The following is a 56,067-nucleotide window of genomic DNA, read 5'->3' on the forward strand; positions in this document are numbered from 1 at the left end:
GGAGCAGCGCCGCGAGGGCGATGTGCTCGGCCAGGCGCAGTCCGGGGTGCGCTCCTCGCTGCGGATGCTGGCGGTCATCGACGACGAGGAGGTCATCGGGGCCGCCCGGGAGGAGGCGAGCGCGGTGGTCGCGGCCGATCCCGAGCTGACCGGGCTGCCGGAGCTGAGGACCGCCCTGGACGCGCTGCTGGACAAGGAGCGGGAGAGCTTCCTGGACAAGGGCTGAGCCACCGGGCGGGGGCAGCACCCCGGGACAGAACCTAGGCTTTAGACGCTGAGCCCACCGCCAGCTGACCGCATGCCACCGGAAAGACCCGAGGACCCCATGACCCGCGTGATCGCCGGCACCGCCGGCGGACGACGGCTCGCCGTGCCGCCCGGCACCGGCACCCGCCCCACCTCCGACCGGGCGCGCGAGGGCCTGTTCTCGACCTGGACCTCGCTGCTGGGCAGCCTGCACGGCACCCGGGTGCTGGACCTCTACGGCGGCTCGGGCGCCGTCGGCCTGGAGGCGCTCTCCCGTGGCGCCGCGCACACCCTGCTGGTGGAGGCCGACGCCCGCGCGGTGCGGGTCATCCGGGACAACGTCCGCGCCGTGGGCCTGCCCGGCGCCGAGGTGCGCGCGGGCAAGGCCGAGCAGCTCGCGGCCGCCCCGGCGCCGCCCGGCGGCCCGTACGACATCGTCTTCCTGGACCCGCCCTACGCGGTGACCGACCAGGAACTGCGGGAGATCCTCCTCACACTCGCGGCGAACCGCTGGCTGGCGGCGGAAGCGTTGATCACTGTGGAGCGCGGCACCCGGGGCGGGGAGTTCCAGTGGCCGCAGGGCTTCGACGCACTGAGGGCCCGTCGCTATGGCGAGGGGACGCTTTGGTACGGTCGCGCCGCCTCGGCGTGCCCGGCCCACCCGGCCCCCGACACGCCATGAATGGACCGGAGAGCGAGGAACCACCGTTGTTGCGCCGCGCCGTCTGTCCGGGGTCATTCGACCCCGTCACCAATGGACACCTCGACATCATCGCCCGGGCGTCGAAGCTCTACGACGTCGTGCATGTGGCGGTGATGATCAACAAGTCGAAGCAGGGCCTGTTCACCGTCGAGGAACGGATAGAACTGCTGCGGCAGGTCACCGCCGAGTACGGCAATGTGGTGGTGGAGTCCCACCACGGCCTGCTGGTCGACTTCTGCAAGGACCGTGACATCCCCGCCATCGTCAAGGGCCTGCGCGCCGTCAGCGACTTCGACTACGAGCTGCAGATGGCGCAGATGAACAACGGCCTGTCCGGGGTGGAGACGCTGTTCATCCCGACCAACCCCACCTACAGCTTCCTGTCGTCCAGCCTGGTCAAGGAGGTCGCCGCCTGGGGCGGCGATGTCTCCCACCTGCTGCCGCCGGTGGTGCTGGCGGCGCTCACCGGTCGGATCGCCGGCGACCAGTAGTTCTGACGGAACGTCAGTGGCTGCCGGGCGGGGGCCACGGGCCGTACAGTCGTGGCGTTCCTGCCCATCGCTCAGTGGAGAGTGGCGATCGTCAAGGTGGACGTGCAGAAGAAGCTCGACGAGATCGTCACGACCGTCGCCGGTGCCCGCTCCATGCCCATGTCGGCCTCCTGTGTGATCAACCGGGCCGAACTGCTGGCCCTGCTGGAGGAAGTGCGCCAGGCGCTGCCCGGCTCGCTGGCCCAGGCCCAGGAGCTCATCGGCGGCCGGGAGCAGCTGGTGGCCGAGGCCCGCGAGGAGGCCGAGCGGATCATCGAGTCGGCCCGCGCCCAGCGCGGTTCGCTGATCTCCGACACCGAGGTCGCCCGGCAGTCCCAGGGCGAGGCCGACCGCATCCTGGCCGAGGCCCGCCGGGAGGCGGAGGAGATCCGCGCCCAGGCCGACGACTATGTGGACAGCAAGCTGGCCAACTTCGAGGTGGTCCTCACCAAGACCATCGGCGCGGTCGGCCGCGGCCGGGAGAAGCTGCTCGGCCTGGCCGAGGAGGGCTACGGCGAGGAGGCCGACCCCGATCTGCCCGCCCGCAGCACCGACCCGGCCGCCCAGCGCCACAACGCCGACGCCTATGTGGACGCCAAGCTCGCCGCGGTCTCGGCGGTGCTCACCGGCACCCTGGAGGCCGTCGGCCGGGGCCGGGAGAAGCTGAGCGGCGCCCGCCCCATCGACGAGCTGGCCGCCCACCTGGCCGCCCAGGACGAGTTCCAGGCCGGGCACGGCACCGGTGACTTCCTGGCCGAGCTGGCGGCGTCCCAGCAGGCTCAGCCCGCCCCGCAGGCGCAGCAGCCACAGCAGCCCGCCTATGACGCCTACCAGGGCTACCAGCAGCCCCAGGAGCCGTCCTACGACTACCAGTCGCACCAGCAGCCGCAGTACGCCCAGCAGACCGACCCCTACGGGGTCCCCGGCGGCTACCAGCAGCCCGACCCCTACAGCTGGCCGGTGCCCAGCCCGCCGGAGCCCTACCCGTCGGACGGCGGCTACGGCACGTCCCCCCAGGTGCCCCAGCAGCAGGTTCCCCAGCAGCACCAGGGCGGTGCGGCACTGGACGAGACCAGCTTCTTCGACACCAGCATGATCGACCTCAACCAGCTGCGCAGCTATGAGCAGGGGCGCTGACCGCACGCGGATTGGGCTCACGGCGGACCGTCCAGTATCCTGGCTCTTCGGTCGCGCATAGTCTGCGATCCGGGCTGCCCTGAGCACGTCGACAGACGATTGCCGCGAGGGTGGCCGTCACCGCAGCGTAGAAAGCAGGAAGCCCTGAACGCCCGCCTCGATCACCGTTCCCCTCTTGTGTTCGACACACACGAGCTGGGGCGGCGTCCCGGTGCGCTCAAGCGGCTGTCCCGCTCCCTCCCGGCCCCGGCCGACCTCGGCATCGAGGTCATCGGAGTGGCCGAGGGCGCGCCGGTGGAGCTGGACCTCCGCCTGGAGTCGGTCATGGAAGGGGTGCTTGTCACAGGCACCGCCCGTGCACCGCTGACGGGGGAGTGCGTAAGGTGTCTGGAGCCGCTGGAGCGAGAGCTCGAAGCGGACTTCCAGGAGATGTACTCCTACCCCGACGCCGATGACCGGGGCCGCCCTGTGGCGGAGCCCGGCGACGACGCCGAGGACGAGGAGGACATGCTCTTCCTCGAGGGCGACCTGTTCGACCTCGAACCCGTGCTGCGTGACGCGGTGGTGCTCGCACTGCCGCTGCAGCCGGTGTGCCAGGACGACTGCCCCGGCCTGTGCCCCGAATGCGGGGCGCGGCTGGCGGACGACCCGGACCACCACCACGAGACCGTCGACATCCGTTGGGCGGCACTGCAGGAACTCGCCGGATCCGGCCAGGACGGCGAGATGGACAACGCACCCCGTGCCAACGGGGATGACTCACAGGAGAAGTAGCCGTGGCTGTTCCGAAGCGGAAGATGTCGCGCAGCAACACGCGCCACCGCCGGTCGCAGTGGAAGGCTGCGGTCCCCACCCTGGTGGCGTGCGAGCGCTGCCACGAGCCGAAGCAGCAGCACATCGCGTGCCCGAGCTGCGGCACCTACAACAAGCGCCAGGTCCTCGAGGTCTGATCGGCGGGTGACAGGCTCTATGTCGGACGCCACCACGCCGTCCCGCTCCCGCGGGACGGGATCGGTGCCGCAGGCGGACACGGCCTCGTCTCTCGCGCTTCTGGAAGGGCGGCTCGGGTACGAACTCGAGACCGCCCTTCTGGTGCGTGCGCTGACCCACCGTTCCTTTGCGTACGAGAACGGCGGTCTGCCCACCAACGAGCGGCTGGAGTTCCTCGGGGACTCGGTGCTCGGCCTGGTGGTCACGGACACGCTCTACCGCATCCACCCCGACCTGCCCGAAGGCCAGCTGGCCAAGCTGCGGGCCGCGGTGGTCAACTCCCGGGCGCTGGCCGAGGTCGGCCGTGGTCTGGACCTCGGTTCCTTCATCCGGCTGGGCCGGGGTGAAGAGGGCACCGGGGGCCGGGACAAGGCGTCCATCCTCGCGGACACCCTGGAAGCGGTGATCGGCGCGGTCTATCTGGACCGTGGTCTGGACGCCGCCGGTGAACTGGTGCACAGGCTCTTCGATCCGCTGATCGAGAAGTCCTCCAACCTGGGGGCCGGCCTGGACTGGAAGACCAGCCTCCAGGAACTGACCGCCACCGAGGGACTGGGCGTTCCCGAGTATCTCGTCACGGAGACCGGGCCCGACCACGAGAAGACCTTCACGGCTGCCGCCCGCGTCGGTGGTGTCGAGTACGGCACCGGCACCGGCCGCAGCAAGAAGGAAGCGGAGCAGCAGGCGGCCGAGTCCGCCTGGCGTGCCATCAACGAGGCGGCACAGGCCCGTGCCAAGGCGGAAGCCGGCCCGGCCGGTGACGCCGAGGGCCAGGCCAGCCCCGCTTCACGCTGAAACACCGTCCGGCCCGCGAGCGTTCCGCGCTCGCGGGCCGGACGCGTTCCACCCGCACGTCTTCAGCCTTCAGGCCACCCGACCGTCTTCAGGAGTGCCGTGCCCGAGTTGCCCGAGGTCGAGGTCGTCCGCCGCGGTCTTGAGCGGTGGGCCTGCGGGCGCACCGTCGCCGCGGTCGAGGTGCGCCACCCGCGCGCGGTGCGCAGGCACGCCGCCGGCGCGGCCGACTTCGCCGCACAGCTCACCGGGCACCCGCTGGGCGCCGCCATGCGGCGTGGCAAATACCTCTGGCTGCCGCTGGGCGACCAGCCGCGGGCGGTCCTGGCCCACCTCGGGATGAGCGGCCAGCTGCTGGTCCAGCCGGAGGGCGCCCCGGACGAGAAGCACCTGCGGATCCGCATCCGCTTCGCCGACGCCGCCGGCACCGAGCTGCGCTTCGTCGACCAGCGGACCTTCGGCGGCCTCTCGCTGCACGACACCGGCCCCGAGGGGCTCCCGGATGTGATCGCGCATATCGCCCGCGACCCGCTGGACGCCGCCTTCGACGACGCCGCCTTCCATGCCGCGCTGCGCCGGCGCCGCACCACCGTCAAGCGCGCCCTGCTGGACCAGTCGCTGATCAGCGGGGTGGGCAACATCTACGCGGACGAGGCGCTGTGGCGCACCCGGCTGCACTATGAGCGGCCCACCGCCACCCTGACCCGGCCGCGCACCGAGGAACTGCTGCTGCACATCCGCGAGGTGATGAACGAGGCCCTGGCGGCGGGCGGCACCAGCTTCGACAGCCTCTATGTCAATGTGAACGGCGAATCCGGCTATTTCGACCGGTCGTTGGACGCCTATGGCCGGGAGGACGAGCCCTGCCGCCGCTGCGGCACGGCGATCCGCCGCCGGCCGTGGATGAACCGCTCCAGCTACTTCTGCCCCAACTGCCAGCGCCCGCCGCGCGGTTAGCCTTTCGCCCCGTCGTACTCCCGCCGGGCCTCGGCGATTTCCGGCATCCGCTCCTCCACCAGCTCGATCAGGCTCATCAGCCGGTCGGCGACGGTCCGCCCGAGCGGGGTGAGGCGGTAGTCCACCCGCGGCGGATTGGTCTGCTGTGCCTCGCGATGCACCAGGCCGTCGCGCTCCAGGGCGTGCAGGGTCTGGGAGAGCATCTTCTCGCTGACGCCGTCCACCCGCCGCCGCAGCTCGTTGAAGCGCAGGGTGTCCTCCCGCAGGGCGCCCAGCGTCAGGCTGCCCCAGCGCCCGGTGACATGGCCCAGGGCCTCGCGGGACGGACAGTTCCGGGCGAAGACGTCATAGGCCAGCGCCTCGTTGCAGCCATCGGTCGTCATGGGACCACCATACTCCGGTAAAGCGCTGCGCAATGGGTTGCGCTATCTAAAAGTTAGTGCTTTCCTTTCCTTAGTCGAACCCGTCACGCCGAGGAGCACCGCTGATGACCACCCCCGTCGTTTCCATCGCCTACCACTCCGGCTTCGGCCACACCGCCGTCCTGGCCGAGGCCGTCCGCGAGGGCGCCGCCCGCGCCGGGGCCACCGTCCACCTGGTCAAGGTCGACGAGATCACCGAGGAGCAGTGGGAGCTGCTGGACGCCTCCGACGCGATCGTCTTCGGCTCGCCCACCTACATGGGCACCGCCTCCGGTGCCTTCCACGCCTTCGCCGAGGCGTCCAGCAAGCGCTGGTTCACCCGGGCCTGGGCGGACAAGCTGGCCGCCGGCTTCACCAACTCCGCCTCCAAGAGCGGCGACAAGCTGCACACCCTGCAGTTCTTCAGCGTGCTCGCCGCCCAGCACGGCATGCACTGGGTGAGCCTGAACCTGATGCCCGGCTGGAACGCCTCCACGGCCTCCGAGAACGACCTCAACCGCCTCGGCTTCTTCCTCGGCGCCGCCGCGCAGAGCAACAACGACCAGGGTCCGGAGGGCGTGCACAAGGCCGACATCGCCACCGCCGAGCACCTGGGCGCCCGCGTCGCGGAGCAGGCGAAGATCTTCGTCGCCGGCCGCGCCGTCTGACGGGAACTGGGCACGGGCCGTTGGCCGCGGGATGGATTCCGCGGCCAACGGCCCTTTGTCATAAGGCCGTTCGGCTGCCTCTCGACGGCTGCCCGGCGGTCGCTCAGTAACCGAAGTCCTGGGTCCACCAGGGGCCGCCGGGCCCCTGGCGCACCCCGACCCCCAGGGTCCGGTACTCGCCGTTGAGGATGTTCTGCCGGTGGCCGGAGCTGCGCATCCAGGCGTCCATCACGGTGTGCGCGTCCGGGTGGCCACGGGCGATGTTCTCGCCGCCCAGATTGCGGATGCCATGCCGGGCGGCCCGGTCCCAGGGGGACTTGCCGTCCGGGTCGGTGTGGTCGAAGAACCCCCGCCGGGCCATGTCATTGCTGAAGGACTGGGCCAGCGAGGACAGCCGGTGGTCGGCGCGCAGCGGCCGGCAACCCGCCTTGGCCCGCTCGGCGTTGACCAGGGCGAGCACCTCGCGGGCGACCGTGACATGCACCTCGGCGAGCGCCTCGTCGCCGGGCCGGGGCCGCACCCGGGCGGACGGTCCGCCGACGGACGGCATCCTGGTGGTACGGCCCGGCCGGGCACCCGGCGCCGGGGGCCGGGGTGCCCGCGCGGGCTGCCGGGGCGCGGCCGCCCGCGCGGGCGTACTGGCCTGTGCCGGGGTGCGGGCCTGCGCAGGCGCGGCGGCCTGCGGGGGAGCGGCGGCCCGGCGCGGCGCGGAGACCTGCTGGACCGCCGGGGCGGCGGGCTGGGCCTGAACCGCGGGGGACGGGGCGGCGGGTGCGCCGTCGGCGGCCCGGCCCGAGAGGCTCTCCGGCCGTTGCACCGGGGCCGTGGGGCCCGAGTAGCGCGGGCTGGGCGCCGGTCCGGGCCGGGCGTCGGCGGCCGGCGCGGTGTCCGGCGGCGCCGGCGGGGCGTCCAGCGGGGCATCGGCCCGGACCTGGCCGCTGCCGCCCGCGCCATGCCCGCCCGCGCCGTCGCCACCGGCCATCAGTGGATTGCCGGGCAGCAGGCCGGAGACCATGGCGACCGCGCCCATGGCCACCGCGGCCGAGGCGCCGAACAGCCCGGTGCGCACCGGCGCCCGGGTCTTGGCCGGCTTCGGGGGCTTCACCGGCTTCGCCGCCGCGCCCGCCTTCCGCCGGGCGGGCCGGTGTGGGCTGCGGTGCCGGCCGGCGCCGGGATCGGCGGCGGTGGCGACGGGGATGGGGACGGTGGGGGCTTCGGCCAGGTCCAGGGGCTGAACCGGCCGGCTCGTCAGGGACACGGACTCGGAGGTCGCAGGGGCAGAGCGTCGATGACGGCCCATCCGCAAGGCCTTCCTTAGTGCTCGGCGGCAAAAGTGCGTCACTCGTATGGGGGAGCCTTTTCGAGCGGTGACCTTACGGCATCAGATGAGGGGCCGAAGTGCTGCTTATCTAATTGCCCGGTTAGCGTGCAGACATGAACGAGAATGTCCGTCTGACGGCCTGGGTTCGTGGCCAAGTGCAGGGTGTTGGCTTTCGGTGGTTCACCCGGGAGAACGCCCTGCGCATCGGGGATCTGATCGGCTTCGCATCCAACCTGGCCGATGGGCGGGTCCAGGTGGTGGCCGAGGGTCCGCGAACCGGCTGCGAACAACTGCTCGACTGGCTCTGTATGGGCGACACCCCGGGCCGGGTGGACGGGGTCACCGAGATCTGGGCCGTCCCCCGCGGCGGCTATGACGGCTTTGAGATCCGCTGACCGGACCGGAAATGCGAAAGACCGCTGGCGTATGTCAAAGGCATATTCACCCCCGAGGAATCGCCCCATGGTTGCCAAGACGGGCCCGCCGTGCAAGGCTGCTCTGGACGGATGATCTCTACGCCCCCCAGGTGCCGGGAGAGGAAAGCGCCGCGCAATTCACCCGCCGCGCACCCTTGGGACGCCTGTGGATACGGGGCGTGATCGTGTTGACCGTCTAACCATTTGGTGAGACGCTGGAAGCCCCGCGCACCTTAGCTGTTTGGCATTGAAACACCGCAGTAGTGATGGCAGACACCGCGGGTGCGAATCCCTCACGACCCACACCGCTTCGGTCGGTCACTCAGTGTGGAGGACCATCCATCATGGCAAAGGCGCTTCTCGGTTACGTCGGCGGCTCCGACCCCCGAGTTCTCTCCGAGATGCGGCGGCTTCAGCAGCGAGTCCAGGACCTGGAATCCGAGCTCATCCGGATGCAGGCCGAGAACGACGCGCTGACTGCCGCCGCTCACCGCGGTGACTCGCTGCTCGAAGGCATCGACGTATCCCAGGCGGAGCCTGCGCTCGCCTGACCGTACGCCCTGCCCCGGGGGCCCGGTCGGGCTGCACTGTCAGCCGCTTGAGAATCTGCAAGGGACGCTTCGGCGTCCCTTCGTCGTATCCGCTGCCCCCCGTATTCTCGGTCCCGCCCCCACACCGCATGATGTGCCCTGCACCTTCCAGGGTGAAACCGAGATGAACGGTAGAGTCCTACCGCGTGCACCTCAAGAGCCTGACCCTACGAGGCTTCAAATCCTTCGCCTCGGCCACCACACTGCGTTTCGAACCCGGTATCACCTGTGTCGTGGGCCCCAATGGTTCGGGGAAGTCCAATGTGGTGGACGCCCTGTCCTGGGTGATGGGCGAGCAGGGCGCCAAGTCCCTGCGCGGCGGCAAGATGGAGGACGTCATCTTCGCCGGGACCACCGGCCGTCCGCCCCTGGGCCGCGCCGAGGTCTCGCTGACCATCGACAACTCCGACGGCGCGCTGCCCATCGAGTACGCCGAGGTGACCATCACCCGGATCATGTTCCGCAACGGCGGCAGCGAGTACCAGATCAACGGGGACACCTGCCGGCTGCTGGACATCCAGGAACTGCTCTCCGACTCCGGCATCGGCCGCGAGATGCATGTCATCGTCGGCCAGGGGCAGCTGGATTCGGTCCTGCACGCCGACCCACAGGGCCGCCGGGCCTTTATCGAGGAGGCGGCCGGCGTCCTCAAGCACCGCAAGCGCAAGGAGAAGGCGCTGCGCAAGCTGGACGCCATGCGCGCCAACCTGGCCCGCGTCCAGGACCTCACCGATGAACTGCGCCGCCAGCTCAAACCGCTCGGCCGGCAGGCCGCGGTGGCCCGGCGGGCCGCGGTCATCCAGGCCGATCTGCGCGACGCCCGGCTGCGGCTGCTCGCCGATGACCTGGTCACCCTGCGCCGGGCGCTGAACGCCGAGATCGCCGACGAGGCCGCGCTCAAGGGCCGCAAGGAGGCCGCCGAAGCCGAACTGCGCGCCGCCGCCGAGCGGGAGGCCGCGCTGGAGGAACAGGTCGCCCAGCTCGCCCCCCGGCTGGCCGGGGCACAGCAGACCTGGTACGAACTCTCCCGGCTCGCCGAGCGGGTGCGTGGCACGGTCGGCCTGGCGGACGCCCGGGTGGCCAGCGCCGGCGCGGCCCCCGAGGAGGAACGGCGCGGCCGCGAACCGGAGGACCTGGAGCGCGAGGCCGCCCGGATCAGGGAGCAGGAGGCCGAACTGGAGGCCGCCCTGGAGGCGGCGAGCCGGGCGCTGGAGGACACCGCGCTCCACCGCGGCGTGCTGGAACGCCAACTGGCCGAGGAGGAGCGCCGGCTGCGGGACGCCGCCCGGGCCAGCGCCGACCGACGGGAGCAACTGGCCCGGCTGCAGGGCCGGGTGAGCGCCGCCCGTGGCCGGGTCGCCTCCGCCGAGGCCGAGATCGGCCGGCTGGCCGTGGCCCGCGACGAGGCCCGCGAACGGGCCGCCGCCGCCCAGGCCGAGTACGAGCGGCAGCGGGAACTGGGTGAGGGGGCCGACGCCGAGGACAGCGAGCTGACGCAGCGCCAGGACGAGGCCAAGCGGGAACTCGCCGCGGCCGAGGAGGCGTTGACCGCCGCCCGGGAGGCCGCCACCGCCGCCGACCGGCGCCGCGCGGCCATCGCCGCCCGCCATGACGCACTGGCCCTGGGGCTGCGCCGCAAGGACGGCACCGGGGCGCTGCTGTCGGCGAAGGAACGATTGGCCGGAGTGCTGGGCCCGGCCGCCGAACTCCTCACCGTGGCCCCCGGATACGAACTGCCCGTCGCCGCCGCGCTGGGCGCCGCCGCCGACTCGGTCGCCGTGGGCTCACCCGCCGCCGCGGCCGAGGCGCTGCGCCTACTGAAGAAGGAGGACGCCGGGCGCGCGGTGCTGCTGCTGGCCGGAGCGCCCGAGCCGGAGCCCGGCCCGCCCCCCACGGGGCACCACATGGCCGGTCAACTGGTGGGTGCCCCGCCCGGGTTGCTGCCCGCGGTGCGCCGCCTGCTGCGCGGGGTGGTGGTGGTCGACTCACTGGAGGAGGCCGAGGAACTCATTGCCGCGCACCCGGAGCTGACCGCCGTCACCGCCGAAGGCGACCTGCTGGGGGCGCATCTGGCGCAGGGCGGATCCGCCGGGGCACCCAGTCTGCTGGAGGTGCGGGCCGCCGTGGACGAGGCCGCCGCGGAACTGGCCGAACTGGAGCGCAGTTGTGAAGACTTGACCGGGCGGCAGCACGCCGCGGCCGGGGAACGCGCGCGGCGGGCGGCCCTGGTGGACGAGCTCTCCGCGCTGCGCGGCCGGGCCGACCGGGAGAAGTCCCGGCTGGCCCAGGACCTGGGGCGGCTGGCCGGCCAGGCCCGGGCGGCGGCGGGCGAGGCCGAACGCACCGCGGCGGCCGCCGCCCGGGGCGAGGAGGCCCTGGCCAAGGCCGTCGAGGAGGCCGAGGAACTGGCCGAGCGGCTGGCGGTGGCCGAATCGCTGAGCGACGGGGAGGACACCGGCGAGCCGGACACCTCGGTCCGCGACCGGCTGGCCGCCGACGGGGCCAACGCCCGGCAGACCGAGATGGAGGCCCGGCTTCAGGTCCGCACCCATGAGGAGCGGGTCAAGGGGCTGGCCGGGCGGGCGGACGCCCTGGACCGGGCGGCACGGGCCGAGCGGGAGGCGCGGGAGCGTGCCGAACGGCGCCGCGCCCGGCTGCGCCATGAGGTGCGCGTCGCCACCGCGGTGGCGGCCGGCGCCCGGCAGCTGCTGGCACATGTGGAGGTCTCGCTGGTGCGGGCCGACCGGGAACGGGGGGCCGCCGAGGAGGCCAAGGCCGCCTGGGAGCGTGAGCTGACCGAGCAGCGCAACCGGGGCCGCGAGCTGAAGACCGAGCTGGACAAGCTGACCGACTCGGTGCACCGGGGCGAGGTGCTGGGCGCCGAGAAGCGGCTGCGCATCGAGCAGCTGGAGGCCCGGGCGCTGGAGGAGTTCGGCGTGGAGCCGGCCGGCCTGGTGGGGGAGTACGGCCCCGACCAGCCGGTACCCCCGTCGCCGCCGGCCGAGGGCGAGGAACTGCCCGAGGACCCGGAGCACCCCCGTAACCAGCCGGTGCCCTATGTCCGGGCCGGGCAGGAGAAGCGGCTGAAGGCCGCCGAGCGGGCGTACCAGCAGCTGGGCAAGGTCAATCCGCTCGCCCTGGAGGAGTTCGCGGCGCTGGAGGAGCGGCACAAGTTCCTCTCCGAGCAGCTGGCGGACCTCAAGAAGACCCGCGCCGATCTCCTCCAGGTGGTCAAGGACGTCGACAAGCGGGTGGAGGAGGTCTTCACCGAGGCCTACCGGGACACCGCACGGGAGTTCGAGGGTGTCTTCTCCCGGCTCTTCCCGGGCGGCGAGGGCCGCCTGGTGCTCACCGACCCCGAGGACATGCTGGCCACCGGGGTGGATGTGGAGGCCCGTCCGCCGGGCAAGAAGGTCAAGCGGCTGTCCCTGCTCTCCGGCGGGGAGCGCTCGCTGACCGCGGTGGCCCTGCTGGTGGCGATCTTCAAGGCCCGGCCCAGCCCGTTCTATGTGATGGACGAGGTGGAGGCGGCGCTGGATGACACCAACCTCCAGCGGCTGATCGGGATCATGCGGGAACTCCAGGAGAGTTCACAGCTGATCGTGATCACTCACCAGAAGCGGACCATGGAGGTGGCGGACGCGCTCTATGGCGTCTCCATGCAGGGCGATGGCGTCTCCAAGGTGATCAGTCAGCGGCTGCACTAAGCAGATCTTTCAAGTAGTGAAGACAAGTTGGCGGGAAACCGGGGAGAACGTTCTTCGTCACACTCTATTGACTTAGAAAAATGAAGGCATAGGGTCTGCTGCGTTGCTTACGCCTTCAAGTGGTGGCCGATTTGATCTTGTGTCCCACTGGAAAGGCCACCCCCACACCGCCCGGCAGTGTCGCCGGCGCCCAGGAGTACACGTTGACCAGCACTGCGATGGCGCAGGGGTCCGAGGGCCGCAAGGCCCAGCCGGACCACCTCGGCCATGTCATCTTCATCACCGCGGCCGCGGCCATGGGTGGCTTCCTCTTCGGCTACGACAGCTCCGTGATCAACGGCGCGGTCGAGGGCATCCGGTCGAAGTACGACATCGGTTCGGCCGCCCTCGCCCAGGTCATCGCCATCGCGCTGATCGGCTGCGCGATCGGTGCGGCCACCGCGGGCCGCCTGGCCGACCGGATCGGCCGGATCCGCACCATGCAGATCTCCGCCCTCCTCTTCACGGTCAGCGCCGTCGGCTCCGCACTGCCCTTCGCCCTGTGGGACCTCGCCATGTGGCGCGTCCTGGGCGGCATCGCCATCGGCATGGCCTCGGTCATCGGCCCGGCCTACATCGCCGAGGTCTCCCCGCCCGCGTACCGGGGCCGGCTGGGCTCCTTCCAGCAGGCCGCCATCGTGATCGGCATCGCCATCTCCCAGCTGGTCAACTGGGGCATCCTCAACATGGCGCACGGCAAGCAGCGCGGCCATGTGATGGGCATCGAGGCCTGGCAGCTGATGCTGGGCGTCATGGTCGTCCCCGCCGTCCTCTACGGCCTGCTGTCCTTCGCCATCCCCGAGTCCCCCCGCTTCCTGATCTCGGTCGGCAAGACCGACAAGGCCAAGGCCGTGCTGGCCGACGTCGAGGGCAAGGGCACCGACCTGGACGCGCGCGTCGCCGAGATCGAGCAGGCGATGCACAGCGAGGAGAAGTCCACCTTCAAGGACCTCCTCGGCGGTCGCGGCGGCTTCCTGCCGATCGTCTGGATCGGCATCGGCCTCTCGGTCTTCCAGCAGTTCGTCGGCATCAACGTCGCCTTCTACTACTCCTCGACGCTCTGGCAGTCGGTGGGCGTCAACCCCGAGAGCTCGTTCTTCTACAGCTTCACCACCTCGATCATCAACATCGTCGGCACCGTGATCGCGATGGTGCTGGTGGACCGGATCGGCCGTAAGCCGCTGGCCCTGGTCGGCTCCGTCGGCATGGCCCTCTCCCTGGCCCTGGAGGCCTGGGCCTTCGCCTCCAAGACCGCCGACGGCACCCTGCCCACCACGCAGGGCACGGTGGCCCTGGTCGCCGCCCACGCCTTTGTGCTCTTCTTCGCCCTGTCGTGGGGCGTGGTGGTCTGGGTCTTCCTGGGTGAGATGTTCCCCAACCGGATCCGCGCCGCGGCGCTGGGTGTCGCCGCCTCCGCGCAGTGGATCGCCAACTGGGCCATCACGGCCAGCTTCCCGAGCCTGTCCGACTGGGACCTCTCGGGCGCGTACATCATCTACGCGGTCTTCGCCGTGCTCTCGATCCCCTTCGTGCTGAAGTTTGTGAAGGAGACCAAGGGCAAGGCGTTGGAGGAGATGGGCTGACCTCCCCCGCCGCCCGTCTCCTGACAAAGGGCTGCCCCCGGCACACCAGTGCCGGGGGCAGCCCTTTTCGTATGCCCTTCTCGTATGCCCTTCCGCGCCGCTCAGCGCGCGCGGTGCTCGATCAGCACGGCCAGGCCGTCCAGGATGCGCCGCAGCCCGAACTCCCAGGCCTGGTCCCGCCCGCCGGGCTGTGAGGCGGCCGCCACCAGGGCGGGGAAGCGCGCACCGTGCTCGCGCAGCACCTCGCCCATGAGGGCGGTGAACTGCTCGTCCGCGCCATGCGCGGGGCCCGTGGCGCGGGCCTGTTCGGCGATCATCCGCACATGGCCGGTCAGCAGCACCGCGGCGTCCATGCGCTCGGCCCCGCTCAGCCCGGTGCCGTCCAGAGCGGCGACGGCCGCCTCCAGCCAGGACAGCTCGGCCGGTCCCGGCAGGCGCGGGCCCAGCGTGGCCGCAAGCGCCCAGGGGTGGCGGCCGAAGGCCTCGAGCAGCCGGGCGGCCCAGTCCTCCAGCGCCGCCCGCCAGCCGGCCCCGCCGGCCCCGTCGGGGTACGGGCCGAGGGCGGTGTCCACCATCAGCGCGATCAGCTCGGTCTTGCCCGGCGCATACCGGTACAGCGCCATCTTGGTCACCCCCAGCCGCTCGGCCAGGCGCTGCATGGAGACGGCCGCCAGACCCTCGGTATCGGCCAGCTCGACGCCGGCCCGCGCGATGCGGTCCAGATCCAGGGTGCGCCGGGGGCCCCGGGCGGGCGCCGCATGGGGCCCCCAGAGCAGCTGCTTGGTCCCGGCATGCGACTCGGCCATGTCATCGCTCCTTCCCCAGTCGACTGTGTCCATGGTACACAGTAGATATTGCGTCCGATGGACACTGTTTTTGGTGGAGGGGAACCCATGACGAGCGACGTTCTGATCTCCGGCGCCGGCATCGCCGGCCCGGCACTGGCCTACTGGCTCGGGAGGTACGGCTTCAGGCCCACCGTGGTCGAGATCGCCCCCGCCCCGCGCGAGGGCGGCCAGGCCGTGGACTTCCGGGGCGAGACCCATCTGACAGTGCTGGAGCGCATGGGCCTGCTGCCCGAACTGCGCCGCATCCAGACCGGCGGCAGCCCCATGACCTTCGTCGACGAGCGGGGGGCAGCGCTGCTGGAACTGCCCGGCGAGTTCAACGGCGGCGCGGTGGAGGTGCCGCGCGGCGACCTGTCCCGGCTGCTGTACGAGCACAGCCTGCCGTACACCGACTACCTCTTCGGCGACACCGTCACCGGCCTGACCCAGACCCCCGGCAGGGTCGACGTCACCTTCCGGCACGCCGCGCCCCGCACCTTCGGCCTGGTCATCGGCGCCGACGGGCTGCACTCCCACGTCCGCCGCCTGGCCTTCGGCCCCGAGCGTGACTTCGTCACCCACCTCGGCTACTACGCGGCCACCTGGGAGCTGCCCAACCACCTGGGCCTGGCCCACGGCTCGGTCGGCCTCAACGTCCCCGGTCGGCTGGCCGCGGTGGGCGCCGGCCACCGCGAGCCCGGCCTGGCCCGGACCCTGTTCGTCTTCGCCTCGCCCGAGCTGGCCTACCACCGCCACGACCCCGAGCAGCAGAAGCGGCTGATCGCCGACGCCTTCGCCGGCCTCGGCTGGGAGGTGCCCCGCCTGCTGGACTCGCTGCACGAGGCCGCCGACCTGTACTTCGACTCCATCAGCCGGGCGGATGCGCCCCGCTGGTCCACCGGCCGCGTCGCCCTGATCGGGGACGCCGCCTCCGGAACCACCCTGGGCGGGATGGGCACCGGCACCGGGATCGTCGCCGCCCATGTGCTCGCCGGTGAACTCGCGCTGGCCGGGGGCGACCACCGCACCGCGTTCGCCCGGTACCAGGACCGGCTGAGCCGCTACGCCCGGATCTGCCGACGGGGCAACGCCGGCCGGTTCCTCGCGCCCCGCACCCGGTACGGCCTGCGCCTGCGCAATGGCCTGCTGTCCCGGCCGCTGCTGATGAACGGCCTGCTCGGGGCGACGGAACGGGTGGCCACCGCCGACCTGCCCGACTACCCGCACCCCGACGCAGACGTCCCCTCCGCCGTGCACACGGCGAAGGGGACGTCGGGAAGCCGGTCAGGCCGGTGAAGGTCAGACCGTGACCTTCTCCTGCTGCTCCTCGCGCTGGGCGGGAACGGCGGCCTCGGCCGCCTCGTTCTCCCGCGGCACCGGCAGCACGGCCATCACCAGGGCCGAGATCGCGATGGTGGCGGCCCAGCCCAGCCCGTACTTGCCGACAAAGGTGCCGGACAGCGGACCGGAGAACCAGTCGCACTTGGTGAAGGCGATACCGGCCACCAGGGCGACCGTCCAGGCGGTCATCGCCTGCCAGCAGAAGCCGCCGGTGTACCAGTAACGGCTGGTGCGGCCGGTGTTCATCAGCGCCTCGGCGTCATAGCGCACGGCGCGCTTGCGGCGGCGGGCCATGTCCACGGTGTAGACGCCGATCCAGGCGGAGAAGGAGACCGCCAGCAGGATCAGGAAGGTGATGAAGGAGCCCAGGAAGCTGGAGGCCACCAGCATCAGCATGGCGCCGCCGACCAGGGAGATCACGGCGTTGATGCTGACCGCCAGGGCACGGGGCAGCTTGACGCCCATGGTCTGGGCGGTGAAGCCGGCCGAGTACATCGAGAGGCTGTTGATCAGCAGCATGCCGACGATCGCGGTGATCAGGTACGGAACCGCCAGCCAGGTCGGCAGGATGTCACCGAGGAAGGAGACCGGGTCCTGCGCCTTGGCCAGGTCCGGCGTGGCCACGGCCATCACGCCGCCCATCAGCACCATGGGCACCATGACCAGCGCGGCACCGGAGACCGTCACACCGGCGATCTTCTTGCCGGAGACGGAGTGCGGGAAGTAGCGCGCGAAGTCGGGACCGGTGGGCACCCAGCTGATGCCGCCCGCCGCGATGGTGCCGATACCGGCGATCATCATGGCGGTGGAGCCGGCCGGCTTGGCGAAGACCTCGCTCCAGTGCATATGGACGATCAGGTAGCCCAGCACCAGCACGCTGAAGACGCCGAAGAGGTACGTCGACCACTTGTTGCAGACATTGAGCGCCTTGCGGCCCATGCCGCTCACCATGAAGGTGCAGGCGACAAAGGCGAAGAGCGTGATCACGATGAGCACGGAGTTGCTCTTGATCCCGAACACCAGGTCCAGCACGGTCAGCACCGCGTAGGCGCCGGTGACCGCGTTGATCGTCTCCCAGCCGAAGCGGGCCACCCAGAGGATGGAACCGGGGAAGAGGTTCCCGCGCACACCGAAGGTCGCGCGGGAGAGCATCGCGCCGGGGGCGCCGCCCCACTTGCCGGACACCGACACCAAGCCGACCAGACCGAACGACGCCAGCGCGGCACACGCGGCGACGATCAGGACCTGCCAGAAGTTCAGCTGGTTGAAGACCACCAGGGCCGCGCCCATGGTGAGCAGCAGCACACTGATGTTGGCGGCGACCCAGGTTGGGAAGAGCTCCCGGACCCGCCCGCGGCGCTCGTGATCCGGGACGGGCTCGATACCACGGGTTTCGATCGCGCCTTCGGGATCAGCGGCGCTCACATTGTCCTTGTGGGTGGCCATATGGGGGGCTCCGTGCAGTTAAAGCGGAAAAGAGAACCCTGGTAGTACCTGGGCAAGAGAGAACGCTGGGACTCTACGCGCGTCGCAGCGCCTTAGCCATCGTAGTTTGATCCAACTTGAGCCGTTTAGTGACTTTAGTCCTCAGTGTGATTGCACGAACTCACAGGACTCGCGCAGCTCACCGCCCCCGCACCCGAGGTGTCCGATACTGGGTGCGTTATGGAAATCGTCATCCTTGCCGTAGTCATCGCTGTGGTCGCGCTCGGCGCGATCAGTGGGCTCGTGGTCAGCAGCCGCAAGAAGAAGCAGCTGCCCCCGGCTCCGCCGAGCAGCCCGTCCGTCACCGCGCCGCCCGCCGAGCCCCAGGTAGGCGAGGAGGCCGAGACCCCGCGCGAAGCAACCAAGCGCCGCACCATAGAGGAGGTGGAGCTGCCGCCCGCCGAGGCGCCGGCGGCTCCCGAGGCGCCTGAGGTCGCCGAGGCCCCCGTGGAGGAGGCGGCCCCCGAGGCCGCCCCCGAGGTCGAGGTGCCCGAGCCCACCGCGGGCCGGCTGATCCGGCTGCGCGCCCGGCTCTCGCGTTCGCAGAATTCCCTGGGCAAGGGTCTGCTGACCCTGCTGTCCCGCGAGCACCTCGACGACGAGACCTGGGAGGAGATCGAGGACACCCTCCTCACCGCCGACGTCGGCGTCACCCCCACCCAGGAGCTGGTGGACCGGCTGCGCGAGCGGGTCAAGGTGCTGGGCACCCGCACCCCCGAGGAGCTGCGCGGCCTGCTGCGCGAAGAGCTGCTCACCCTGATCGGCACCGACTTCGACCGCAGTGTGCACACCGAGCCCGGTGTCGCTGTCAACGGTGAGGAGAAGCCCGGCGTCGTCATGGTCGTGGGCGTCAACGGCACCGGGAAGACCACCACCACCGGCAAGCTCGCCCGGGTGCTGGTCGCGGACGGCAAGTCGGTGGTGCTGGGCGCCGCGGACACCTTCCGCGCCGCCGCCGCCGATCAGCTGCAGACCTGGGCCGAGCGGGTCGGTGCCCGTACCGTGCGCGGCCCCGAGGGCGGTGACCCGGCCTCCGTCGCCTTCGACGCGGTCAAGGAGGGCATCGCCGAGAAGGCCGATGTGGTGCTGATCGACACTGCGGGCCGGCTGCACACCAAGACCGGGCTCATGGACGAGCTGGGCAAGGTCAAGCGCGTGGTGGAGAAGCACGGCAGCGTGGACGAGGTGCTGCTGGTGCTGGATGCCACCACCGGTCAGAACGGCCTGGTGCAGGCCCGGGTGTTCGCCGAGGTGGTGAACATCACCGGCATCGTGCTCACCAAGCTGGACGGCACGGCCAAGGGCGGCATCGTGGTCGCGGTCCAGCGCGAGCTGGGCGTTCCGGTCAAGCTGGTGGGCCTGGGCGAGGGCGCCGACGACCTGGCGCCCTTCGAGCCCGAGGCCTTTGTGGACGCCCTCATCGGGGAGTGAGTCCCATCCGGGAGTGAGCCCGGGACGACGGCGGGCCCGGTCGCGGTGATGACGCGACCGGGCCCGCCGTCGTCGTACCGCCCGGGGGGTGTCCCGCTCGGGGCGCCGGGCCCCGTGGTGCCGCTCGGGGCCCGTCAGCCGGCGGCCGAGCGGTGGCAGACATAGGCCAGCGTGCCCAGCAGCAGCCGGGCCTGCGGCGGCCGGTCGGCGTCCAGGGCCGGCGGGCGCAGCCAGCGCATCGGCCCCAGGCCGGCGAAGTCGGAGGGCGGGGCGGTGATGTGCTCACCGGGGCCCAGACCGCGCAGATCCAGCCGGGCGTCGTCCCAGCCCATCCGGTAGAGCAGCTGGGGCAGTTCGGCGGCGGCCCCCGGGGCGACGAAGAACAGTGCCCGGCCGTGCGGGCTGAGCACCACCGGGCCCAGCGGCAGCCCCATCCGCTCCAGCCGGGCCAGCGCATGGCGCCCGGCCGGCTCGGTGACCTCCAGGACGTCGAACGAGCGGCCCACGGGCAGCAGTACGGCCGCTCCGGGCACCTCGGCCCAGGCGGCCGTCGCCTCGTCCAGCGTCGAGCCCGCCGGGATGGGTGGGACAAAGGGGAGCGGATGGGCACCGGGGGAGGGGCAGTTGGCGGCCCCGCAGGAGCAACTCACCCGCCCGCCACCGCGGATGGCACGGGCGCCGGGCACCACATCCCACCCCCACAGGCCGGTGTACTCCGCCACCGTGGTCGTGGACTCCGCTGCCCGGCCTCGACGCCGAGAACCCGCGCGCAGATCCCGGATGCCGCCGATTGTGAACCCCATGCCCCCTCCAACGGGTCGTCTTCGCAATGGTTACGGGTCGGAGTGTCCCGGACACGGACGGTCGCGGACGACCGGCTTTAAGGCGGCGTGACGGTGTGCCGTGGGTGGTGGGGCGAGTTCCGCGCGCTGTACCGCGCAACTGTCCGCTCCGCCCTGAGCCTTGTCCTGCTGACGGGTGTCAAGTCAATCGCGAGAAGGGTGGGAGGGGTTCATTCATTGGGGTGGCGAATGGTGGCGTTTGCTGGACTCCACTCGCTTCAGCGGTGATCGTAGGATTACTTTCGGTACATGAGCCGCGCGAACTCCTGGAGGATGGACCCCCGGTGGGTGTGCCGTAGCGAACGACGCGGTGGCACCCCATCGGCCCGGCCGCCGCAACGGGCGGTGCGCCGTGGGCGGTTCGCGTGTGAAGCCTTCGTGCGCCAGGGCGCCGGAGCATAGGTGTGTGAATGGGGGCGTTCCAGTTGGGCGGCGACGTCGGCGGCACCTTCGGTGCCGACGGGGCTGGCGAGACGGGTGCGGCCGAGCGGGCCGACGCCGCGCAGAAGCGCCCCAATGAGCGGCTCGGTTCCTGGTTTCTGCGCAGCGGCTGGTCCAAGGGCGAGCTGGCGCGGCAAGTCAACCGCAGAGCCCGTCAGTTGGGCGCCCACCACATCAGCACGGACACCTCCCGGGTGCGCCGCTGGCTGGACGGAGAGCAGCCCAGGGAGCCGATTCCCAAGATCCTCGCTGAGTTGTTCTCCGAGCGCTTCGGCTGTGTGGTCGGCGTGGAGGACATCGGCCTGCGCGTCGCCCACCAGTCGCCCTCCGTGTCGGGGGTGGACCTGCCCTGGGCGGGCCCGCAAACCGTCGAGCTGATCAGCGAGTTCTCCCGCAGCGATCTGATGCTCGCCCGGCGCGGGTTCCTGGGCGCCTCCCTGGTGCTCTCGGCCGGCCCCGCCCTGATCGAGCCCATGCAGCGCTGGCTGGTCCCCTCGCCGGCCGGCGGCCCTGGCGCCAAGGCCGCCGCTTCCGCCGACCGCGTCCGGCGCGCCCCCAAACTCTCCGCCCCGGAGCTGGATCTGCTGGAGTCCACCACCCGGATGTTCCGGGCCTGGGACGCCCAGTGCGGCGGTGGCCTGCGCCGCAAGGCGGTGGTCGGACAGCTGCACGAGGTCACCGACCTGCTTCAGGAGCCCCAGCCGGAGGACACCGCCAAGCGGCTGTTCAAGGTGGCCGCCGAACTCGCCGAGCTGGCCGGGTGGATGAGCTATGACGTCGGCCTGCACCCCACCGCCCAGAAGTACTTCGTGCTGGCGCTGCACGCGGCCAAGGAGGCCGGTGACCGTCCGCTGGGCTCCTATGTGCTGTCCAGCATGAGCCGCCAGATGATCCATCTCGGGCGTCCGGACGACGCGTTGGAGCTGATCCACCTCGGCCAGTACGGCTCCCGTGAGACGGCCACCCCGCGCACCCAGGCCATGCTCTACGCCATGGAGGCCCGGGCGTACGCCAACATGGGCCAGCCGGCCAAGTGCAAGCGGGCGGTGACCATGGCGGAGGACTGCTTCGCCGACTGCGCGCCCGGGGACGGCGATCCGGACTGGATCCGCTTCTTCTCCGAGGCCGAACTCAACGCGGAGAACGCCCACTCCTACCGCGACCTGGCCTATGTGGCCGGACGCAGCCCGACCTACGCCTCGCTGGCCCGGCCCAAGATGGAGCGGGCGGTGGAGCTGTTCGCCGAGGACGACGAGCACCAGCGGTCGTATGCGCTCAACCTGATCGGCCTGGCCACCGTCGACCTGATGGAGCGCGCACCGGAGGAGTCGGCGGTCCATGTGGCCCAGGCGATGAGGATCGCCCAGCAGGTCCGCTCGGAGCGGGTGAACAACCGGCTGCGCAAGACGGTGGACGCCGCGATGCGCGACTTCGGCGAAGTGTCCGAGGTGCGGGAGCTGACCGAGCGGCTCTCCACCCACCTGCCGGAATCGGCGGAGGCCACCCACCCGGTGTGAGCCCCGCCGCCCCGTCCGGCCCCGGTACCCGGCCGCGGCGATCCGCCCGTACAGCCCGACTCGGCTCCCCCACGCCAGGTCACTCCGGGTGGTCGTCGCGGCCGGCCCCGCGCCGTGCCCCATGGGGGGCACGGCCGGGACGGAAGTACGGCCGAATTCACCCGGGCGTAACACTGCCGAGGGCTTCGTCACCGGTGCGAAACAACCGGCTGCCCTGGCCGAAATCGTGCTGGGTGACCCTCTAGGCCAACCAGGTACGCCCCCTGCCCGCCCGGGGCGCGGACCGCCGCCACGAGGAAAGGCCGGCCATGAATGGCGCAGATACCGCATTCGTTCTGATCAGTGCCGCGCTGGTGATGCTGATGACCCCCGGCCTGGCCTTCTTCTATGGCGGCATGGTGCGGGTCAAGAGCGCGCTCAACATGCTGATGATGTCCTTCATTTCGCTGGGCATCGTGACCGTGCTCTGGGTGCTCTACGGCTACTCACTGGCCTTCGGTGACGACATCGGCTCGGGGCTGCTCGGCAACTTCGACCACGTAGGCCTCAAGGGCATCAACCCCACCACCCTGACCGGTGGCAAGGAGGGCATCCCGGTCTTCGCCTTCGCCCTCTTCCAGCTGATGTTCGCGGTGATCACTCCGGCGCTGATGAGCGGGGCGCTGGCGGACCGGGTGAAGTTCAGCGCCTGGTCGCTGTTCATCACCCTGTGGGTGACGGTGGTCTACTTCCCGGTGGCGCACTGGGTGTGGCAGCAGGACGGCTGGCTGGCCAGGCTGAAGGTGATCGACTTCGCGGGCGGCACCGCCGTGCACATCAACGCGGGCATCGGGGCGCTGGCCGCGGTGCTGGTGGTCGGCAAGCGCATCGGTTTCGCCAAGGACCCGATGCGCCCGCACAGCCTGCCGCTGGTGATGCTGGGAGCGGGGCTGCTGTGGTTCGGCTGGTTCGGCTTCAACGCGGGCTCGGCACTGGCCGCCAACGGCACCGCCGCCAATATGGCGCTCAACACCCAGGTGGCCACCGGGGCCGCCATGCTCGGCTGGCTGGCCTTCGAGCGCATCCGGCACGGGGCCTTCACCACGCTGGGCGCCGCCTCCGGGGCGGTGGCCGGACTGGTCGCCATCACCCCGTCCGGGGCCGCCGTCAATGCCTTCGGGGCCATCCTCATCGGCCTGGTCGCCGGAGCGGTCTGCGCCTGGGCGGTGAGCTGGAAGTTCAAGCTGGGCTTCGACGACTCCCTGGACGTGGTGGGCGTCCACATGGTCGGCGGCATCATCGGCACCCTGCTGGTCGGCCTGCTGGCCACCGGCGGCGTCGGCGGCCTCACCCAGCTCGGCCGGCAGGCAGCCGGCACCTTCGCCGTGCTGGCCTACTCCTTCACCGTCTCCTGGCTGCTGGCCAAACTGGTGGACAAGACCATCGGCTTCCGGGCGAGCGCCGACGACGAACTCAGCGGCGTCGACCAGGCGTTCCACGCCGAGACCGCCTATGACCTCAGCGCGGTGGGCGGCACCTCCGCCGCCCGTGGCGCCCAGCACCCCGTTCCGCACCCGGACCACAGCAAGGTGGACGTATGAAGCTGATCACCGCCATCGTCAAGCCCTTCAAACTCGACGAGGTCAAGGAGGCCCTGCAGAGCTTCCGGGTCCAGGGCCTGACCGTCACCGAGGTCAAGGGCTATGGCCGGCAGCGCGGCCACACCGAGGTCTACCGGGGCGCCGAGTACACCATCGACCTGCTGCCCAAGGTCCGCATAGAGGTCCTGGCCGAGGACGAGGACGCCGCCGACATCGTGGACGTCATCGTCAAGACCGCCCGCACCGGAAAGATCGGCGACGGCAAGGTCTGGGTCGTGCCGGTCGAGACGGTGGTACGGGTCCGCACCGGCGAACGCGGCCCCGACGCGCTCTGAACCACCTGAACCACCTGAACCACCTGAACCGACCCGCATGACCTGAACCACCGGCGAAGGGCCCCGAGTTGACCGGAACCAACCAGGAAACGACCGGCTCGGGGCCCGGCGGTTACGCGGCCGACCGGCTGCGTCTGCTCCAGCAACAGACGCTCACCGGGCCGCCGTTGCGCGCCGCCCTCGCCCGGCTCACCGACGGCTGGCTGGCCGCCCTGCTGGGCCACGCCCAGGACGTCGCCCTGGTGGCCGTCGGCGGCTACGGCCGCGGCGAGCTCTCCCCGCGCAGCGACCTGGACCTGCTGCTGCTGCACCGGGAGTCGGCCGGCGCGGACCGGGTCGCGGCAGTCGCCGACCGTCTCTGGTACCCGGTGTGGGACCTGGGACTGGCCCTGGACCACTCGGTACGCACCCCCGCCCAGGTGCGCAAGGTGGCCGCCGGCGACCTCAAGGTCCACCTGGGCCTGCTGGACGCCCGCCATCTGGCCGGGGACGCCGAACTCACCGCGGAGGTACGCGCCGCGGCGTACCGGGACTGGCGCGCCCAGGCACCCGCCCGGCTGCCCGAGCTGCGCGAGTCCTGCGCGGAACGCGCCGGCCGCCAGGGCGAGTTGCGCTTCCTGCTGGAGCCGGACCTCAAGGAAGCCCGCGGCGGGCTCCGGGACGCCACCGCGCTGCGCGCGGTGGCCGCCTCCTGGCTCGCCGACGCCCCGCGCCAGGGCCTGGAGGAGGCCCGTGCCCTGCTCCTGGACACCCGGGACGCCCTGCACCTGACCACCGGGCGGGCCACCGACCGGCTCACGCTCCAGGAACAGGACCAGGTCGCCGACCGGCTGGGACTGCCCGACGCGGACGCCCTGCTGCGCCGGGTGTACCAGGCGGCCCACACCGTGGGCTATGCCTCGGACGTCACCTGGCGGGAGGTGGGCAGGGTGCTGCGGTCCCGCTCCGCGCGGCCCAGGCTGCGCCGGGTGCTCGGCGGGCGCGGCGGGCGGGGCGGCTTTGTGGAACCGGAGCGCACCCCGCTGGCGGACGGCGTGGTGGAGCAGGACGGCGAGGCGGTGCTGGCCCGCACGGCCCGGCCGGAGCGCGACCCGGTGCTGCCGCTGCGGGCCGCGGCCGCGGCGGCCCGGGCCGGGCTGCCGCTGTCCACTCACGCGGTGCGGCGGCTGGCCGCCGCCGGGCCGCTGCCGGTGCCCTGGCCCCCGGAGGCGCGGGAGCAGCTGCTGACCCTGCTGGGCGCGGGCGAGCACACGGTGGCCGCCTGGGAGGCGCTGGAGGCGGAGGGCATCATCTCCCGGCTGCTGCCGGAGTGGGAGCGGGTGCGCTGCCGCCCGCAGCGCAATGCGGTGCACCGCTGGACCGTCGACCGGCACCTGGTGGAGACCGCCGTGCGGGCCGCCGCCCTGACCCGCCGGGTGGCCCGCCCGGACCTGCTGCTGCTCGCCGCGCTGCTGCACGACCTGGGCAAGGGGTGGCCAGGCGACCACTCGGTGACCGGCGCCGTGCTGGCCCGCGAGGTGGCGGCGCGGATCGGGCTGCCGGAGGAGGACGCCCGGGTACTGGCCGTCCTGGTCCGCCACCACCTGCTGCTGGCCGAGACCGCCACCCGGCGCGACCTGGACGATCCGGCCACGGTTGGCACGGTGGTGGCCGCCGTGGGGCGGGCCGAGACCCTTGAGCTGCTGCACGCGCTCACCGAGGCGGACGCCCTGGCCACCGGGCCCGCCGCATGGAGCGACTGGCGGGCCTCGCTGGTGGCGGAACTGGTGCGGCGGGCGGCGGCGGTGCTCGCGGGGGAGCCGGCCGTGGCGCGGGCGCCCCAGGCGCCGGGCCCCGGGCAGCTGCTGCTGGCCGAGGAGGCCCGGCGTACCGGCGGCCCGGCCCTGACGCTCGGCGGCGGGGAACTGCTGCTGGCGGTGCCCGACCAGCCGGGCGTGCTGCCCGCCGTGGCGGGGGTGCTGGCGCTGCACCGGCTGGCGGTGCACTCCGCCGAACTGACCGGTGGCCCGGTGCTGGCGCTGCGCTGGCGGGTGGCCGTCGAGTACGGCGAACTGCCCCAGGCCGGGCGGCTGCGGGCCGATCTGGCACGGGCCCTGGAGGGCTCGCTGGACCTCGCCGCCCGGCTGGCCGAGCGGGAGTCCGCCCGCCTGGGGCGCCGCCGGGGCGCGGAGCCCGCGCCCCCGTCGGTGACGGTGGCCGAGGACGGTTCACGGGACGCGACGGTGCTGGAGGTACGGGCCGAGGACGCCCCCGGCCTGCTGTACCGGGTGGCCCGGGCGCTGGAAGCGGCGGGCGTACGGGTGCGCAGCGCCCATGTGTCGACGCTGGGGGCGAGCGTGGTGGACGCGTTCTATGTGACCGGCCCGGACGGCGCCCCGCTGGCCGGGGCGGAGGCGGCCGAGGTGGTGGCGGCGGTGCGGGGCGCGTTGAAGTGAGCGAAGTCGCGCTCCGGGCGCCGTGCCCGGAGCGCGCGCCCCGGGGCGCATCACCCGCCGGGCATGGTGCGCGGCCGGGCCCCGGCCGGGCGGTCCCGGGCATCCGCCCGGGGCAGATCCGGCACGGGCCGACCCCACTCTTCCCGGGCCGGATACTCTTGAAGGCGATTTCCCAACGCCCCCGACTCCCGAGGACCGACGAGCGCCGTGTTCGATACCCTCTCTGACCGCCTCAGTGCGACCTTCAAATCCCTGCGTGGCAAGGGGAGGCTGTCCGAGGCCGACATCGACGCCACCGCGCGCGAGATCCGCATCGCGCTGCTGGAAGCGGATGTGGCCCTCCCGGTCGTCCGGGCGTTCATCAAGCAGGTCAAGGAGCGGGCCGGCGGTGTCGAGGTCTCGCAGGCCCTGAACCCGGCCCAGCAGGTCATCAAGATCGTCAACGACGAGCTGGTGACCATCCTGGGCGGCGAGACCCGCCGGCTGCGCTTCGCCAAGACCGCGCCCACCGTGATCATGCTCGCCGGTCTGCAGGGTGCCGGTAAGACCACCCTGGCCGGAAAGCTGGGCCTGTGGCTGAAGGCGCAGGGGCACAGCCCGCTGCTGGTCGCCTGTGACCTCCAGCGCCCCAACGCCGTCAACCAGCTGAGCGTGGTGGCCGAGCGCGCCGGCGTGGCGGTCTACGCCCCGCAGCCGGGCAACGGCGTGGGCGACCCGGTGCAGGTCGCCAAGGACTCCATCGAGTACGCCAAGTCCAAGGTCCACGACATCGTGATCGTGGACACCGCCGGCCGGCTGGGCATCGACGCCGAGCTGATGCAGCAGGCCGCGGACATCCGTGACGCCGTGCAGCCGGACGAGGTCCTGTTCGTCGTCGACGCGATGATCGGCCAGGACGCCGTCAACACCGCCGAGGCGTTCCGCGACGGTGTCGGCTTCGACGGCGTGGTGCTCTCCAAGCTCGACGGCGACGCCCGCGGCGGTGCCGCGCTCTCCATCGCGCATGTCACTGGCAAGCAGATCATGTTCGCCTCCAACGGCGAGAAGCTGGACGACTTCGACGCGTTCCACCCGGACCGCATGGCGTCCCGCATCCTCGACATGGGCGATGTGCTCACCCTGATCGAGAAGGCCGAGCAGACCTTCAGCCAGGCCGAGGCCGAGAAGATGGCGGCCAAGCTGGCGAAGGGCCCCAAGGAGTTCACCCTCGACGACTTCCTGGCCCAGATGGAGCAGGTCCGGAAGATGGGCTCGATCTCCAAGCTGCTCGGCATGCTGCCCGGCATGGGGCAGATCAAGGAGCAGATCAACAACCTCGACGAGCGCGATGTGGACCGTACCGCCGCGATCATCAAGTCGATGACCCCGGCCGAGCGCCAGGATCCGACGATCATCAACGGCTCGCGCCGGGCCCGGATCGCCAAGGGCTCCGGTGTGGAGGTCAGCGCCGTCAAGCAGCTGGTGGAGCGGTTCTTCGACGCCCGCAAGATGATGTCGCGGATGGCCCAGGGCGGCATGCCGGGGATGCCCGGGATGCCGGGCATGCCGGGGATGGGCGGCGGCGGCAAGAAGAAGAAGCAGGTCAAGCAGGCCAAGGGCAAGCGCCAGAGCGGCAACCCGATGAAGCGCAAGGCCGAGGAGCAGGCCGCCGCGGCCCGCCGTGAGCAGCAGGCGGACGGCATGCCGGGGCTGCCGGCCGGTACCGACCCCGCCAACTTCGAACTCCCGGAGGAGTTCAAGAAGTTCATGGGCTGAGACCCGGACATGGGCCAGGACCCGGGCACGGGCCGGGGCCCGGACCGGGTTCAGGGGACGCGGGCCACCAGGTAGCGGAAGACATTGGGCATCCAGACCGTGCCGTCGGCGCGCGCATACGGCTGGAGGGCCTCGGTCAACTCCTTGGTGACCTGCTCCTCCTCCGCCGCGCGCAGCGCCGCGTCGAAGGCGCCGGTGGAGAGCATGCCGCGCACCGCGCTGCCCATGTCGGCATAGCCGTACGGGCAGGACACGCGTCCGGAGCCGTCCGGGCGCAGCCCCGCCCGCAGGGCCAGGTTCTCCAGGTCGTCGCGTCCGCAGGGCCGCCAGCGGGCGGGGGCGGTCATGGGGTCGCCCAGCCGGGCCGCCACCCGTAGCGCGGCCGAGGCGGAGCAGCGTTCCTGGGGGCCCCAGCCGGCCAGCACCACCGCCGCCCCGCGCTCCGCGCAGGCGCCGGCCCGGGCCAGCGACCGGGCCAGGTCGCGCGGCTCGCACCCGGCGTGGTGCAGCGGCTCGAAGGCGGTCACCAGGTTGAAACGCCGCCCCGTGGGATCGAGGACACAGTCGGGGCCGCCGTGCCCCAGGCGCGTCACGCCGCTGCCGTGCGGCCGGCTCAGCAGCCGTTCGCGCGCCAGCTCCAGCCGGCGCGCGTCGCCGTCCACCCCGCTGACCGAGGCGCCGCGGGCGGCGGCCATCAGCAGCGCCAGGCCCGAGCCGCAGCCCAGGCTGAGCAGCCGGGTGCCGGGGCCGACGTCGAGCCGTTCGTAGACGGCTTCGTAGAGCGGTACCAGCATCCGTTCCTGGATCTCCGCCCAGTCGCGGGCCCGCGACCGGGACGGCGACGAGGACGGCCGGTTCCGTCGCACGAGCGTTGGTGTCATCGCAAAGGGCCCCAATCCGCCGAATGACGAGTCTGGTCCGAAGCTGCCGCCCCCATGTGTGCTGCCGTGCGCCCGCCGTGAAGCGTCCCCCGTTGCCAGAGAACTCCGCTTCCGGGCCGGAGTCCAGGGGGCGAAGGTAGAACCTTGCCCAAGCGCGGGGATGGCATGTGCCAGACGGCGGCGCGGGGCGCAAGCGGAACCGGATGCCGCGGCGTGGCGGGGAAGCGGGGATGCCCGGCGGGCGGATTCACGCTCGGCCTGACCGGCCCCGTACCATTCGCACCATGGCAAAGGCTCCCATTCTCACCCCCCAGGCGGAAGACTTCCCGCGCTGGTACCAGGACTTGATCAACAAGGCCGAGCTGGCCGACAACGGCCCGGTGCGCGGCACCATGGTCATCCGACCGTACGGGTACGGGCTCTGGGAGCGCATGCAGCAGGAGATGGACGCCCGCATCAAGGACGCGGGCGCCTCCAACGCGTACTTCCCGCTGTTCATCCCGCAGTCGTACCTGACGCGTGAGGCCGAGCACGTGGAGGGCTTCGCGCCCGAGCTCGCGGTGGTCACCCACGGCGGCGGCAAGGAGCTGGAGGAGCCGGTGGTCGTCCGGCCCACCTCCGAGACGATCATCAACGAGTACTTCTCCAAGTGGGTGCAGAGCTACCGCGACCTGCCGCTGCTGATCAACCAGTGGGCCAACGTGGTCCGTTGGGAGATGCGCCCGCGGGTGTTCCTGCGCACCAGCGAGTTCCTCTGGCAGGAGGGGCACACCGCGCACGCCACCTACGAGGACGCCCGTGACTACGCGGCCCGCATCCACCGCGAGGTCTACTACGACTTCATGGTCAATGTGCTGGGCATCGATGTGGTCCTCGGCCGCAAGACGCCCAAGGAGCGCTTCGCCGGCGCCATCAACACCCTCACGCTGGAAGGCATGATGGGCGACGGCAAGGCCCTCCAGCTGGGCACCAGCCATGAGTTGGGGCAGAACTTCGCCAAGGCCTTCAACACCTCCTACCTGTCCAAGGACGGGCACCAGGAGCTGGTCTGGCAGACCTCCTGGGGTGTGTCCACCCGGATGGTCGGCGGCCTGATCATGTCGCACGGCGACGACAACGGCCTGCGGGTGCCGCCGCGCCTGGCGCCGGTCCAGGCCGTGGTGCTGGCGATCAAGGGCGACGAGGCGGTACTGGCCAAGGTCCGCGAGATCGGTGACACCCTCAAGGCCGCCGGTGTGCGGGTGCAGGTGGACGACCGCACCGACACCCCCTTCGGCCGCCGCGCCGTGGACTGGGAGCTCAAGGGCGTACCGGTGCGCATCGAGATCGGCCCGCGCGACCTGGAGAACGGCACCGCGATGCTGGCCCGCCGCATCCCCGGCGGCAAGGAGCCGGTGCGCATCGAGGAGCTGGCGGCGCTGCTGCCCAAGGTCCTGGAGGAGGACCAGGCGCTGCTGCTGCGCCAGTCGCGCGAGCGCCGCGAGTCCCGTACCAGCGACGTGGCCACCATCGAGGAGGCCGCCGAGGCGGCGGTCGCCGGTGGCTGGGCGCGCATCAAGTGGGCGGACCTGGGCCCCGAGGGCGAGGCCAAGCTGGCCGAGCAGGCGGTCACGGTGCGCTGCCTGGTGAACGAGGACGGCTCGGTGCCGGAGTCGGACGACGCCCCGGGCGCCGTGGCGCTGGTCGCGCGCGCCTACTGAGCACGCCTGCTGAGCGCCTGCTGAACGCGCGCATGGAGCGCGCCCGCTGAAAACGGCCGGGCGAGCTGACTCGAGAGTCAGTTCGCCCGGCTGTGGCGGTATCGCGCGGGGATGGCCGGAAAACTGACTGGTACGTGCAAATTATTTGGGATGGCCCGGTATCGGAACACCGGGCCGTCCCGGCTCGTTGTCACGACGTGAGCACGACACCACCTGTTCTCGCCGCAGAGCTGGCACAGGCGTGGGCCGACATTCAGCGGTTCCACCCCGAGCTGCCGGATCTCGCCGCGCCCGAATCGTTGATCGGGGAGTCGTCGTCCGCCTGTGGCGCCGAACTCTCCTTCGAAAGGCTGCTGCACGAGGCAGTGCACGGCATCGCGGCCGCCCGCGGTGTCCGGGACACCTCACGCGCCGGCCGCTACCACAACCGCAGGTTCCTGGCGATCGCCGAGGAGCTGGGGCTCGACCACAGCGATGAGCCGCATCCCAGCAGCGGTTTCTCCCTGGTCGTGCTCACCCCGGAAGCGCGCCGGCGCTACCGCTCCACCATCGAGAGACTGCAGCGCGCGCTCAAGGCCCACACGGTGGCCACCGCCGCCGACACCTCCCGCACCTTCCGCGGCCCGGCCGCGCGCCATGGCTCGTCCGGCGGCGGGGTGCGGGTGAAGGCGGTGTGCGACTGCGGGCGCAACGTCCGCGTCGTGCCCTCCGTGCTCGCCCAGGCGCCCATCATGTGCGGCGGCTGCGGGCAGCCCTTCCGGATCCCCGATCCGGTCGCCGTGGGCTGACCACTCCGCACCGTGTGGCACAATGGGTCGCTGTACTCGACAGTCGAACAGGACCCCTCTCTCCTCCGGCTGACGCGTCCATCGGGCACCGAGTACCGCAACCCCACGTGGCATCTCGCAGTGCCCAACCACGTCAAGACCAGGAGACACCACTCCCGTGGCAGTCAAGATCAAGCTGAAGCGTCTGGGCAAGATCCGTGCGCCTCACTACCGCATCGTCGTCGCCGACTCCCGTACCCGCCGTGACGGCCGGGCCATCGAGGAGATCGGTCTGTACCACCCGGTGCAGAACCCCTCGCGCATCGAGGTCGACTCGGAGCGCGCCCAGTACTGGCTGAGCGTCGGCGCCCAGCCGACCGAGCCCGTGCTCGCCATCCTCAAGCTGACCGGCGACTGGCAGAAGCACAAGGGCCTGCCGGCCCCGGCGCCGCTGCTGGCCCCGGCCACCAAGGAAGACAAGCGCCGTTCCTTCGACGAGTTCGCCAAGGCTCTCGAGGGTGACGACGCCAAGGGTGAGGCCATCACCCAGAAGGCCAAGAAGGCCGACAAGAAGGCGGACGAGGCCGCGGCCGAGTCCACCGAGTCGACCGAGGCCTGAGCATGCTCGAGGAGGCCCTCGAGCATTTGGTCAAGGGCATCGTCGACAACCCCGACGAGGTGCAGGTGGCGTCCCGCAACCTGCGCCGCGGGCGCGTGCTGGAGGTCCGGGTGCACCCCGATGACCTCGGCAAGGTGATCGGCCGCAACGGCCGTACCGCCCGCGCGCTGCGCACCGTCGTGGGCGCCATCGGCGGCCGTGGCATCCGGGTCGACCTCGTCGACGTGGACCAGGTCCGCTGAGCAGCGACAGCACACCGGCACGGGCCGGGAAGGGTTTCCCTTCCCGGCCCGTTGTCGTCAGAGAACGCGAAGGACAGGCATTGTGCAGCTGGTAGTCGGCAGGATCGGCCGCGCCCACGGGATCAAGGGCGAGGTCACCGTTGAGGTACGCACGGACGAGCCCGAGCTGCGGCTGGGCCCGGGCGCCGTACTGGCCACCGACCCCGCCGGAGCGGGGCCGCTGACCATCGAGAGCGGACGGGTGCACAGCGGCCGGCTGCTGCTGCGCTTCTCGGGCGTGGCCGACCGCACGGCGGCCGAGGCGCTGCGCAACACCCTGCTGATCGCCGAGGTGGACCCGGAAGAGACGCCCGAGGACCCCGACGAGTACTACGACCACCAGCTGATGGACCTGGACGTGGTCACCGCCGACGGCACCCCCGTGGGGCGCGTCACCGAGATCGCCCACCTGCCGTCCCAGGACCTGTTCATCGTGGAGCGGCCGGACGGCAGCGAGGTGATGGTCCCGTTCGTCGCCGAGATCGTGACCGAGATCGACCTGGACGCGCAGCGTGCCGTGATCGACCCGCCGCGCGGCCTGCTGGACGCCGGTGAGGCCGAGGTCGCCGGCAGCCGCGAGGAGCCGGCGGCGGAGCGGGAAGCGGGCGAAGCCTGATGCGCCTGGACGTCGTCACCATCTTCCCCGAGTACCTGGAACCGCTGAACGTCTCGCTGGTCGGCAAGGCCCGGGCCCGTGGCCGGCTGGATGTACGCATCCACGATCTGCGGCAGTTCACCCACGACCGGCACAACACCGTGGACGACACCCCCTACGGGGGCGGCCCCGGCATGGTGATGAAGCCGGAGCCATGGGGCGAGGCGCTCGACTCGGTCATCGACTCGCAGGAGGGCGAACCGGTCATCATCGTCCCGACGCCCAGCGGGCGGCCCTTCACCCAGGAACTGGCCGTGGAGCTTTCCGAGAAGCCCTGGCTGGTCTTCACCCCGGCCCGCTACGAGGGCATCGACCGGCGGGTGATCGAGGAGTACGGCGACCGGCTGGACGTCCGCGAGGTCTCCATCGGGGACTATGTGCTGGCCGGCGGCGAGGCGCCGGTGCTGGTGATGGTGGAGGCCATCGCCCGGCTGCTGCCCGGCGTGCTGGGCAACGCCGAGTCGCACCGGGACGACTCCTTCGCACCCGGCGCCATGGCCGACCTGCTGGAGGGCCCGGTCTACACCAAGCCGCCCGAGTGGCGCGGACGCGGCATCCCCGAGGTGCTGCTCAGCGGACACCACGGCAAGATCGCCCGATGGCGCCGCGACGAGGCGTTCCGGCGTACCAGCGAGAACCGGCCGGACCTCGTCGAGCGCTGCGACCCGGCCGCCCTCGACAAGCACGACCGCTCCATGCTGGCCGCGCTGGGCTGGGCCGAGGGGCCGAATGGCCGATTTGGGCGTCCGGCCCAGGTCGTGGAAGAATAAGACGTTGCCTTGCGTCCGGCGCGCGCCCCTGCCACAGGGGGAACGACGCCCGCCCGCCGCCCGGGCACCATTCCCACTTCAGTACGAGTTCCGCTGATGACCTGTGGCATCGGCGAGGAAGCAGACGAGATGTCCCACCTGCTCGACAACGTCAACGCCGCGTCGCTGCGCACCGACCTCCCCGACTTCCGTCCCGGTGACACCGTGAACGTCCACGTTCGCGTCATCGAGGGCAACCGCTCCCGCATCCAGCAGTTCAAGGGCATCGTCATCCGCCGCCAGGGTGCCGGCGTCAGCGAGACCTTCACGGTCCGCAAGATCTCCTTCTCGGTCGGCGTCGAGCGCACCTTCCCGGTGCACAGCCCGATCTTCGAGAAGCTCGAGCTGGTGACCCGCGGTGACGTCCGCCGCGCCAAGCTGTACTACCTCCGTGAGCTGCGCGGCAAGGCCGCGAAGGTCAAGGAGAAGCGCGACAACTGAGCTTCGCTCCGGTGCCCGGGCCGGGCCGGATAGGCTCTCGGCTCGATGGACACCGACGCACAGCTTTCGGAGCGCGACCGCTCTGCCGAACCCGCAACGGGGGAGGAGCGGTCGCGCTCCTCGCGTTTTCGGGCCCGGCCTTCCCGGAACCCGCGTCTTCAGCCCCTCGCTTCGCCGCGCGGGGCGGCGCACGCGGCCTGGGGATGGCTGACCGGCGGCGGGCCGCTGCGCCGCGCCGGGGTGCTGCTGGCGGTGTGCGCGGCCTTTGTCCTGCTGCTCAGCAGCCTGGTGACGCAGCCCTTTGTGATCCCCTCCGGGTCGATGGAGAACACCCTCCGGGTCGGCGACCGGGTGCTGGTGAACAAGCTGGCCTACCGCTTCGGCGAGCGGCCGCGCCGGGGTGATGTGGTGGTCTTCGACGGCATCGGATCCTTTGTCCAGAGCGCGCCGAAGGAGAACGCGGCCACCACGCTGGTGCGCAAACTGGCCTCCTCGGTGGGCCTGATGCAGCCCGCCCCCACCGACTACGTCAAGCGTGTGGTGGGCGTGGGCGGCGACCGGGTGGTGTGCTGCGACAAACGCGGCCGGATAGCCGTCAACGGACGGTCGGTGACCGAGGACTACCTGTACCCGGGCGACACCGCCTCCCGGGTCCCCTTCGACGTGGTGGTGCCGCCGGGGAAGCTGTGGGTGATGGGTGACCACCGCAGCGCCTCCCGTGACTCACGGGACCACCTGGGGGAGCCCGGCGGGGGCATGGTGCCGGTGGACCGGGTGATCGGCCGGGCCGACTGGATCGGCTGGCCGCTGGGCCGGTGGACCGCGCTCGAACGGCCGGACGCCTTCGCGGAGGTACCCGATCCGGATTCCCGGGCGGGGCACGGCGGGAGGGCGCGTGGGGGGACATAGGCGGCGCCCGTCGGACGACGCGGGGCCGGACGCGTCCCGGGGGCGGGCGGCCCGGCGCAAGGCCGCACGGCGCGCCAGGCGGCGCCGGCGCCGATCGGTGCTCAAGGAGGTCCCGGTCCTGGTCGGGGTGGCTCTGCTGATCGCCCTGGTGCTCAAGACCTTCCTGCTGCAGGCTTTTGTGATCCCCTCCGGGTCGATGGAGCAGACGATCCGGATCGGCGACCGGGTGCTGGTGGACAAGCTGACGCCCTGGTTCGGCCAGGAGCCGGCCCGGGGCGATGTGGTGGTCTTCAAGGACCCGGGCGGCTGGCTGGACGGGGAGCGGACCGGGGGCGGCGGAGACCCGGTGGGGCTCCGGCAGGGCCGGCAGCTGCTGACCTTCATTGGTCTGCTTCCCTCCGCGAACGAACAGGATCTGATCAAACGCGTGGTCGGGGTGGGCGGCGACACCGTCGGCTGCTGCGATGACCGCGGCCGGGTGACCGTCAACAGGCACCCGCTTGACGAGCCGTATCTGCACCCGGGAAATCCTCCCTCCCAGTTGATGTTCGAGGTACGGGTGCCACCCGGGCGGCTCTTTGTGATGGGTGACCACCGATCGGATTCGGCCGATTCACGGGCCCACCTGGACGAGCCGGGACGGGGCACCGTGGCCCGTGATCTGGTGGTGGGCCGCGCGGTGGTCGTCGCCTGGCCACCGGGCCACTGGCGGCGCCTGGCGGAACCGGACACCTTCGCCCGCACGGGGTCCGCGCGGGGCGCGGCGGCGCCGCCCGCCGCGGGGGAAGGGGCGGTGAATCGGCAAGGAATGCCCCCGCTCCCGACGCCTGTGGAACCTCCGCTCGTTATCGGTGTGATGGGCCTGCGTCGGATGCGCGACAGGCGACAGCGCGGAGTGAGGAGTGACTGTGGGGGATGTGGCGGTCGGCGCGCGGTCCGGTCAGGAAGAGCCCGACAAGCGGCCGCGGGGCACTGAGGACAAGCCCGGTCCCGCGGCGTTCCACGCCCAGGCGGACCCGCCCGATGAACCCGGCACGGACGGAGCACCACCCGGCACGGGACCGTCGGGCGGCGCCGGCGAGGGCCCGGACGGCAAGGCGCCCAGGAAGCACCGTTCCTTCTGGAAGGAACTGCCGATCCTCATCGGCATTGCGCTGATCCTGGCTCTGTTCATCAAGACCTTCCTGGTCCAGGCCTTCTCCATCCCGTCCGACTCCATGCAGGACACCCTCCAGCGCGGCGACCGGGTACTGGTGGACAAGCTGACGCCCTGGTTCGGCTCCAAGCCCGAGCGCGGCGAGGTGGTGGTCTTCCACGACCCGGGCGGCTGGCTGCAGGAGAACCCCGGGGAGAACTCCGGCGCCCTGGCCGGCGGCATCCAGAAAGTGCTCAGCTTCGTCGGCCTGATGCCCTCCGCCGAGGAGAAGGACCTGATCAAGCGGGTCATCGCGGTCGGCGGCGACACTGTGGAGTGCAAGGGCGACAGCAACCCGGTCACGGTGAACGGCAAGGCCCTCAAGGAGCCGTACATCTTCCCCGGCAACACCCCGTGCGGCGACCGCCCCTTCGGCCCCGTCAAGGTGCCCCGGGGACGGATCTGGGTGATGGGCGACCACCGGCAGAACTCCCTGGACTCCCGCTACCACCAGGGCCTGCACGACGGCACGGTCTCGGTGGACGACGTGGTGGGACGGGCCGTCTTCGTGGCCTGGCCGCTGGACCGCTGGTCGGTGCTCTCGGTCCCGGGCACCTTCGCCCAGGTGGGGCCGGGTCAGGCCGCCGCATTGGCACCGCCCGCCTTCGGCCTGGCCGGTGCCACCGGACTGGTGCTCCGGCGGCGGCGCAAGTCCGGGCAGCTGAGGGGCTGACTGGCGTCCATACCGCCGGGTAGTGTGCGATCCGCGCAGACGACCTACTCACCCGGCGGGGGCACCACCATGAGCACAGCCGGACGTCCGGGCCCGAGCCGCGGCCGGGTCGGCAGAGTGCTGTCCGGGATCGCCGTGGCCGTCGGCTGTGCGCTCTTCCTCGGCGGCTTCGCCTGGGGCGCCCTGGTCTACAAGCCGTACACCGTGCCCACCGACTCCATGACGCCCACCATCGGCCGCGGTCACCGGGTGCTGGCCCAGCGGATCCACGGTGACCAGGTGCACCGCGGCGATGTGGTGGTGTTCCAGGACACGGCATGGGGCGTAGCCCCCATGGTCAAGCGGGTGGTCGGAGTGGGCGGGGACGTCGTCGCCTGCTGCGACAAGAGCGGCCGTATGACGGTCAACGGGCAGCCGATCGACGAACCGTACCTGCAAGACCAGGGCCCGGCCTCCCCCATCGGCTTCAGCGCCAAAGTGCCCGAGGGCCGGCTCTTCCTGCTCGGTGACCACCGCGCCGACTCCGTCGACTCCCGCTCCCACCTGAGCACCGGCCAGGGCACCGTGCCACGCTCTGCGGTCACCGGCCGGGTGGAGGCCACCGCCTGGCCGCTGGGCGACTGGGGCATGCTCGACCGGCCCGCCTCCTTCACCGCGCTGCCCGGCGGCACCTCGCACACCGGCCCGCTGCCCGGCCTGGCCGCCGCGGTTGTGGCCGGTGCGGCACTGATCCTGGGCGGCGCCGCCTACGGCCCCGTGGAGCGCCTGTTCAGGCGCCGCCCGGCCGGGGAAACGGCCAAAAAGACGGCGGCGTCCCATGGCTGAGCGGCCCGATGATGTCGCAGGTACCCGCAAGGCGGCCCGGGTGGTGCTGCTCGACTCCCGGGACCGGATCCTGCTGTTGCACGGCTTTGAGCCCGACGACCCCTCCGACACCTGGTGGTTCACGCCCGGTGGCGGCCTGGAGGGCGATGAGGGCTGGGAGGAGGCGGCCCGCCGGGAACTCGCCGAGGAGACCGGCATCACCGAGATCGACCTCGGCCCGCTGCTGTGGCGGCGGCACTGCTCCTTCCCCTTCGCCGGGCGGCGCTGGGACCAGGAAGAACGCTACTTCCTCGCCCGTACCCGGCAGCAGGCCGGCTGGACCGGCGGACGGACGGAGCTGGAGCGCCGCTCCATCAGCGGGCTGCGCTGGTGGACCTGCGAGGAACTTCGCATGGCCCGTGAGACGGTGTATCCGACCAGGCTCGCCGAGCTGCTGCGCACGCTGCTCGACGAGGGTCCGCCCAGTGCGCCGCTGCTCCTGGAGACGGAGCGGGCCTGACGCACAATGGGGGGACGCACGGCTGAAGGGGAACATGCCATGAGCGCCGAGGACCTCGAGAAGTACGAGACCGAGATGGAGCTGAAGCTCTACCGGGAGTACCGCGACGTCGTCGGTCTGTTCAAATATGTGATCGAGACCGAGCGGCGTTTCTACCTCACCAACGACTACGAGATGCAGGTCCACTCGGTGCAGGGTGAGGTTTTCTTCGAGGTGTCGATGGCCGATGCCTGGGTCTGGGACATGTACCGGCCCGCCCGGTTCGTCAAGCAGGTGCGGGTGCTGACCTTCAAGGACGTCAACATCGAGGAGCTCAACAAGAGCGACCTCGACCTCCCGGGTGGCTGAGTTCTCCACAACCGGCCGGTAATCCACCAAGATCCAATAGTTTGCTGGGCGGGCACCACAGTCGGTTCCGGAGGTGGTGCCCGTGTTGGGTTCCGGATGTGCCCGGCAGGCGATCGGCCGCTACGGGGAGAAACTGGCGGTCCGTCGGCTGACCGAGGCCGGGATGACCGTGCTGGCCCGCAACTGGCGGTGCCGGGACGGCGAGATCGATGTGGTCGCGCTCGACGGCGATGCGCTGGTCGTGTGCGAGGTCAAGACCCGCAGAGCGGGGACGTACCAGCACCCGATGGCGGCCGTGACGCCGCGCAAGGCCGAGCGGCTGCGCCGTCTCGCCGAACGCTGGCTGGAACGGCACGGCGGGCCGCCGCCGGGTGGGGTGCGCATCGATCTGGTGGGCGTGGTGGTGCCCAGCCGGGGAGCCCCGGCCGTGCAGCACGTCAAGGGGGTGGCGTGATGGCCTTCGCCCGCACCTGCTCGGTCGCCCTGGTCGGCGTGGAGGGAGTGGTGGTCGAGGTCCAGGCCGACCTGGAACCGGGCGTGGCCGCCTTCGCTCTGGTGGGCCTGGCGGACAAGAGCCTCTCCGAGAGCCGGGACCGGGTCCGCGCGGCGGTGGTGAACTCCGGTGTCCCCTGGCCGCAGAAGAAGCTCACCGTGGGCCTGAGCCCGGCCTCGGTCCCCAAGGGCGGCAGCGGCTTCGACCTGGCGGTGGCCTGCGCGGTGCTGGCCGCCGCGGAACGGGTCGAACCGCACCGGATCGCCGACCTGATGATGATCGGTGAGCTGGGCCTGGATGGCCGGGTCCGCCCCGTGCGGGGTGTGCTGCCCGCCGTGCTGGCGGCCGCCGACGCCGGATACCGCCAGGTGGTGGTGCCCGAGCGCACGGTGGCGGAGGCGTCCCTGGTGCCGGGCGTGGCGGTGCTCGGGGTACGCAGCCTGCGGCAGCTGATCGCGGTGCTCAGCGATGAGCCGGTGCCCGAGGAGGAGCCGCAGCCCGAGGGGCGCCCGGATCCCATGCTGGCCGGGCTGGCGGTGCCCGGAGCCGGGCACGGCACCGGCACGGCCGTCCTGGAGCACCGGCCCGACCTGGCCGAGGTGGCCGGCCAGACGGCGGCCCGCCAGGCGCTGGAGGTGGCTGCGGCCGGCCGGCACCACATCTTCCTGCTGGGCCCGCCGGGCGCGGGCAAGACCATGCTCGCCGAACGGCTGCCCGGACTGCTGCCGCCGCTGACCAGGGAGGAGTCGCTGGAGGTCACCGCGGTGCACTCGGTGGCCGGCACGCTCCCCGCCGGGCAGCCGCTGATCGACCGCGCCCCCTACTGCGCCCCGCACCACTCGGCGTCCATGGCCTCCCTGGTCGGCGGCGGCAGCGGACTGCCCCGGCCCGGGGCGGTGTCGCTGGCGCACCGGGGAGTGCTGTTCATCGACGAGGCCCCCGAGTGCAGCCGGCAGGTTCTGGACGCGCTGCGCCAGCCACTGGAGTCCGGGCATGTGATCGTCGCCCGCACCGGTGGGGTGATGCGGCTGCCGGCCAGGTTCCTGCTGGCGCTCGCCGCCAACCCCTGCCCCTGTGGCCGGCACGGCCTGCTGCCCGAGGGCTGTGACTGCCCGCCGCAGATGGTGCGGCGCTACCGGGCGCGGCTGTCCGGCCCGCTGCTGGACCGGGTCGATCTGCGGGTGAGGGTCGAACCGGTGGGCCGCTCGGAGCTGACCGGGAGCCTCACTCCGGTGGAGAGCACGGCCGAGGTCGCCGCCCGGGTGGCCGGGGCGCGGCAACGGGCCGCCGCACGGTACGCGGACACCCCCTGGCGGACCAACAGCGAGGTGCCCGGGCATGAGCTGCGGACCCGCTGGCGCACCGGCCCCGAGGCCCTGGAGTTCGCCGAACGGGACATGGAACGCGGGCTGTTGACCGCTCGTGGCCTGGACCGGGTGCTGCGGGTGGCCTGGACGGTGGCCGACCTCGCCGGACACGACCGCCCCGATGCGGAGGATGTGCGCCAGGCCCTGGAACTGCGCACCGGGGTGCGGCGCGGAGTGCCGGCCGGGAACGTGCCATGACCGGCACCGGAGTAGGGCAGGAGGAGCGGCTCGCCCGGGCGGCGCTGACCCGGCTGACCGAGCCGGGGGACGAGACGGTGGGCCGCTGGCTGCGCGAGCTGGGTCCGGTGCGGCTGCTGCGCGCGCTGACCGGCCAGGAGCCGCCGCCGCGCGGCGCCCGGGCCGAACGCCTGGCGGGCTACCGGGTCCGGGCGGCCACCCTGGATCCGGCCGGTGACCTGGCGGCCGTCGCCCGGCTCGGTGGCCGCTTCATCTGCCCCGGAGAGGCGGAGTGGCCAGGGCAGCTCGACGACCTGGAGGACGCCCGGCCGCTCGGCCTGTGGGCGCGTGGCAGTGCCAATGTGCGGATGTGGGCGCTGCGTTCGGTCGCGGTGGTGGGTGCCCGGGCCTGCTCCGACTACGGCTCGCATGTGGCGGCCCTGCTGGGCGCGGGGCTGGCCGAGCGCGGCTGGGTGGTGGTCTCCGGCGCGGCCTACGGAGTGGACGGCGCGGCGCACCGGGGCGCGCTGGCGGCGGACGGGGCGACCGTGGCCGTCCTGGCCTGCGGGGTGGATGTGCCCTATCCGCGCGGACACACGGAGCTCCTGGGCCGGATTGCCGAACAGGGGCTGATTCTCGCCGAGTTGCCGCCCGGCGGGCATCCCACCAGGAGCCGCTTCGTCCTCCGCAACCGGGTCATCGCCGCCCTGACCCGGGGCACGGTGGTGGTGGAGGCCGAATACCGCAGCGGCTCGCTGGTCACCGCCCGCCGGGCCCGGGAACTGAATCGGTACACCATGGGTGTCCCCGGGCCGGTCACCTCGGGGCTGTCCGCGGGCGTCCATGAGCTGCTGCGGGAAGGGGCGCACCCGGTCGGGGACGCCGATGAGGTCATCGAACTGGTGGGCGCCATGGGAGAGTTCGCTCCCCGGAGTCGCGGTCCGGTGGTGGCCCGGGACCTGCTGGACTCGCTGGCGGCCGCGGTCCTGGAGGCGGTGCCGGGGCGGGGCGGCGACACGGAGTGTGTCGCCCGTAACGCCGGTGTGGACCGGGATCGGACACTGGCCAAGCTCTATGAGCTCCAGGCGCTGGGCTTTGTGCGGCGGCAGGGGGAGCAGTGGCGGGTGACTGACCCGCCGTCAACATCCGGCACCCCGAAGCCCCCCGGACGGCGCCCCGCCATGCGGCGAGGCGGTCCTTGACCTGGGGCGATCGGGTGAAAGGGTTAAGGGCGTGACCACGGCGGCCGATACGCCGGGCGCCGTGCGGCCCCAGGGCCCGGGGGCCGCCCAAGGAGCGCGGCCGGCGGTCAGCGGCCCGGTGCACGACGGGATTCCGCTCGCGCACCGCGGTGTCGCGGTCACGCTACGCTCACGGGATTCCATCCATTCGTACCACTCGATCCAGTCCACCAGAACGGCTCAAGACGACGAATGCCCCAGCAACCCTCCGGGCCGGACCGCGCGTCGGCGCCGCCCGCGGCGCGCGGCGCCGACCGCCCTCCCGCACCCTCGACGCTCGACGAGCTGTGGCGGTCGTACAAGGCATCGGGCGACGAACGGCTGCGGGAGCAGCTGATCCTGCACTACTCGCCGCTGGTGAAGTATGTGGCGGGCCGGGTCAGTGTGGGGCTGCCGCCCAATGTGGAGCAGGCGGACTTTGTCTCCTCCGGAGTCTTCGGACTGATCGACGCCATCGAGAAGTTCGACCCCACGCGGTCCATCAAATTCGAGACCTACGCCATCACCCGCATCCGCGGAGCGATGATCGACGAACTCCGGGCCCTGGACTGGATCCCGCGCTCGGTCCGGCAGAAGGCGCGAGCCGTCGAGCGGGCGTACGCCACCTTGGAGGCGGCCCTGCACCGCACGCCCTCAGAGGCCGAGGTCGCTGCGGAGATGGGTATCACCCTGGACGAACTGCACACCGTCTTCGGGCAGTTGTCGCTGGCCAACGTGGTGGCCCTGGAGGAGCTGCTGCATGTGGGCGCGGAGGGCGGCGAGCGGCTGAGCCTGATGGACACGCTGGAGGACACCGCCGCGGACGACCCGGTCGAGGTGGCCGAGGACCACGAACTGCGCCGACTGCTGGCCCGGGCCATCAACACCCTGCCGGACCGGGAGAAGACCGTGGTCACCCTCTACTACTACGAGGGCCTCACGCTGGCCGAGATCGGTCATGTGCTCGGAGTCACCGAGAGCCGGGTCAGTCAGATCCACACCAAGTCGGTGCTCCAGCTGCGTGCCAAGCTGGCGGACGTCGGGCGCTGAGCCCGCCCGGCGGCCGTCGAGCCTGGTGAGCGGCGGGCACGGCGACCGGTCGGCCTGGCGGCCGGTGGGCCTGGTGAATCGCCCCTCCAGCATCGTCGCCACAGTCCCTGGTCCGTAAAGTGGAGACGTGCCCAGGATTCGAGCGGCCTCAGTGGCCGAGCACCGGACGATGCAGCGCGGCGCCTTGCTGGACGCCGCCCGAGCCCTGCTGTCTGAAGGCGGCACGGAGGCGCTGACCTTTCCGGCCCTCGCCGAGCGCACCGGACTGGCCCGCTCCTCCGTCTATGAGTACTTCCGCTCCCGGGCCGCCGTGGTCGAGGAGCTGTGCGCCGTCGACTTTCCGGTGTGGGCCGCCGAGGTCCAAGCGGCGATGGAGCGCGCCGAGACGCCGCAGCAGAAGATCGAGGCTTATGTCCGGCAGCAGCTGGCGCTCGTCGGTGACCGGCGGCACCGGGCCGTGGTGGCCATCTCCGCCGGGGAGCTGGACGCCGGGGCGCGGGAGAAGATCCGGGCCGCGCACGGCGGGCTGATCGGGATGGTGGGCGAGGCCCTGGTCGGCCTCGGGCACGAGCAGCCGCGGCTGGCCGCCATGCTGCTGCAGTCCGTGGTGGACGCCGCGGTCCGCCGCATCGAGCTGGGCGTCGAGGACCCGCAGCGGATCACCGAGGCGGCGGTCGTCATGGTCCTGCGCGGGGTCAGCGGCTGACAGCGGCAGCAGCCGGGACGGCGGGCGGCGCAGCAGAGACAGCGGATTGAGGTAGACCCGGCCGCGCAGCAGCCCCCAGTGCAGACAGCCGGCGGGGCAGTGGAACGGCCCGTCCTCGAGTTCGCCGAGCATGGTGCCGGCGGCCACCCGGTCGCCCTTGCGGACGATGGCCCGTACCGGCTCATAGGTGGTGCGCAGTGGCGGGCTGCCGGTGCCGGCCAGCTCCACGGTGACCACACCGCGGCCCGCCACCATGCCGGCGAAGGAGACGACGCCGGGCGCGGCCGCCCGCACGGCCTGGCCGGGGCGGGCGGCCAGGTCCACTCCCCGGTGGCCCGGTGCCCAGGGCAGGGGTGGTGGCTGCCACTGGCGCAGGATCTCCGGCGGGGAGCCGTCGGGCGCGGTGACCGGCCAGACGTGGTCGGTACGCCGGCCCGCCTCGGCGGGCTCAGCCCGCTCCGGCCCCGGTCCGGGGCCTGGCACCGGCGCCGGTCCGGCCATGGCCGGCACACAGGCCAGGCCGACGGCCACGGCCAGCAGCGCCCCGGCGATCAGGGCGCGCACCGGCGCCCCGCCGGTGCCACGGCCGCTCGGCCGGTGAAGCGACCGGACCGTTCGCCGGACCCGGTGAACCCCATGAACACGATGAAGCCGAAGTCGAAGTCGCATGCACGCCACCGTGGCCCAGATCCCCGATCCTTGGGGATCTTGACCAAGATCTGTGGACTACCCGCCGGTTGTGCATAACGCCGTCACCCGGTACTTCCCCGGTCCCGTACACTTCTCATGGCGATCCGGGTCACCGGGTCGACTTCGCACGCCCCGCCACCCGCGCATCACGGCCCTTTCGGGCAGCGTGGTGGCCGTGTCTCTCGGTCCATGGGATTCCTGGAACTCCATGGCAGGCGCGTCGGGGCGTCAGGAGCGGCGGCCGCCCGGCCGTCGTGGAACCGAGCACAACAAGGAGCGCGGCCATGGCCGTCGTCACGATGCGGGAGCTGCTGGAGAGCGGCGTCCACTTCGGTCACCAGACCCGTCGTTGGAACCCGAAGATGAAGCGTTTCATCTTCACCGAGCGCAACGGCATCTACATCATCGACCTGCTCCAGTCGCTGTCGTACATCGACCGCGCCTACGAGTTCGTCAAGGAGACCGTCGCGCACGGCGGCTCCATCATGTTCGTCGGTACGAAGAAGCAGGCCCAGGAGGCCATCGCCGAGCAGGCGACCCGGGTAGGCATGCCCTACGTCAACCAGCGCTGGCTGGGCGGCATGCTCACCAACTTCTCGACCGTCTACAAGCGCCTGCAGCGCCTGAAGGAGCTCGAGCTCATCGACTTCGAGGATGTGGCCGCCTCCGGCCTCACCAAGAAGGAGCTCCTGGTCCTCTCCCGCGAGAAGGCCAAGCTGGAGAAGACCCTCGGCGGTATCCGCGAGATGCAGAAGGTGCCCAGCGCCATCTGGGTCGTGGACACCAAGAAGGAGCACATCGCCGTCGGTGAGGCGCGCAAGCTGCGCATCCCGGTCGTCGCGATCCTCGACACCAACTGTGACCCGGACGAGGTCGACTACAAGATCCCGGGCAACGACGACGCGATCCGCTCCGTCACCCTGCTCACCCGCGTGATCGCCGACGCCGTCGCCGAGGGCCTCATCGCCCGCTCCGGCGCCGCCACCGGCGACCAGAAGCCGGGTGAGAAGGCCGGCGAGCCGCTGGCCGAGTGGGAGCGCGACCTGCTCGAGGGCGAGAAGAAGGCCGACGCCCCCGCCGAGGCCGAGAAGCCGGCCGCCGAGGGCGAGCAGGCCTGACCTCGCCAGTAGCGACGGCGGGGTGAGCCCCGCCGTCGCCTGGTGGATCCACGGCCGGATCCCGTCCGGTGGACGGGAGACGGCCGTCGTGGTGACCTCAAGACGGACCAGCCCTGCCGGGTGCCGAGTGGCACGGCAGGGCGCAGTGCACGAGAAGGATTTGAAGGATGGCGAACTTCACCGCCGCTGACGTCAAGAAGCTCCGTGAGCTCACCGGCGCCGGCATGATGGACTGCAAGAAGGCGCTCGACGAGGCCGAGGGCAACCTCGAGAAGGCCGTCGAGATCGTCCGCGTCAAGGGCCTGAAGGGCGTGGCCAAGCGCGAGAGCCGCACCACCGAGAACGGTGCCGTCGTCTCCAGCATCGCCGCCGACAACGCCTCCGGTGTGATCGTCGAGCTGAAGTGCGAGACCGACTTCGTCGCCAAGGGCGAGAAGTTCCTCGCGGTCGCCGACGCCCTCGCCGCGCACGTCGCCAAGACCAAGCCGGCCGACATCGAGGCCCTGATGGCCTCCGAGATCGAGCCCGGCAAGACCGTCCAGGCGTTCGTGGACGAGGCCAACGCCACCCTCGGCGAGAAGATCGCCGTGGACCGCTTCGCCGCCTTCGCCGACGGCTACGTCTCCGCGTACATGCACCGCACCGCCGCGGACCTGCCCCCGCAGGTCGGCGTGCTGGTCGAGCTGGACCAGGAGAACGCCGAGGTCGCCAAGGACATCGCGCAGCACATCGCCGCCTTCGCGCCGAAGTTCCTCTCCCGCGACGCCATCCCGGCCGAGGTCGTGGACAACGAGCGCCGTGTCGCCGAGGCCACCGCGCGCGAGGAGGGCAAGCCCGAGGCCGCCCTGCCGAAGATCGTCGAGGGTCGCGTCACCGGCTTCTTCAAGGAGCAGGTCCTGCTGGACCAGGCCTTCGCCAAGGACAACAAGAAGACCGTCCAGAAGATCCTGGACGAGGCCGGTGTCACGCTGAAGCGCTTCGCCCGCATCCGCGTCGGCGCCTGAGCCGCCCAGCAGGGCAGCGAATGACCTGCGACCCGCTAGGGTCGTATGCAGCCGACCGTCCACCGGCCGGCCGCTGATGTGACGAGGAGGCCATTGCCGCAGAGGGAACCGTGAGGACCCACCGGCAATGGCCTTCTTCGTATGTGCACGAGGAGAGTTCCAATGAATCAGGGTGCGGACGCCCACACGGCCGCCGACGACAAGAGCGCCGGGAACGGCAAACCCCGCCGGTTCCTGCTGAAACTGTCGGGCGAGGCCTTCGCCGGAGGCGGAGGGCTCGGTGTCGACCCCGATGTCGTGCACGCCATCGCCCGTGAGATCGCGGCCGTGGTCCGTGAGGGCTACGAGATCGCCGTGGTGATCGGCGGCGGCAACTTCTTCCGCGGTGCCGAGCTGCAGCAGCGCGGCATGGACCGCGCCCGCTCCGACTACATGGGCATGCTGGGCACCGTGATGAACAGCCTCGCCCTGCAGGACTTCCTGGTGAAGGAGGGCGTGGAGACCCGGGTGCAGACCGGCATCACCATGGGGCAGGTCGCGGAGCCCTTCATCCCGCTGCGCGCCGTGCGTCACCTGGAGAAGGGCCGCGTGGTGATCTTCGGTGCGGGCATGGGCATGCCCTACTTCTCCACCGACACCACCGCCGCCCAGCGGGCCCTGGAGATCCACGCCGAGGCCATCCTGATGGGCAAGAACGGCGTCGACGGGGTCTATGACTCGGACCCGAAGAAGAACCCCAACGCGGTGAAGTTCGACGCCCTGGAGTACGGCGAGGTGCTCGCCCGCGGCCTGAAGGTCGCCGACGCCACCGCCATCAGCCTGTGCATGGACAACAAGCTGCCGATCCTGGTCTTCGAGCTGCTGGCCGAGGGCAACATCGCCCGTGCGGTCAAGGGTGAGAAGATCGGCACGCTCGTGAGCGACCAGGACTCGCGGGACTGAGACGCCCGCAACACCGTCCATGGCCCCCCGCCGCTGCGCGGGGACGGCAACTCCGGGCCGTGACAAGACCACGGCACGGGGATGGACAACCTGCCTGCCGGTCGGACACCGTGCAGGAGAAGACGCGCGCAGGGGCGAGGCTCTGCTTACTGATAACACCAGGAGCAAGTGGTGATCGAAGAGATCCTCCTCGAGGCCGAGGAGAAGATGGAGAAGGCCGTTGTGGTCGCCAAGGAGGACTTCGCGGCGATCCGCACCGGGCGTGCGCACCCGGCCATGTTCAACAAGATCGTGGCCGACTACTACGGCGCGCTGACGCCGATCAACCAGCTGGCGTCGTTCTCGGTTCCCGAGCCGCGCATGGCCGTGGTGACCCCGTTCGACAAGAGCGCGCTGCGCAACATCGAGCAGGCGATCCGCGACTCGGATCTGGGCGTCAACCCGAGCAATGACGGCAGCATCATCCGGGTGACGTTCCCCGAACTCACCGAGGAGCGCCGCCGCGAGTTCATCAAGGTGGCCCGGGGCAAGGGCGAGGACGCGAAGGTTTCGATTCGGGCCGTCCGCCGCAAGGCCAAGGACGCCCTGGACAAGCTCGTCAAGGACAAGGAGTCCGGCGAGGACGACGTGCGCCGCGCCGAGAAGGAGCTCGACGACACCACCGCGAAGTATGTGGCGCAGGTGGACGAGCTGCTCAAGCACAAGGAAGCCGAGCTGCTCGAGGTCTGATGAACGACGCATCCTGGGGAGCCCCGCCGCGCGCCGGCCACTGGGGGTCCACGGACCGGGGGCCCGCGGTTTCGGCGGGTCCTGTGCACGGGGCGGCCGAGGCGGCGCAGACTCGGCCCATGCCCATCGTGCCCGACGCAGGCGGAGACCAGGACGACCGTGACCAGGGGGCCGCATCTTCCGGCGGTCCCCTGTCCCACGGGGGACGCGCTGAGAAGGAGCCCGACATCCGGCCGCAGAAGCCCGCCGCGCCCAAGGCGGGGAAGAAGAGCGCCGGCCGCGATCTGCGTGCCGCGATAGGGGTGGGGCTGGCCCTCGGTGTGGTCATCCTCGCCTCGTTGTTCATCTACAAGCCTGTCTTCCTCGGCGTGATCGTGATCGCCGTGGTGGTCGGGCTGTGGGAGCTCACCTCCCGGCTGGCCGAGCGGAAATCCATCAAGGCCCCGCTGGTGCCGCTGGCCATCGGCGGTGCCGCGATGACCGTCGCGGGCTATGTGAACGGGGCCGAGGGCGCCTGGGTGGCCATGGCGTTCACCGCGCTGGCGGTGCTGGTCTGGCGGATGACCGAGCCGCCGGACGACTACCTCAAGGACGTCACGGCGGGCATCTTCGCCGCGTTCTATGTGCCCTTCCTGGCCACCTTCGTGGCCCTGATGCTGGCCGCTGGGGACGGGGCCTGGCGGGTGCTGACCTTCCTGATCCTCACCGTGGTCAGCGACACCGGGGCGTACGCGGTGGGCTGGCGCTTCGGCAAGCGCAAGCTGGCCCCGCGCATCAGCCCCGGCAAGACCCGCGAGGGCCTGGTGGGCGCGGTGCTGTTCGCCATGGTGGCGGGCGCCCTGTGCATGCAGTTCCTGATCGACGGCGGCGCGTGGTGGCAGGGCCTGCTGCTGGGCCTGGCGGTGGCGGTCAGCGCCACGCTGGGCGATCTCGGCGAGTCCATGATCAAGCGTGACCTGGGCATCAAGGACATGGGCGAGCTGCTGCCCGGGCACGGCGGCATCATGGACCGGCTGGACTCCCTGCTGCCTACGGCCCCGGTGGTCTGGCTGCTGCTGGTGGCCTTTGTCGGCTCGAGCTGAGCGGAGCCGGTTACCCTGGGAGGGCGCGTTCTTTCGGACGCGCCCTTTTTCGGCCCCCGTGCCGGGGGAGCGCCGGTGTCGGTTCTCCCGCCGCGGCACGGTCCCGCCGTCGGCCCCGCGCGGCGGGGACGGCCCGTTCTCGTCGCATCTGAGGAGTCCCCGCTCGTGGCACCCGCACCCGGTGAGCTCACCTTCGTCGCCCCCCGTGGAGCCAAGCTGCCCCCGCGGCACCTCGCCGATCTCTCGCCCGCCGAGCGCCGGGAGGCCGTGGCCGCCATGGGTGAGAAGCCGTTCCGCGCCAAGCAGCTGTCCCAGCACTACTTCGCCCGGTACGCGCACGACCCGGCGGCCTGGACGGACATCCCGGCAGCCGCCCGGGGCAAGCTCGCCGAGGAACTGCTGCCCGAGCTGATGACCGTGGTCCGGCACATCTCCTGCGATGACGACACCACGCGCAAGACCCTGTGGCGGCTGCACGACGGCAAGCTGGTCGAGTCGGTGCTGATGCGCTACCCGGACCGGGTCACCATGTGCATCAGCTCGCAGGCCGGCTGTGGCATGAACTGCCCGTTCTGCGCCACCGGCCAGGCCGGCCTGGACCGCAACCTGTCCACCGCCGAGATCGTCCACCAGATCGTCGACGGCATGCGCGCGCTGCGCGACGGCGAGGTGCCGGGCGGCCCCGCGCGGCTGTCCAACATCGTCTTCATGGGCATGGGCGAGCCGCTGGCCAACTACAAGCGTGTGGTGGGCGCCATCCGACGGCTGACCGACCCGGAGCCGGACGGCCTGGGGCTCTCCCAGCGCGGCATCACCGTCTCCACGGTGGGCCTGGTGCCCGCCATGCACCGCTTCGCCGACGAGGGCTTCAAGTGCCGCCTGGCGGTCTCCCTGCACGCGCCGGACGACGAGCTGCGCGACACCCTGGTCCCGGTCAACACCCGCTGGAAGGTCCGCGAGGTGCTGGACGCTGCCTGGGAGTACGCGGAGAAGTCCGGTCGCCGGATCTCCATCGAGTACGCCCTCATCCGGGACATCAACGACCAGGCATGGCGCGGTGATCTGCTGGGCCGGCTGCTCAAGGGCCGAAGGGTGCACGTCAACCTGATCCCGCTCAACCCCACCCCGGGGTCGAAGTGGACGGCCTCCCGCCCCGAGGACGAGCGGGCTTTTGTCGAGGCCATCGCCGCGCATGGAGTGCCGGTGACCGTCCGGGACACCCGTGGCCAGGAGATCGACGGCGCCTGCGGACAGCTGGCCGCGACCGAGCGCTGAGCCGCACTGATACGGTTCTTCCGCACACTTTCGTACAAATGAACACTCCGACAGGGGAGCGCACACAGCGCTGAGAGTGCGGCCCGGCCGCAGACCCTCGGACCTGATCCGGTTAGTACCGGCGTAGGGAGTCAGCTCAACCATGAACACCAGCCTCCGGCGTGCCCTGGGCGCGGCCGCCGTCGCCGCGCTCGGCCTTCCGGCGCTTGCCGCCTGTGGCGGCTCCGGCAGCTCCGCCGAGCAGGACGGCGGCAAGACCGTCACCCTCGTCTCGCACGACTCGTTCCTCGCCTCCGACTCGGTGCTCAAGGAGTTCACCAAGGAGACCGGCTACACCGTCAAGGTCATCAAGGGCGGTGACGCGGGGCAGGCCGTCAACCAGGCGATCCTCTCCAAGAACCACCCGCAGGGCGACGTCTTCTTCGGCGTCGACAACACCCTGCTCTCCCGGGCGCTGGACAACGGGATCTTTACGCCCTACCAGGCGAAGGGCCTGGACCGGGTCCCCGGGGAGTTCCAGGCCGACGCCGCCGAGCACCGGGTGACCCCTATCGACTCCGGTGACATCTGCGTCAACTACGACCGCGCCTACTTCGCCGACCACAAGCTGGCCCCGCCGCAGACCCTCGACGACCTGGTCAAGCCCGAGTACAAGAACCTGCTGGTCACCGAGAACTCCGCCACCTCGTCCCCCGGGCTGGCCTTCCAGCTGGCCACCATCGCCAAGTACGGCGACACCGGCTGGCAGGACTACTGGAAGAAGCTCAAGTCCAACGGGGTGGAGGTCGTCGACGGCTGGGAGCAGGCGTACAACGACCGCTTCTCCGGCTCCGCGGGCGGCAAGAAGGCCAAGGGGGACAAGCCGCTGGTGGTCTCTTATGCCTCCAGCCCGCCCGCCGAGGTGGTCGGGATGAAGGAGCAGCCGAAGGAGGGGCCGACCGGCGTGGCCACCGGCACCTGCTTCCGTCAGATCGAGTTCGCCGGCCTGCTGAAGGGTGCCAAGAACACCAAGGGCGGCCAGGCGCTGATCGACTTCATGCTGAGCAGGACCTTCCAGGAGGACATGCCGCTGCAGATGTTCGTCAACCCGGTGACCAAGGACGCCAAGGTGCCCGAGGTGTTCACCAAGTTCGGCGCCAAGCCTGCCGACTCCGCCACCCTGGCCCCGGACAAGATCGCCAAGAACCGTGACCAGTGGGTCAAGACGTGGTCCTCGCTCGTCCTGAAGTGACCACCGGGGAGGCTGAGGCAACCACCGGAGAGGTCACGGCCGGCCCCGCACGGGGCCGGCGCGGGACGGCGGTCCGGCTGGGCCTGATGGCCCTGCCGCTCGCGTTCTTCGGCCTCTTCTTCGGCTATCCGGTGGCGGCGATCGTCTCCCGTGGCCTCAAGACCGACGGCCGCTGGCAGTTCGGCCGGATCGGCGAGGTGCTCGGCGACCCACACACCGTCCACGTCGTCTGGTTCACCACCTGGCAGGCGGCCGCCTCCACCGCGCTCACCCTGGCGCTGGCCCTTCCCGCCGCCTATGTCTTCGCACGCTTCGAGTTCCCGGGCAAACGGCTGCTGCGTGCCGTGGTCACGGTGCCGTTCGTCCTGCCCACCGTGGTCGCCGGCTCCGCCTTCCTGGCCGTGCTGGGACGCGGCGGGCTGCTGGACCAGCTGTGGGGCGTACGACTGGACACCACCGTCTGGGCCATCCTGCTCGCGCACGTCTTCTTCAACTACGCCGTGGTGGTGCGCACCGTCGGCGGCCTGTGGGGCCAGCTCGACCCCCGGCAGGAGGAAGCCGCCCGAGTGCTGGGAGCCGGCCGGTTCACCGCCTGGCGCAAGGTGACCCTGCCCGCGCTGATGCCCGCCGTGGCGGCTGCCGCGCTGATGGTCTTCCTCTTCACCTTCACCTCCTTCGGTGTCATCCAGATCCTGGGCGGCCCGCGTTACGCCACGCTGGAAGTGGAGATCTACCAGCAGACCGCCCAACTGCTGGATCTGCCGACCGCCGCGGTGCTCACCCTGGTGCAGTTCCTGGTGGTGGTCGCGCTACTGCTGGTGCACGCCTGGACCGTACGGCGCCGTGAGGCGGCACTGCGACTGGTGGACGCCGCCCGCACCGCCCGCCGTCCGCGGGGAGCCGGCCAGTGGGCCCTGCTCGCCTCGGTACTGACGGTCATCGCGGTGCTGATCTTGCTGCCGCTGACGGTGCTGGTGCTGCGCTCGCTCGACGGGCCCGACGGCTATGGCTTCACCTTCTACCGGGCGCTGGCCTCGGCCGGGGACAACGGCGGCACCTTCGTGGTCGCACCGCTGGAGGCGATCGGTAACTCGTTGGCGTATGCCATGGCCGCCACCGCCATCGCGGTGGTGATCGGCTCGCTTGCCGCGGCAGCGCTGACCCGGCGTGGGGGCCGCCTGGTGCGGGGTTTCGACGCACTGCTGATGCTGCCGCTGGGCACCTCGGCGGTGACCATCGGCTTCGGCTTCCTGATCGCCCTGGATGAGCCGCCGTTGGACCTGCGCACCTCCTGGATCCTGGTCCCGCTGGCCCAGGCGCTGGTGGGCGTTCCCTTCGTGGTGCGCACCATGCTGCCGGTGCTGCGCGCGGTGGACCCCCGGCTGCGCGAGGCGGCCGCGGTGCTCGGTGCCTCGCCGCTGCGCGCCTGGCGGGAGGTGGATCTGCCGCTGGTGGGGCGGGCCCTGGCGGTGGCGGCGGGGTTCGCCTTCGCGGTGTCACTCGGGGAGTTCGGGGCGACGGTGTTCATCGCCCGCCCCGACAACCCGACGCTCCCGGTCGCGGTGGCCCGGCTGCTGGCCCGTCCCGGAGAGCTGACCTATGGGCAGGCGATGGCCTTGAGCACGGTGCTGATGCTGGTGTGCGCGGCGGCGCTGCTGCTGCTGGAGCGCGTGCGCACCGACCGTACGGGAGAGTTCTGATGCCCCTGCTCCAACTGGACGCGGTGACCGTCCGCCTCGGTGGGCGCACCGTGCTGGACTCCGTCGACCTGGCCGTCGCCGAACACCGGACGGTGTGTGTGCTGGGGCCCAGCGGCAGCGGTAAGTCCACCCTGCTGCGGGTGGTTGCCGGGCTGCAACGGGCCGACGCGGGGCGGGTGTTGCTGGCCGGCCAGGACCAGAGCGCGGTGCCGGTGCACCGGCGGGGCGTGGGGCTGATGTTCCAGGACCACCAGTTGTTCCCGCAGCGCGATGTGGCGCGGAACGTGGCCTTCGGGCTCCGGATGCGCGGCGCGCGGCGCGCCGAGTCGGAGCGTACGGTCGCCGAACTGCTGGAACTGGTGGGCCTGCCCGGGGCCCAGCGCCGATCGGTCGGACAGCTCTCCGGCGGCGAGCAGCAGCGCGTGGCGCTGGCCCGGGCGCTCGCCCCGAGCCCGCGACTGTTGATGCTGGACGAGCCGCTCGGGCAGCTGGACCGGAGCCTGCGGGAGCGGCTGGTGGTCGAACTGCGCACCCTGTTCGGCCGGTTGGGCACCACGGTGCTGGCGGTCACCCATGACCAGGGCGAGGCCTTCGCGCTGGCCGACCGAGTGGTGGTGATGCGCGAGGGGCGCATCGCGCAGGAGGGCACGCCACTGGAGGTGTGGCAGCGCCCCGCTTCCGAATTCGTGGCCCGTTTCCTGGGCTTTGACAACATCGTCGAGGCGACGGTGACCGGCGAACACGCGGACACGGTCTGGGGCAAGCTGCCGGTTCCACCCGGCACGGCGCAGGGGCGGTGCCGGGTGCTGATACGGCCCGGGGGCGTGCGGCTGGTGCCGGCGGCCGACGGTCTGCCGTGCGAGGTGGTGGGCCGGACGTTCCGGGGTGACCATGTGGCCGTGCTGCTACGGCCGCCCGCCGGGCCGGAGTTGGAGGCCTCGTGCGGGCTGGGCGCCGCACCGGAGACGGGTGCCCGGGTGGGCGTCTCCTTCGCCGGGGACGAGGTCGTGGTGCTGGGGGAGTGATCATCAGGCCCCTCGGATGCCCTTCGGGTCCACGGCCCGGCCGAATGAGGCGCAGGCCGTAGCGGCATGGGGCCGGCCGACGGCCGGCTTGGCGGCGGCGCATGGGCCCAGCCGGCTGCCGCATGGGGCGGTGCCGGATGGCGCGGTGCCGCGTGGGTTCACCCGCCGGTTCAGCTCAAAAAGGCCGTCGGTGTGTGGCTCTCCCCGTGGGCGGCGGAGCCGCGTGGGGCGAGCCGTATGGTGCGGGCCGCCCCGTCGCTCGGCGGCTGCCGCATGGGGGTCACCCAGCCGCTGCCTGCATGGGGCCCACCCGGCCGCCGCATGGTGCGCTGCCGCATGGGTCCGGCCAGTGACTTGGCTCGGTCGGCCATCGGCGCGCGGCTCCCGCCCCACGCGTCGGCAGAGCCGCGTGGGGCCAGCAACCCGGGCGAGCTGCATGAGGCAATCCGCTCGGGAAAGCGGCACCGATCGGACGGCCCCAGGTGCCAGGCAGCCCGGGAACCGGGCAGCCCAGGAGTCAGATGGCCTCAGGCCACCGCGGATGGGGCCGGCGGGGCCGGCTCCCGGTCGTTCTCGGCCGTGGCCGGCGGCGCGGCGTGCGCGTCCGGCTCGCCGAGCCAGGCGACCGCCACGGCTCCCGCCACCGCGAGCAGGAAGCCGAGCACCGCGACCCAGGCGAAGCCGGGCCGTGAGTGGTCGCCCAGCCACAGGACGCCGATGATGCCCGGCAGCACCGTCTCGCCGACCACCAGTGCCGCTGTGGCACCGTTCACCGAGCCGATCTGCAGAGCCACCGTGTGCAGGTACATGCCGACGCCGCCGGCGATGAAGATTGCGTAGAGCGCCGGGTCGGACAGCAGGGCGGGCAGATCGAGCGGGGAGAGGCCGTCCAGGATCCGCACCCCCACGCCGATGGCGCCGAAGCCCAGGCCGGACAGCAGGCCGGCCAGGACCGCCGCCCGTGCGCCGAGCAGCCGCACGATCACGATGCCGCCGCCCATCAGCACCACCGTGATGCCCAGCAGCCACCAGTGGATGGACCTGGCCGTGCTGCCGCTGCCTTCGTGCCCGGCCGCCGTCGCCAGCAGTACCAGCGCCGCGCACACCACGGCTATGGACGCCCACTCGGGCCGGCGCAGCCGGATGCCCAGCAGCTTGATGCTCAGCAGCGCGGTGACGATCAGGTTGGCGCTGATGACGGTCTGGGAGAGGAACAACGGCAGCATCCGCGCAGCCAGCGCACCCAGCCCGAAGCCGATGAAGTCCAGCACGGTGCCGAGCATGAACTCCCAGGTGACCGCCGCCTTCGCGGTGGACGACAGGCTGGGCCCGCCATGCTGGGTGACCCCCGTGGTGGAGGCCGTGGCGGCCTCCTGGCGGGCTGATTTCCGCGATCCCACGGCCTGCAGGACCGATCCTGTGCCGTAACAGGCCGAGGCCGCGACAGCCGTCACAAGGCCGATGATCACCAATAGCTCCGTTCGCCCGAAAATCCGTCGTGCTTCTGAGGCAGACGTGATTTACGGGCCCGGAGTTGCCTTGAGTCAAGGAAAGGTCAAGCCCAGGTGGGGTGAGGGGCCGCCCCGG

54 protein-coding genes, 1 pseudogene and 1 riboswitch (1 of these 56 running past the window's edge) are annotated in these 56,067 nt (G+C 71.6%); of the genes and pseudogenes, 47 read left to right on the forward strand and 8 right to left on the reverse strand.

The annotated features are described in order from the left end of the window. The 8 genes from recG to mutM all read left to right on the forward strand — a co-directional run. Positions 1 to 226, forward strand: partial view of an ATP-dependent DNA helicase RecG gene (gene recG, locus ACIHFE_RS07700; RefSeq protein ID WP_400105032.1) — the 3' end only. Its footprint begins 1,910 nt before the window's first position; 226 of the gene's 2,136 nt are visible here — the last part of the coding sequence; its start codon lies off the left edge, out of view; it ends in the stop codon at positions 224 to 226. Between the two features lie 99 nt (positions 227 to 325). Then, positions 326 to 928, forward strand: coding sequence for a 16S rRNA (guanine(966)-N(2))-methyltransferase RsmD (gene rsmD, locus ACIHFE_RS07705; RefSeq protein ID WP_400104901.1), 603 nt, complete (start codon positions 326 to 328; stop codon positions 926 to 928). Beyond that, positions 925 to 1,440 carry a pantetheine-phosphate adenylyltransferase gene (coaD, locus tag ACIHFE_RS07710; RefSeq protein WP_400104902.1) on the forward strand — a complete coding sequence of 172 codons (516 nt, stop codon included), beginning with the start codon at positions 925 to 927 and terminating at the stop codon, positions 1,438 to 1,440. The genes rsmD and coaD overlap by 4 nt, the downstream gene beginning before the upstream one ends. Positions 1,441 to 1,536: 96 nt before the next feature. Beyond that, positions 1,537 to 2,616 (forward strand): cell division initiation protein, encoded by a 1,080-nt coding sequence (locus ACIHFE_RS07715; protein ID WP_400105033.1) that lies wholly within the window; start codon positions 1,537 to 1,539, stop codon positions 2,614 to 2,616. Positions 2,617 to 2,793: 177 nt separating this feature from the next. Further along, positions 2,794 to 3,390 carry a YceD family protein gene (locus ACIHFE_RS07720; RefSeq protein WP_400104903.1) on the forward strand — a complete coding sequence of 199 codons (597 nt, stop codon included), beginning with the start codon at positions 2,794 to 2,796 and terminating at the stop codon, positions 3,388 to 3,390. A gap of 2 nt (positions 3,391 to 3,392) precedes the next feature. Next, complete coding sequence (rpmF, locus tag ACIHFE_RS07725) at positions 3,393 to 3,566, forward strand: 50S ribosomal protein L32 (RefSeq protein ID WP_003951102.1); 174 nt, start codon at positions 3,393 to 3,395, stop codon at positions 3,564 to 3,566. Positions 3,567 to 3,585: 19 nt separating this feature from the next. Further along, entirely contained in the window at positions 3,586 to 4,401 is an 816-nt protein-coding gene (rnc, locus tag ACIHFE_RS07730) for a ribonuclease III (protein ID WP_400104904.1), read from the forward strand. Positions 4,402 to 4,500: 99 nt separating this feature from the next. After that, positions 4,501 to 5,355, forward strand: a complete 855-nt coding sequence (mutM, locus tag ACIHFE_RS07735) for a bifunctional DNA-formamidopyrimidine glycosylase/DNA-(apurinic or apyrimidinic site) lyase (RefSeq protein WP_400104905.1) — start codon at positions 4,501 to 4,503, stop codon at positions 5,353 to 5,355. Here the strand turns inward: mutM and ACIHFE_RS07740 are convergent. Next, on the reverse strand, positions 5,352 to 5,738 hold the full coding sequence (locus ACIHFE_RS07740; protein ID WP_400104906.1) for a winged helix-turn-helix transcriptional regulator: 387 nt from the start codon (positions 5,736 to 5,738) through the stop codon (positions 5,352 to 5,354). The genes mutM and ACIHFE_RS07740 overlap by 4 nt on opposite strands. A gap of 104 nt (positions 5,739 to 5,842) precedes the next feature. On the opposite strand from ACIHFE_RS07740, the gene ACIHFE_RS07745 reads away from it, so the two are divergent. Next, positions 5,843 to 6,424: a flavodoxin family protein gene (locus ACIHFE_RS07745; RefSeq protein ID WP_400104907.1), complete on the forward strand. Its 582-nt coding sequence runs from the start codon at positions 5,843 to 5,845 to the stop codon at positions 6,422 to 6,424. Positions 6,425 to 6,527: 103 nt separating this feature from the next. Here the strand turns inward: ACIHFE_RS07745 and ACIHFE_RS07750 are convergent, their stop codons facing one another. Continuing rightward, the gene (locus ACIHFE_RS07750; protein ID WP_400104908.1) at positions 6,528 to 7,682 is read right to left on the reverse strand and encodes a CAP domain-containing protein; all 1,155 of its coding nucleotides are present in this window, start codon (positions 7,680 to 7,682) and stop codon (positions 6,528 to 6,530) included. 176 nt (positions 7,683 to 7,858) lie between these two features. On the opposite strand from ACIHFE_RS07750, the gene ACIHFE_RS07755 reads away from it, so the two are divergent. The 4 genes from ACIHFE_RS07755 to ACIHFE_RS07770 all read left to right on the forward strand — a co-directional run bounded on the left by ACIHFE_RS07755 (position 7,859) and on the right by ACIHFE_RS07770 (position 14,080). Beyond that, positions 7,859 to 8,140, forward strand: coding sequence for an acylphosphatase (locus ACIHFE_RS07755; protein WP_400104909.1), 282 nt, complete (start codon positions 7,859 to 7,861; stop codon positions 8,138 to 8,140). A 365-nt stretch (positions 8,141 to 8,505) separates the two neighbouring features. Beyond that, positions 8,506 to 8,712, forward strand: a complete 207-nt coding sequence (locus ACIHFE_RS07760; protein WP_400104910.1) for a hypothetical protein — start codon at positions 8,506 to 8,508, stop codon at positions 8,710 to 8,712. 185 nt (positions 8,713 to 8,897) lie between these two features. After that, entirely contained in the window at positions 8,898 to 12,458 is a 3,561-nt protein-coding gene (smc, locus tag ACIHFE_RS07765) for a chromosome segregation protein SMC (protein WP_400104911.1), read from the forward strand. Positions 12,459 to 12,661: 203 nt separating this feature from the next. Next, entirely contained in the window at positions 12,662 to 14,080 is a 1,419-nt protein-coding gene (locus tag ACIHFE_RS07770; RefSeq protein WP_400104912.1) for a sugar porter family MFS transporter, read from the forward strand. Between the two features lie 101 nt (positions 14,081 to 14,181). On the opposite strand, the gene ACIHFE_RS07775 is transcribed toward ACIHFE_RS07770, so the two are convergent. Further along, a complete protein-coding gene (locus ACIHFE_RS07775) occupies positions 14,182 to 14,886 on the reverse strand; it encodes a TetR/AcrR family transcriptional regulator (RefSeq protein WP_400104913.1) in 705 nt (234 codons plus the stop codon). Between the two features lie 87 nt (positions 14,887 to 14,973). On the opposite strand from ACIHFE_RS07775, the gene ACIHFE_RS07780 reads away from it, so the two are divergent. Next, positions 14,974 to 16,203, forward strand: coding sequence for an FAD-dependent monooxygenase (locus ACIHFE_RS07780; protein ID WP_400104914.1), 1,230 nt, complete (start codon positions 14,974 to 14,976; stop codon positions 16,201 to 16,203). Between the two features lie 3 nt (positions 16,204 to 16,206). Here the strand turns inward: ACIHFE_RS07780 and ACIHFE_RS07785 are convergent, their stop codons facing one another. After that, the gene (locus ACIHFE_RS07785; protein WP_400104915.1) at positions 16,207 to 17,694 is read right to left on the reverse strand and encodes a purine-cytosine permease family protein; all 1,488 of its coding nucleotides are present in this window, start codon (positions 17,692 to 17,694) and stop codon (positions 16,207 to 16,209) included. A 219-nt stretch (positions 17,695 to 17,913) separates the two neighbouring features. On the opposite strand from ACIHFE_RS07785, the gene ftsY reads away from it, so the two are divergent. Then, positions 17,914 to 19,164: a signal recognition particle-docking protein FtsY gene (ftsY, locus tag ACIHFE_RS07790; RefSeq protein ID WP_400104916.1), complete on the forward strand. Its 1,251-nt coding sequence runs from the start codon at positions 17,914 to 17,916 to the stop codon at positions 19,162 to 19,164. Positions 19,165 to 19,298: 134 nt separating this feature from the next. Here ftsY and ACIHFE_RS07795 read toward each other — a convergent pair whose 3' ends face one another. Continuing rightward, entirely contained in the window at positions 19,299 to 19,967 is a 669-nt protein-coding gene (locus tag ACIHFE_RS07795) for a bifunctional DNA primase/polymerase (protein ID WP_400104917.1), read from the reverse strand. Between the two features lie 449 nt (positions 19,968 to 20,416). Here ACIHFE_RS07795 and ACIHFE_RS07800 point away from each other — a divergent pair, with 449 nt between their 5' ends. The 5 genes from ACIHFE_RS07800 (at position 20,417) to ffh (ending at position 28,069) form a co-directional block, all read left to right on the forward strand. After that, positions 20,417 to 21,964: a hypothetical protein gene (locus tag ACIHFE_RS07800; RefSeq protein WP_400104918.1), complete on the forward strand. Its 1,548-nt coding sequence runs from the start codon at positions 20,417 to 20,419 to the stop codon at positions 21,962 to 21,964. A 308-nt stretch (positions 21,965 to 22,272) separates the two neighbouring features. Beyond that, positions 22,273 to 23,544, forward strand: coding sequence for an ammonium transporter (locus ACIHFE_RS07805; protein WP_400104919.1), 1,272 nt, complete (start codon positions 22,273 to 22,275; stop codon positions 23,542 to 23,544). Continuing rightward, a complete protein-coding gene (locus ACIHFE_RS07810; RefSeq protein ID WP_400104920.1) occupies positions 23,541 to 23,879 on the forward strand; it encodes a P-II family nitrogen regulator in 339 nt (112 codons plus the stop codon). Before ACIHFE_RS07805 ends, ACIHFE_RS07810 begins: the two co-directional genes overlap by 4 nt. Positions 23,880 to 23,947: 68 nt before the next feature. Beyond that, entirely contained in the window at positions 23,948 to 26,314 is a 2,367-nt protein-coding gene (locus ACIHFE_RS07815) for a [protein-PII] uridylyltransferase (protein ID WP_400104921.1), read from the forward strand. A gap of 207 nt (positions 26,315 to 26,521) precedes the next feature. After that, on the forward strand, positions 26,522 to 28,069 hold the full coding sequence (ffh, locus tag ACIHFE_RS07820) for a signal recognition particle protein (RefSeq protein ID WP_400104922.1): 1,548 nt from the start codon (positions 26,522 to 26,524) through the stop codon (positions 28,067 to 28,069). 50 nt (positions 28,070 to 28,119) lie between these two features. Here the strand turns inward: ffh and ACIHFE_RS07825 are convergent, their stop codons facing one another. Beyond that, complete coding sequence (locus ACIHFE_RS07825) at positions 28,120 to 28,950, reverse strand: class I SAM-dependent methyltransferase (protein ID WP_400104923.1); 831 nt, start codon at positions 28,948 to 28,950, stop codon at positions 28,120 to 28,122. Positions 28,951 to 29,234: 284 nt separating this feature from the next. On the opposite strand from ACIHFE_RS07825, the gene proS reads away from it, so the two are divergent. The 18 genes from proS to ACIHFE_RS07915 all read left to right on the forward strand — a co-directional run bounded on the left by proS (position 29,235) and on the right by ACIHFE_RS07915 (position 43,684). Beyond that, positions 29,235 to 30,650: a proline--tRNA ligase gene (gene proS / locus ACIHFE_RS07830; protein ID WP_400104924.1), complete on the forward strand. Its 1,416-nt coding sequence runs from the start codon at positions 29,235 to 29,237 to the stop codon at positions 30,648 to 30,650. Between the two features lie 197 nt (positions 30,651 to 30,847). Continuing rightward, a complete protein-coding gene (locus tag ACIHFE_RS07835) occupies positions 30,848 to 31,438 on the forward strand; it encodes a hypothetical protein (protein WP_400104925.1) in 591 nt (196 codons plus the stop codon). 157 nt (positions 31,439 to 31,595) lie between these two features. Then, positions 31,596 to 32,036: a 30S ribosomal protein S16 gene (gene rpsP / locus ACIHFE_RS07840; RefSeq protein WP_400104926.1), complete on the forward strand. Its 441-nt coding sequence runs from the start codon at positions 31,596 to 31,598 to the stop codon at positions 32,034 to 32,036. Positions 32,037 to 32,038: 2 nt separating this feature from the next. Continuing rightward, the gene (locus tag ACIHFE_RS07845) at positions 32,039 to 32,278 is read left to right on the forward strand and encodes an RNA-binding protein (RefSeq protein WP_020868149.1); all 240 of its coding nucleotides are present in this window, start codon (positions 32,039 to 32,041) and stop codon (positions 32,276 to 32,278) included. Positions 32,279 to 32,360: 82 nt separating this feature from the next. Further along, entirely contained in the window at positions 32,361 to 32,933 is a 573-nt protein-coding gene (gene rimM, locus ACIHFE_RS07850; protein WP_400104927.1) for a ribosome maturation factor RimM, read from the forward strand. Continuing rightward, positions 32,933 to 33,742 carry a tRNA (guanosine(37)-N1)-methyltransferase TrmD gene (trmD, locus tag ACIHFE_RS07855; protein ID WP_400104928.1) on the forward strand — a complete coding sequence of 270 codons (810 nt, stop codon included), beginning with the start codon at positions 32,933 to 32,935 and terminating at the stop codon, positions 33,740 to 33,742. The genes rimM and trmD overlap by 1 nt, the downstream gene beginning before the upstream one ends. A 129-nt stretch (positions 33,743 to 33,871) precedes the next feature. Next, positions 33,872 to 34,222 (forward strand): 50S ribosomal protein L19, encoded by a 351-nt coding sequence (gene rplS / locus ACIHFE_RS07860; protein ID WP_400105034.1) that lies wholly within the window; start codon positions 33,872 to 33,874, stop codon positions 34,220 to 34,222. A gap of 45 nt (positions 34,223 to 34,267) precedes the next feature. After that, the gene (gene lepB, locus ACIHFE_RS07865) at positions 34,268 to 35,131 is read left to right on the forward strand and encodes a signal peptidase I (protein ID WP_400104929.1); all 864 of its coding nucleotides are present in this window, start codon (positions 34,268 to 34,270) and stop codon (positions 35,129 to 35,131) included. Continuing rightward, positions 35,118 to 36,107: a signal peptidase I gene (lepB, locus tag ACIHFE_RS07870; protein ID WP_400104930.1), complete on the forward strand. Its 990-nt coding sequence runs from the start codon at positions 35,118 to 35,120 to the stop codon at positions 36,105 to 36,107. Before lepB (ACIHFE_RS07865) ends, lepB (ACIHFE_RS07870) begins: the two co-directional genes overlap by 14 nt. Continuing rightward, positions 36,049 to 36,999, forward strand: a complete 951-nt coding sequence (gene lepB / locus ACIHFE_RS07875; protein WP_400105035.1) for a signal peptidase I — start codon at positions 36,049 to 36,051, stop codon at positions 36,997 to 36,999. Before lepB (ACIHFE_RS07870) ends, lepB (ACIHFE_RS07875) begins: the two co-directional genes overlap by 59 nt. A 69-nt stretch (positions 37,000 to 37,068) precedes the next feature. Continuing rightward, on the forward strand, positions 37,069 to 37,824 hold the full coding sequence (lepB, locus tag ACIHFE_RS07880) for a signal peptidase I (protein WP_400104931.1): 756 nt from the start codon (positions 37,069 to 37,071) through the stop codon (positions 37,822 to 37,824). Further along, positions 37,817 to 38,323 (forward strand): NUDIX hydrolase, encoded by a 507-nt coding sequence (locus ACIHFE_RS07885; protein WP_400104932.1) that lies wholly within the window; start codon positions 37,817 to 37,819, stop codon positions 38,321 to 38,323. The genes lepB (ACIHFE_RS07880) and ACIHFE_RS07885 overlap by 8 nt, the downstream gene beginning before the upstream one ends. A 39-nt stretch (positions 38,324 to 38,362) precedes the next feature. Next, positions 38,363 to 38,671: a DUF2469 domain-containing protein gene (locus tag ACIHFE_RS07890; RefSeq protein WP_009714730.1), complete on the forward strand. Its 309-nt coding sequence runs from the start codon at positions 38,363 to 38,365 to the stop codon at positions 38,669 to 38,671. An 82-nt stretch (positions 38,672 to 38,753) separates the two neighbouring features. Next, positions 38,754 to 39,125 carry a YraN family protein gene (locus ACIHFE_RS07895; protein WP_400104933.1) on the forward strand — a complete coding sequence of 124 codons (372 nt, stop codon included), beginning with the start codon at positions 38,754 to 38,756 and terminating at the stop codon, positions 39,123 to 39,125. After that, on the forward strand, positions 39,125 to 40,729 hold the full coding sequence (locus ACIHFE_RS07900; RefSeq protein WP_400104934.1) for a YifB family Mg chelatase-like AAA ATPase: 1,605 nt from the start codon (positions 39,125 to 39,127) through the stop codon (positions 40,727 to 40,729). Before ACIHFE_RS07895 ends, ACIHFE_RS07900 begins: the two co-directional genes overlap by 1 nt. After that, positions 40,726 to 41,910: a DNA-processing protein DprA gene (gene dprA / locus ACIHFE_RS07905; RefSeq protein WP_400104935.1), complete on the forward strand. Its 1,185-nt coding sequence runs from the start codon at positions 40,726 to 40,728 to the stop codon at positions 41,908 to 41,910. The genes ACIHFE_RS07900 and dprA overlap by 4 nt, the downstream gene beginning before the upstream one ends. 231 nt (positions 41,911 to 42,141) lie before the next feature. Beyond that, positions 42,142 to 42,978, forward strand: a complete 837-nt coding sequence (gene whiG, locus ACIHFE_RS07910; protein ID WP_400104936.1) for an RNA polymerase sigma factor WhiG — start codon at positions 42,142 to 42,144, stop codon at positions 42,976 to 42,978. Between the two features lie 151 nt (positions 42,979 to 43,129). Continuing rightward, complete coding sequence (locus tag ACIHFE_RS07915; protein ID WP_400105036.1) at positions 43,130 to 43,684, forward strand: TetR/AcrR family transcriptional regulator; 555 nt, start codon at positions 43,130 to 43,132, stop codon at positions 43,682 to 43,684. 102 nt (positions 43,685 to 43,786) lie between these two features. Here ACIHFE_RS07915 and ACIHFE_RS07920 read toward each other — a convergent pair. Further along, positions 43,787 to 44,353, reverse strand: a pseudogene (locus tag ACIHFE_RS07920) (peptidoglycan DD-metalloendopeptidase family protein); the annotation flags it as partial. A gap of 305 nt (positions 44,354 to 44,658) precedes the next feature. Here ACIHFE_RS07920 and rpsB point away from each other — a divergent pair. The 9 genes from rpsB to ACIHFE_RS07965 all read left to right on the forward strand — a co-directional run bounded on the left by rpsB (position 44,659) and on the right by ACIHFE_RS07965 (position 54,480). Next, positions 44,659 to 45,492, forward strand: a complete 834-nt coding sequence (gene rpsB, locus ACIHFE_RS07925; protein WP_400104937.1) for a 30S ribosomal protein S2 — start codon at positions 44,659 to 44,661, stop codon at positions 45,490 to 45,492. Positions 45,493 to 45,659: 167 nt separating this feature from the next. After that, positions 45,660 to 46,496, forward strand: a complete 837-nt coding sequence (gene tsf, locus ACIHFE_RS07930; protein WP_400104938.1) for a translation elongation factor Ts — start codon at positions 45,660 to 45,662, stop codon at positions 46,494 to 46,496. Between the two features lie 162 nt (positions 46,497 to 46,658). Continuing rightward, on the forward strand, positions 46,659 to 47,438 hold the full coding sequence (pyrH, locus tag ACIHFE_RS07935; protein ID WP_400104939.1) for a UMP kinase: 780 nt from the start codon (positions 46,659 to 46,661) through the stop codon (positions 47,436 to 47,438). Between the two features lie 171 nt (positions 47,439 to 47,609). Beyond that, positions 47,610 to 48,167: a ribosome recycling factor gene (frr, locus tag ACIHFE_RS07940; protein WP_109283834.1), complete on the forward strand. Its 558-nt coding sequence runs from the start codon at positions 47,610 to 47,612 to the stop codon at positions 48,165 to 48,167. Further along, positions 48,167 to 49,249 (forward strand): phosphatidate cytidylyltransferase, encoded by a 1,083-nt coding sequence (locus tag ACIHFE_RS07945; protein ID WP_400104940.1) that lies wholly within the window; start codon positions 48,167 to 48,169, stop codon positions 49,247 to 49,249. The genes frr and ACIHFE_RS07945 overlap by 1 nt, the downstream gene beginning before the upstream one ends. A 165-nt stretch (positions 49,250 to 49,414) precedes the next feature. Continuing rightward, positions 49,415 to 50,524 (forward strand): 23S rRNA (adenine(2503)-C(2))-methyltransferase RlmN, encoded by a 1,110-nt coding sequence (gene rlmN / locus ACIHFE_RS07950; protein ID WP_400104941.1) that lies wholly within the window; start codon positions 49,415 to 49,417, stop codon positions 50,522 to 50,524. Positions 50,525 to 50,566: 42 nt separating this feature from the next. Further along, a riboswitch (TPP riboswitch) is annotated at positions 50,567 to 50,671 on the forward strand. Continuing rightward, positions 50,667 to 51,755, forward strand: coding sequence for a thiamine ABC transporter substrate binding subunit (locus ACIHFE_RS07955; protein ID WP_400104942.1), 1,089 nt, complete (start codon positions 50,667 to 50,669; stop codon positions 51,753 to 51,755). Its footprint overlaps the riboswitch before it by 5 nt. Next, the gene (locus ACIHFE_RS07960) at positions 51,731 to 53,455 is read left to right on the forward strand and encodes an ABC transporter permease (RefSeq protein ID WP_400105037.1); all 1,725 of its coding nucleotides are present in this window, start codon (positions 51,731 to 51,733) and stop codon (positions 53,453 to 53,455) included. Before ACIHFE_RS07955 ends, ACIHFE_RS07960 begins: the two co-directional genes overlap by 25 nt. After that, entirely contained in the window at positions 53,455 to 54,480 is a 1,026-nt protein-coding gene (locus ACIHFE_RS07965) for an ABC transporter ATP-binding protein (RefSeq protein WP_400104943.1), read from the forward strand. Before ACIHFE_RS07960 ends, ACIHFE_RS07965 begins: the two co-directional genes overlap by 1 nt. Positions 54,481 to 55,007: 527 nt before the next feature. Here ACIHFE_RS07965 and ACIHFE_RS07970 read toward each other — a convergent pair. After that, the gene (locus tag ACIHFE_RS07970) at positions 55,008 to 55,949 is read right to left on the reverse strand and encodes a hypothetical protein (RefSeq protein ID WP_400104944.1); all 942 of its coding nucleotides are present in this window, start codon (positions 55,947 to 55,949) and stop codon (positions 55,008 to 55,010) included. Positions 55,950 to 56,067 lie beyond the last annotated feature (118 nt).

Source organism: Streptomyces sp. NPDC052396 (assembly GCF_044593195.1).
Classification (GTDB): Bacteria; Actinomycetota; Actinomycetes; order Streptomycetales; family Streptomycetaceae; genus Streptomyces.

Bases quoted from the DNA above. Each gene is read 5' to 3' on its own strand.
- rsmD (WP_400104901.1), top strand. From the start codon at position 326: ATGACCCGCGTGATCGCCGGCACCGCCGGCGGACGACGGCTCGCCGTG.
- coaD (WP_400104902.1), top strand. From the start codon at position 925: ATGAATGGACCGGAGAGCGAGGAACCACCGTTGTTGCGCCGCGCCGTC.
- rnc (WP_400104904.1), top strand. From the start codon at position 3,586: ATGTCGGACGCCACCACGCCGTCCCGCTCCCGCGGGACGGGATCGGTG.
- ACIHFE_RS07740 (WP_400104906.1), bottom strand. From the start codon at position 5,738: ATGACGACCGATGGCTGCAACGAGGCGCTGGCCTATGACGTCTTCGCC.
- ACIHFE_RS07745 (WP_400104907.1), top strand. From the start codon at position 5,843: ATGACCACCCCCGTCGTTTCCATCGCCTACCACTCCGGCTTCGGCCAC.
- ACIHFE_RS07755 (WP_400104909.1), top strand. From the start codon at position 7,859: ATGAACGAGAATGTCCGTCTGACGGCCTGGGTTCGTGGCCAAGTGCAG.
- ACIHFE_RS07760 (WP_400104910.1), top strand. From the start codon at position 8,506: ATGGCAAAGGCGCTTCTCGGTTACGTCGGCGGCTCCGACCCCCGAGTT.
- ACIHFE_RS07775 (WP_400104913.1), bottom strand. From the start codon at position 14,886: ATGGCCGAGTCGCATGCCGGGACCAAGCAGCTGCTCTGGGGGCCCCAT.
- ACIHFE_RS07780 (WP_400104914.1), top strand. From the start codon at position 14,974: ATGACGAGCGACGTTCTGATCTCCGGCGCCGGCATCGCCGGCCCGGCA.
- ACIHFE_RS07785 (WP_400104915.1), bottom strand. From the start codon at position 17,694: ATGGCCACCCACAAGGACAATGTGAGCGCCGCTGATCCCGAAGGCGCG.
- ftsY (WP_400104916.1), top strand. From the start codon at position 17,914: ATGGAAATCGTCATCCTTGCCGTAGTCATCGCTGTGGTCGCGCTCGGC.
- ACIHFE_RS07795 (WP_400104917.1), bottom strand. From the start codon at position 19,967: ATGGGGTTCACAATCGGCGGCATCCGGGATCTGCGCGCGGGTTCTCGG.
- ACIHFE_RS07800 (WP_400104918.1), top strand. From the start codon at position 20,417: ATGGGGGCGTTCCAGTTGGGCGGCGACGTCGGCGGCACCTTCGGTGCC.
- ACIHFE_RS07805 (WP_400104919.1), top strand. From the start codon at position 22,273: ATGAATGGCGCAGATACCGCATTCGTTCTGATCAGTGCCGCGCTGGTG.
- ACIHFE_RS07810 (WP_400104920.1), top strand. From the start codon at position 23,541: ATGAAGCTGATCACCGCCATCGTCAAGCCCTTCAAACTCGACGAGGTC.
- ACIHFE_RS07825 (WP_400104923.1), bottom strand. From the start codon at position 28,950: ATGACACCAACGCTCGTGCGACGGAACCGGCCGTCCTCGTCGCCGTCC.
- proS (WP_400104924.1), top strand. From the start codon at position 29,235: ATGGCAAAGGCTCCCATTCTCACCCCCCAGGCGGAAGACTTCCCGCGC.
- ACIHFE_RS07845 (WP_020868149.1), top strand. From the start codon at position 32,039: ATGCTCGAGGAGGCCCTCGAGCATTTGGTCAAGGGCATCGTCGACAAC.
- trmD (WP_400104928.1), top strand. From the start codon at position 32,933: ATGCGCCTGGACGTCGTCACCATCTTCCCCGAGTACCTGGAACCGCTG.
- rplS (WP_400105034.1), top strand. From the start codon at position 33,872: ATGTCCCACCTGCTCGACAACGTCAACGCCGCGTCGCTGCGCACCGAC.
- lepB (WP_400104929.1), top strand. From the start codon at position 34,268: ATGGACACCGACGCACAGCTTTCGGAGCGCGACCGCTCTGCCGAACCC.
- lepB (WP_400104931.1), top strand. From the start codon at position 37,069: ATGAGCACAGCCGGACGTCCGGGCCCGAGCCGCGGCCGGGTCGGCAGA.
- ACIHFE_RS07885 (WP_400104932.1), top strand. From the start codon at position 37,817: ATGGCTGAGCGGCCCGATGATGTCGCAGGTACCCGCAAGGCGGCCCGG.
- ACIHFE_RS07890 (WP_009714730.1), top strand. From the start codon at position 38,363: ATGAGCGCCGAGGACCTCGAGAAGTACGAGACCGAGATGGAGCTGAAG.
- ACIHFE_RS07900 (WP_400104934.1), top strand. From the start codon at position 39,125: ATGGCCTTCGCCCGCACCTGCTCGGTCGCCCTGGTCGGCGTGGAGGGA.
- dprA (WP_400104935.1), top strand. From the start codon at position 40,726: ATGACCGGCACCGGAGTAGGGCAGGAGGAGCGGCTCGCCCGGGCGGCG.
- whiG (WP_400104936.1), top strand. From the start codon at position 42,142: ATGCCCCAGCAACCCTCCGGGCCGGACCGCGCGTCGGCGCCGCCCGCG.
- rpsB (WP_400104937.1), top strand. From the start codon at position 44,659: ATGGCCGTCGTCACGATGCGGGAGCTGCTGGAGAGCGGCGTCCACTTC.
- tsf (WP_400104938.1), top strand. From the start codon at position 45,660: ATGGCGAACTTCACCGCCGCTGACGTCAAGAAGCTCCGTGAGCTCACC.
- pyrH (WP_400104939.1), top strand. From the start codon at position 46,659: ATGAATCAGGGTGCGGACGCCCACACGGCCGCCGACGACAAGAGCGCC.
- ACIHFE_RS07945 (WP_400104940.1), top strand. From the start codon at position 48,167: ATGAACGACGCATCCTGGGGAGCCCCGCCGCGCGCCGGCCACTGGGGG.
- ACIHFE_RS07955 (WP_400104942.1), top strand. From the start codon at position 50,667: ATGAACACCAGCCTCCGGCGTGCCCTGGGCGCGGCCGCCGTCGCCGCG.
- ACIHFE_RS07965 (WP_400104943.1), top strand. From the start codon at position 53,455: ATGCCCCTGCTCCAACTGGACGCGGTGACCGTCCGCCTCGGTGGGCGC.